Origin of the sequence: Pseudomonas sp. GM21, assembly GCF_000282215.1 — a bacterium.
Lineage (GTDB): Bacteria > Pseudomonadota > Gammaproteobacteria > Pseudomonadales > Pseudomonadaceae > Aquipseudomonas.
In genome coordinates this window covers 1-57,175 of record NZ_AKJS01000006.1, presented here as the reverse complement: position 1 = coordinate 57,175, position 57,175 = coordinate 1, and the positions used below count along the sequence as shown (strand labels likewise).

The 57,175-nt window shown below is 58.1% G+C and carries 52 protein-coding genes and 1 pseudogene (1 of these 53 cut by a window edge); 40 read left to right on the top strand and 13 right to left on the bottom strand.

Translation table 11 applies throughout. The features are described 5' to 3' along the window. Positions 1-308: the 5' portion of a hypothetical protein gene (locus PMI22_RS27790; protein ID WP_007942560.1), read on the bottom strand. It extends 130 nt beyond the left edge of the window; the window shows 308 of its 438 coding nt (coding positions 1-308); its start codon is at positions 306-308; its stop codon lies beyond the left edge, outside the window. Positions 309-590: 282 nt separating this feature from the next. On the opposite strand from PMI22_RS27790, the gene PMI22_RS27795 reads away from it, so the two are divergent. Together PMI22_RS27795 and PMI22_RS27800 are read left to right on the top strand one after the other, a co-directional pair. Continuing rightward, entirely contained in the window at positions 591-1,517 is a 927-nt protein-coding gene (locus tag PMI22_RS27795) for a quinone oxidoreductase family protein (protein ID WP_007942559.1), read from the top strand. A 111-nt stretch (positions 1,518-1,628) separates the two neighbouring features. Next, on the top strand, positions 1,629-2,540 hold the full coding sequence (locus tag PMI22_RS27800) for a LysR family transcriptional regulator (RefSeq protein ID WP_007942558.1): 912 nt from the start codon (positions 1,629-1,631) through the stop codon (positions 2,538-2,540). 5 nt (positions 2,541-2,545) lie between these two features. Here the strand turns inward: PMI22_RS27800 and PMI22_RS27805 are convergent, their stop codons facing one another. Beyond that, a complete protein-coding gene (locus tag PMI22_RS27805) occupies positions 2,546-3,109 on the bottom strand; it encodes a TetR/AcrR family transcriptional regulator (protein ID WP_238543837.1) in 564 nt (187 codons plus the stop codon). 298 nt (positions 3,110-3,407) lie between these two features. Here PMI22_RS27805 and PMI22_RS27810 point away from each other — a divergent pair, with 298 nt between their 5' ends. The 9 genes from PMI22_RS27810 (at position 3,408) to PMI22_RS27850 (ending at position 14,459) form a co-directional block, all read left to right on the top strand. Next, the gene (locus PMI22_RS27810; protein WP_007942556.1) at positions 3,408-4,688 is read left to right on the top strand and encodes a cytochrome P450; all 1,281 of its coding nucleotides are present in this window, start codon (positions 3,408-3,410) and stop codon (positions 4,686-4,688) included. Further along, the gene (locus PMI22_RS27815) at positions 4,685-4,912 is read left to right on the top strand and encodes a ferredoxin (protein ID WP_007942554.1); all 228 of its coding nucleotides are present in this window, start codon (positions 4,685-4,687) and stop codon (positions 4,910-4,912) included. Before PMI22_RS27810 ends, PMI22_RS27815 begins: the two co-directional genes overlap by 4 nt. Before the next feature lie 48 nt (positions 4,913-4,960). Next, positions 4,961-6,580, top strand: a complete 1,620-nt coding sequence (locus PMI22_RS27820; protein WP_007942553.1) for a GMC family oxidoreductase — start codon at positions 4,961-4,963, stop codon at positions 6,578-6,580. Next, positions 6,577-8,082, top strand: a complete 1,506-nt coding sequence (locus tag PMI22_RS27825; RefSeq protein WP_007942552.1) for an aldehyde dehydrogenase family protein — start codon at positions 6,577-6,579, stop codon at positions 8,080-8,082. Before PMI22_RS27820 ends, PMI22_RS27825 begins: the two co-directional genes overlap by 4 nt. Positions 8,083-8,149: 67 nt before the next feature. After that, entirely contained in the window at positions 8,150-9,817 is a 1,668-nt protein-coding gene (locus PMI22_RS27830) for a DUF1302 domain-containing protein (RefSeq protein WP_007942550.1), read from the top strand. Positions 9,818-9,844: 27 nt separating this feature from the next. Continuing rightward, positions 9,845-11,206 carry a DUF1329 domain-containing protein gene (locus PMI22_RS27835; protein ID WP_007942548.1) on the top strand — a complete coding sequence of 454 codons (1,362 nt, stop codon included), beginning with the start codon at positions 9,845-9,847 and terminating at the stop codon, positions 11,204-11,206. A gap of 231 nt (positions 11,207-11,437) precedes the next feature. After that, complete coding sequence (locus PMI22_RS27840; RefSeq protein ID WP_007942546.1) at positions 11,438-12,475, top strand: amidohydrolase family protein; 1,038 nt, start codon at positions 11,438-11,440, stop codon at positions 12,473-12,475. Continuing rightward, entirely contained in the window at positions 12,472-13,671 is a 1,200-nt protein-coding gene (locus PMI22_RS27845; RefSeq protein WP_007942543.1) for a phosphotransferase, read from the top strand. The genes PMI22_RS27840 and PMI22_RS27845 overlap by 4 nt, the downstream gene beginning before the upstream one ends. Positions 13,672-13,673: 2 nt before the next feature. Beyond that, entirely contained in the window at positions 13,674-14,459 is a 786-nt protein-coding gene (locus PMI22_RS27850; protein ID WP_007942542.1) for a tyrosine-protein phosphatase, read from the top strand. Here PMI22_RS27850 and PMI22_RS27855 read toward each other — a convergent pair. Then, on the bottom strand, positions 14,456-15,340 hold the full coding sequence (locus tag PMI22_RS27855) for a DMT family transporter (RefSeq protein WP_007942540.1): 885 nt from the start codon (positions 15,338-15,340) through the stop codon (positions 14,456-14,458). The two genes, PMI22_RS27850 and PMI22_RS27855, sit on opposite strands and share 4 nt — an antisense overlap. 91 nt (positions 15,341-15,431) lie before the next feature. Further along, a complete protein-coding gene (locus PMI22_RS27860; RefSeq protein ID WP_007942538.1) occupies positions 15,432-16,277 on the bottom strand; it encodes an SDR family oxidoreductase in 846 nt (281 codons plus the stop codon). 420 nt (positions 16,278-16,697) lie between these two features. On the opposite strand from PMI22_RS27860, the gene PMI22_RS27865 reads away from it, so the two are divergent. From PMI22_RS27865 to PMI22_RS27900, 8 genes are all read left to right on the top strand, one after another. Beyond that, entirely contained in the window at positions 16,698-18,359 is a 1,662-nt protein-coding gene (locus tag PMI22_RS27865) for a DUF1302 domain-containing protein (protein WP_007942536.1), read from the top strand. 30 nt (positions 18,360-18,389) lie between these two features. Beyond that, a complete protein-coding gene (locus PMI22_RS27870) occupies positions 18,390-19,748 on the top strand; it encodes a DUF1329 domain-containing protein (protein WP_007942534.1) in 1,359 nt (452 codons plus the stop codon). 95 nt (positions 19,749-19,843) lie between these two features. Continuing rightward, positions 19,844-20,974, top strand: a complete 1,131-nt coding sequence (locus tag PMI22_RS27875) for a YCF48-related protein (RefSeq protein WP_007942533.1) — start codon at positions 19,844-19,846, stop codon at positions 20,972-20,974. Between the two features lie 35 nt (positions 20,975-21,009). Further along, positions 21,010-23,541: an efflux RND transporter permease subunit gene (locus PMI22_RS27880; RefSeq protein WP_007942532.1), complete on the top strand. Its 2,532-nt coding sequence runs from the start codon at positions 21,010-21,012 to the stop codon at positions 23,539-23,541. Positions 23,542-23,588: 47 nt separating this feature from the next. Continuing rightward, positions 23,589-24,560: a hypothetical protein gene (locus PMI22_RS27885; RefSeq protein ID WP_007942531.1), complete on the top strand. Its 972-nt coding sequence runs from the start codon at positions 23,589-23,591 to the stop codon at positions 24,558-24,560. Further along, a complete protein-coding gene (locus PMI22_RS27890; RefSeq protein WP_007942530.1) occupies positions 24,557-25,375 on the top strand; it encodes an enoyl-CoA hydratase/isomerase family protein in 819 nt (272 codons plus the stop codon). The genes PMI22_RS27885 and PMI22_RS27890 overlap by 4 nt, the downstream gene beginning before the upstream one ends. A 32-nt stretch (positions 25,376-25,407) precedes the next feature. Continuing rightward, positions 25,408-26,229 (top strand): SDR family NAD(P)-dependent oxidoreductase, encoded by an 822-nt coding sequence (locus PMI22_RS27895; protein ID WP_007942529.1) that lies wholly within the window; start codon positions 25,408-25,410, stop codon positions 26,227-26,229. 99 nt (positions 26,230-26,328) lie between these two features. Beyond that, positions 26,329-27,933 (top strand): phytoene desaturase family protein, encoded by a 1,605-nt coding sequence (locus PMI22_RS27900; RefSeq protein WP_007942528.1) that lies wholly within the window; start codon positions 26,329-26,331, stop codon positions 27,931-27,933. A 99-nt stretch (positions 27,934-28,032) separates the two neighbouring features. Here the strand turns inward: PMI22_RS27900 and PMI22_RS27905 are convergent, their stop codons facing one another. Continuing rightward, positions 28,033-28,698: a TetR/AcrR family transcriptional regulator gene (locus tag PMI22_RS27905; protein ID WP_007942524.1), complete on the bottom strand. Its 666-nt coding sequence runs from the start codon at positions 28,696-28,698 to the stop codon at positions 28,033-28,035. Positions 28,699-29,094: 396 nt separating this feature from the next. Between PMI22_RS27905 and PMI22_RS27910 the strand changes: the two genes are divergently transcribed. The 5 genes from PMI22_RS27910 to PMI22_RS27930 all read left to right on the top strand — a co-directional run bounded on the left by PMI22_RS27910 (position 29,095) and on the right by PMI22_RS27930 (position 34,054). Then, on the top strand, positions 29,095-30,372 hold the full coding sequence (locus PMI22_RS27910) for a cytochrome P450 (protein WP_007942523.1): 1,278 nt from the start codon (positions 29,095-29,097) through the stop codon (positions 30,370-30,372). 51 nt (positions 30,373-30,423) lie between these two features. Then, a complete protein-coding gene (locus PMI22_RS27915) occupies positions 30,424-31,455 on the top strand; it encodes a hypothetical protein (RefSeq protein ID WP_007942522.1) in 1,032 nt (343 codons plus the stop codon). 88 nt (positions 31,456-31,543) lie between these two features. After that, the gene (locus tag PMI22_RS27920) at positions 31,544-32,332 is read left to right on the top strand and encodes an SDR family NAD(P)-dependent oxidoreductase (RefSeq protein ID WP_007942521.1); all 789 of its coding nucleotides are present in this window, start codon (positions 31,544-31,546) and stop codon (positions 32,330-32,332) included. Positions 32,333-32,377: 45 nt separating this feature from the next. Beyond that, positions 32,378-33,679, top strand: coding sequence for an MFS transporter (locus PMI22_RS27925; protein ID WP_007942519.1), 1,302 nt, complete (start codon positions 32,378-32,380; stop codon positions 33,677-33,679). 24 nt (positions 33,680-33,703) lie between these two features. After that, positions 33,704-34,054 carry a nuclear transport factor 2 family protein gene (locus PMI22_RS27930; protein WP_007942517.1) on the top strand — a complete coding sequence of 117 codons (351 nt, stop codon included), beginning with the start codon at positions 33,704-33,706 and terminating at the stop codon, positions 34,052-34,054. A gap of 56 nt (positions 34,055-34,110) precedes the next feature. On the opposite strand, the gene PMI22_RS27935 is transcribed toward PMI22_RS27930, so the two are convergent. The 4 genes from PMI22_RS27935 to PMI22_RS27950 all read right to left on the bottom strand — a co-directional run bounded on the left by PMI22_RS27935 (position 34,111) and on the right by PMI22_RS27950 (position 37,894). Beyond that, complete coding sequence (locus tag PMI22_RS27935) at positions 34,111-34,944, bottom strand: oxidoreductase (RefSeq protein WP_007942516.1); 834 nt, start codon at positions 34,942-34,944, stop codon at positions 34,111-34,113. An 84-nt stretch (positions 34,945-35,028) separates the two neighbouring features. After that, positions 35,029-36,264: an NAD(P)/FAD-dependent oxidoreductase gene (locus PMI22_RS27940; protein WP_007942514.1), complete on the bottom strand. Its 1,236-nt coding sequence runs from the start codon at positions 36,262-36,264 to the stop codon at positions 35,029-35,031. Positions 36,265-36,284: 20 nt separating this feature from the next. Beyond that, positions 36,285-36,605: a 2Fe-2S iron-sulfur cluster-binding protein gene (locus PMI22_RS27945; RefSeq protein WP_007942512.1), complete on the bottom strand. Its 321-nt coding sequence runs from the start codon at positions 36,603-36,605 to the stop codon at positions 36,285-36,287. A gap of 26 nt (positions 36,606-36,631) precedes the next feature. Further along, positions 36,632-37,894 (bottom strand): MFS transporter, encoded by a 1,263-nt coding sequence (locus PMI22_RS27950; RefSeq protein ID WP_033048637.1) that lies wholly within the window; start codon positions 37,892-37,894, stop codon positions 36,632-36,634. Between the two features lie 361 nt (positions 37,895-38,255). Here PMI22_RS27950 and PMI22_RS27955 point away from each other — a divergent pair, with 361 nt between their 5' ends. The 6 genes from PMI22_RS27955 (at position 38,256) to PMI22_RS27980 (ending at position 43,703) form a co-directional block, all read left to right on the top strand. After that, the gene (locus tag PMI22_RS27955; RefSeq protein ID WP_007942510.1) at positions 38,256-38,492 is read left to right on the top strand and encodes a ferredoxin; all 237 of its coding nucleotides are present in this window, start codon (positions 38,256-38,258) and stop codon (positions 38,490-38,492) included. Positions 38,493-38,543: 51 nt separating this feature from the next. Next, the gene (locus PMI22_RS27960) at positions 38,544-39,302 is read left to right on the top strand and encodes an SDR family NAD(P)-dependent oxidoreductase (protein ID WP_007942509.1); all 759 of its coding nucleotides are present in this window, start codon (positions 38,544-38,546) and stop codon (positions 39,300-39,302) included. Positions 39,303-39,368: 66 nt separating this feature from the next. Continuing rightward, a complete protein-coding gene (locus PMI22_RS27965) occupies positions 39,369-40,319 on the top strand; it encodes a 2,3-dihydroxybiphenyl 1,2-dioxygenase (protein ID WP_007942508.1) in 951 nt (316 codons plus the stop codon). Position 40,320: 1 nt separating this feature from the next. Continuing rightward, positions 40,321-41,205: a fumarylacetoacetate hydrolase family protein gene (locus PMI22_RS27970; RefSeq protein ID WP_007942507.1), complete on the top strand. Its 885-nt coding sequence runs from the start codon at positions 40,321-40,323 to the stop codon at positions 41,203-41,205. A 37-nt stretch (positions 41,206-41,242) separates the two neighbouring features. Beyond that, positions 41,243-42,829: an MFS transporter gene (locus tag PMI22_RS27975; RefSeq protein ID WP_007942506.1), complete on the top strand. Its 1,587-nt coding sequence runs from the start codon at positions 41,243-41,245 to the stop codon at positions 42,827-42,829. Positions 42,830-42,917: 88 nt separating this feature from the next. After that, positions 42,918-43,703: an IclR family transcriptional regulator gene (locus PMI22_RS27980; protein WP_007942505.1), complete on the top strand. Its 786-nt coding sequence runs from the start codon at positions 42,918-42,920 to the stop codon at positions 43,701-43,703. A 9-nt stretch (positions 43,704-43,712) separates the two neighbouring features. Here PMI22_RS27980 and PMI22_RS27985 read toward each other — a convergent pair whose 3' ends face one another. Both PMI22_RS27985 and PMI22_RS27990 read right to left on the bottom strand, forming a co-directional pair. After that, positions 43,713-44,903, bottom strand: a complete 1,191-nt coding sequence (locus tag PMI22_RS27985; protein ID WP_007942504.1) for a thiolase family protein — start codon at positions 44,901-44,903, stop codon at positions 43,713-43,715. Next, on the bottom strand, positions 44,903-45,301 hold the full coding sequence (locus tag PMI22_RS27990) for a Zn-ribbon domain-containing OB-fold protein (RefSeq protein WP_007942501.1): 399 nt from the start codon (positions 45,299-45,301) through the stop codon (positions 44,903-44,905). Before PMI22_RS27990 ends, PMI22_RS27985 begins: the two co-directional genes overlap by 1 nt. Positions 45,302-45,440: 139 nt before the next feature. Here PMI22_RS27990 and PMI22_RS27995 point away from each other — a divergent pair, with 139 nt between their 5' ends. From PMI22_RS27995 to PMI22_RS28010, 4 genes are all read left to right on the top strand, one after another. Continuing rightward, entirely contained in the window at positions 45,441-46,142 is a 702-nt protein-coding gene (locus PMI22_RS27995; protein WP_007942500.1) for an SDR family NAD(P)-dependent oxidoreductase, read from the top strand. Further along, the gene (locus tag PMI22_RS28000) at positions 46,139-47,137 is read left to right on the top strand and encodes a fumarylacetoacetate hydrolase family protein (RefSeq protein ID WP_007942499.1); all 999 of its coding nucleotides are present in this window, start codon (positions 46,139-46,141) and stop codon (positions 47,135-47,137) included. Before PMI22_RS27995 ends, PMI22_RS28000 begins: the two co-directional genes overlap by 4 nt. 123 nt (positions 47,138-47,260) lie before the next feature. Beyond that, a complete protein-coding gene (locus PMI22_RS28005; RefSeq protein ID WP_007942498.1) occupies positions 47,261-48,661 on the top strand; it encodes an aromatic ring-hydroxylating dioxygenase subunit alpha in 1,401 nt (466 codons plus the stop codon). A gap of 95 nt (positions 48,662-48,756) precedes the next feature. Further along, complete coding sequence (locus PMI22_RS28010; protein WP_007942496.1) at positions 48,757-49,332, top strand: aromatic-ring-hydroxylating dioxygenase subunit beta; 576 nt, start codon at positions 48,757-48,759, stop codon at positions 49,330-49,332. Between the two features lie 84 nt (positions 49,333-49,416). Here PMI22_RS28010 and PMI22_RS28015 read toward each other — a convergent pair whose 3' ends face one another. Then, positions 49,417-50,157 (bottom strand): DUF2889 domain-containing protein, encoded by a 741-nt coding sequence (locus PMI22_RS28015; protein WP_007942494.1) that lies wholly within the window; start codon positions 50,155-50,157, stop codon positions 49,417-49,419. Positions 50,158-50,258: 101 nt separating this feature from the next. Between PMI22_RS28015 and PMI22_RS28020 the strand changes: the two genes are divergently transcribed. Next, positions 50,259-51,059 (top strand): SDR family NAD(P)-dependent oxidoreductase, encoded by an 801-nt coding sequence (locus PMI22_RS28020; RefSeq protein WP_007942493.1) that lies wholly within the window; start codon positions 50,259-50,261, stop codon positions 51,057-51,059. A 69-nt stretch (positions 51,060-51,128) separates the two neighbouring features. On the opposite strand, the gene PMI22_RS28025 is transcribed toward PMI22_RS28020, so the two are convergent. Then, positions 51,129-52,760 carry an ATP-dependent acyl-CoA ligase gene (locus PMI22_RS28025; protein WP_007942492.1) on the bottom strand — a complete coding sequence of 544 codons (1,632 nt, stop codon included), beginning with the start codon at positions 52,758-52,760 and terminating at the stop codon, positions 51,129-51,131. Between the two features lie 183 nt (positions 52,761-52,943). On the opposite strand from PMI22_RS28025, the gene PMI22_RS28030 reads away from it, so the two are divergent. From PMI22_RS28030 to PMI22_RS28050, 5 genes and pseudogenes are all read left to right on the top strand, one after another. After that, positions 52,944-53,675 (top strand): TetR/AcrR family transcriptional regulator, encoded by a 732-nt coding sequence (locus PMI22_RS28030; RefSeq protein WP_007942491.1) that lies wholly within the window; start codon positions 52,944-52,946, stop codon positions 53,673-53,675. Positions 53,676-54,021: 346 nt separating this feature from the next. Beyond that, positions 54,022-55,086, top strand: coding sequence for an amidohydrolase family protein (locus tag PMI22_RS28035; RefSeq protein WP_007942490.1), 1,065 nt, complete (start codon positions 54,022-54,024; stop codon positions 55,084-55,086). After that, positions 55,086-55,937 carry a fumarylacetoacetate hydrolase family protein gene (locus tag PMI22_RS28040; protein WP_007942489.1) on the top strand — a complete coding sequence of 284 codons (852 nt, stop codon included), beginning with the start codon at positions 55,086-55,088 and terminating at the stop codon, positions 55,935-55,937. Before PMI22_RS28035 ends, PMI22_RS28040 begins: the two co-directional genes overlap by 1 nt. A gap of 13 nt (positions 55,938-55,950) precedes the next feature. After that, on the top strand, positions 55,951-56,853 hold the full coding sequence (locus PMI22_RS28045) for a 3-hydroxyacyl-CoA dehydrogenase (RefSeq protein WP_007942488.1): 903 nt from the start codon (positions 55,951-55,953) through the stop codon (positions 56,851-56,853). Continuing rightward, a pseudogene (locus tag PMI22_RS28050) lies at positions 56,850-57,175 on the top strand (steroid 3-ketoacyl-CoA thiolase); the annotation flags it as partial. The gene PMI22_RS28045 and the pseudogene PMI22_RS28050, both read left to right, overlap by 4 nt.

Genomic DNA, 57,175 nt, shown 5'->3' with positions numbered 1-57,175 from the left:
CCGACTGACATGAGGTCGGTGTTGATCCGGTCATTCATTGCATAGGCGACGGGCCCAGGCCGTTCGCAGCTGCCTTTGTTGATGAAGGTGTAGAGGTTCAAGGGCCGAAGGGTTCCGTTCGGGACTCCACTGATGAAGAAGGAAAAGGCCGTCTCATTGCCCTGAATGGCCAGCGTCGTATTGGCAATCTGACCGAGGTTCTGCGGTGTAGCATTCAAAGGAATGGTCACGGTCTGGTTTGATGAAGTCGTACAGCCGTAGATCATCACAGTGATGATGAGAGCCGCCGATGGGGTTATCAATTTCATGATCAATCTTCTGTACTCAAAAGTTTTGTGCGGGATCTTTGGGTATAGCTCAATGAACGTTTCTTTGAAGGACGCCCGGACGTGGGGTTCTGGTCCAACGATGCTGTGTTTAGTCGTCGACTCTGTTCTGTCGACGCTGGTGTATCTCTCATTTCACGCGAAACGAGCGATCCGTAGGCCAGGCTGCGATTGTTTTCTGTAAAAATATGGACAAATAGTTAATATGTGTTCAACTATCTGTCTGTGCACTTGCTGAAAACAAAAACAGGAAAGGAGAAACCCATGCGTGCAGCAATCATTTCCGAACGCAATGCGGCGCCGGTAGTCGGTGAGTTTCGTGAGCCGCAAGCGCAAGACGGCGCAGTACTGATCGATGTTGAAACTGCGGGTCTTGGCGGCTGGGACGTATTGGGGGCCTACCGTCTGGGTGTCGAGTATCCCTGTGTGATTCGCGGTGAAGGCGTGGGCCGTGCCCCGGATGGCCGGCGGGTTTATTTCGGTGAACGCTCGGTATTGCCGTTCGGTGCCTGGGCCGAGCGCACTCTGGTGCCCCAAGCCGAAGTGTGGAATGTACCTGACGACGTTGACGATAAAACCGCAATCAGCATGGGCATCGCCGCGACCGGCGCCATCGTGCCGTTGGAAAAAGCGCAGATCCAGAAGGGCGAAAAGGTCCTGGTATTAGGCGCCACTGGCACGCTTGGGCAGATCGCCCTGCAACTGGCGCGCGGCATGGGCGCGGGCAAGGTTGTCGGCGCAGCGCGTTCTGCTGATGCGCTGGGGCGTTTGAAGTCGCGTGGCATCGCTGACGAGGTAGTCACTTTGGGCGGTAGCGATGATGTCGCCGCGCTCAAAGAAGCTGCTGACGGCGGCTTTGATGTGGTCCTCGACCTTGTATGTGGTCAGCCAATGCTGACGTCCCTGAAAGCCACTAATTGGGGCGCGCGGATCATGACCATCGGCACGGGCGCCGGGCGTCAACTCAATCTGGATATTGCCGATTTGTTGTTCCGCAACCTGTCGTGCATCGGCACTGGGCAGCGCCCGCCCGCCGACCGTGAACAAATCTGGCTGCGTCTGCTGAAGATCGCCAAAGAGCAACAGATCCAGGTGGATTACGCTGATTACACACTCGATCAGGCGGCTCAAGCCTGGGCCGCGCAGATCGCCGGGCCGCACGCCAAGATCACCGCCACTATTCGTCGCTAAAACTTGCTGCAGAGCGCCCTTGGAAAGGGCGCCTTCAGTGCTGCACATGACGCGATGATGCAAAGTCATGCGTGGGGTGATTTGCAAAGGTGACAGGTATCGGGAAATCGGATGATCAAGGGCAAAGACATTTCCATGCGTCAGTTGCGTTACTTTATCGCGGCTGCCGACACCGGGCGGTTCTCTCAGGCCGGCTTGAAAGTACATGTGTCGCAATCAGCGATCACCGCGGCGGTGCTGCATCTGGAAGAGACCATGGGCGTCAGCCTGTTCGACCGGCTGCCCCATGGCGTGACGCTGACCGCTGAAGGCAACAAGTTCGCCCAGCACGCCAGGCACATCCTCGACACCTTGCAGGATGCCCTCAGCGAGCCGCTTTTCCTTGGCCACGCCATGCAAGGCACTGTGCGCGTGGGCGCCTCCTATACGGTATTGGGTTACTTCCTGCCCGCGCTGCTGGCACGGTTCAAGCGCAGCTACCCACAGGTGGAAATCGACCTGGTCGACATGGACCGTCAGAGCATCGAAGAAGCGGTGAGCAATGGCGATCTTGATCTGGGCCTGACGATCGTGTCCAACACACCCAGCCTGAGATGTTTCGAGCACCAGGTGCTGATTCGTTCCCGTCGGCAACTCTGGCTGGCGAGTCAGCACCCGCTCATGAATGCCACTTCGATTAACCTCGAAGACGTCGCCGAGCACGCCTATATTCTTGCCACGCTAGACGAGGGTGATACCTCGACGATGCGTTACTGGGAATCCCGAGGGCTGGCGCCAAATGTGGCTTTCCGCACTTCTTCAATGGAAGCGTTGCGCGGGCTGGTGGGCCATGGTTTCGGCGTGACCATTCTCTCGGACATGCTCTACCGGGCCTGGTCTCTGGAAGGCAAGAAGATTGAGGTACGCCCGCTGGTGGACGCTATTCCACCCATGGAACTGGGGTTGATATGGTTGCCGGATAATCGTTTGTCGGGACCGGCGCAGGCCTTCCGGCAGTTCCTGATCATGGCCTGCGCCTCGTAATCTGGTCACTGGCGCGCGGTTTTGTCTGGCGGCCAGGTACCATTGTTCATCAGACTGTCGAATGTCTCGGTCATTTCTTGCGCCGAGTTCGGGTAGTCGTGGCGCACCCACCACAGCCACAGTCCTATCAAGGCGCCCACGAAACAGCGTACCGCTGCTTCGCCACGCATTTGCTCCTCCTGGTACAGACCTTGTTTGCGGTAGTGCTCACGCACCTGAATGATCAGAATATTTTCCAGATGGGCGAGAATCACGTTCTGCCCCGGGCCGCTGAAAAAAGCCGTCGTCAGTGCCGCGTGGCGTTCGGTCGCGCTGAACAGCCAGGCCGAAACATCCAGCAGGACGCGACGGTCGCCATCGACCTCGGTGACCTTGGTCGAGGGCACGCCAATGAATTCGTACCCCGCAACGATCAGGTCTTCCTTGTCGCGAAAGTGCGCGTAAAAGGTGGAGCGGGCCACACCCGTACTGTCCAGTAATTTCTGAACGGTGATCCCCTCGTAACCCTTTTCAAGCGCCAGGCGATACATGTGGTCCATCAGCAGTTCACGGGTGCGTTGAGAACGCAACGCGTGGCGTTGTCCAGAGTGGCTTTTGTCAACTATTTGCACGGAAGCTAAGTGAGACATTCTGTACCTCGGCAGAGCTTTATTATTGATTCTTGGCGCCAGGCATGAGGGTGCTCGGCGGTGATTTGAGAACAGCAACAGAGGATTTTTATACCGGCAACGTATGTTTTAGAACATTTTCAACGAAAGTGTTAATGAAATCTCTGTGTGCCGAACAGATTTGAAGTTCTGTCCGTTGTGGCTTCCTTCCTCCGGCCTTACCGTTTCTCCAGTCCGTCAGAGACCCTGGAGAACAATAATGAACCACCCCGTTGAAACGTCGACGCCTGTTCCAGCGCATATCCCGATGCATTTGGTACGCGACTTCGATCTGTGGGCTGAGCTCACCGCCCAGGGCGAAAACGCCTATACCTGGGCAGCCGAGCTGCACCAGACGACCCCGCCGATTTTCTGGATTCCGCGTCTGGGGTTTTTACCCGGAACCTGGGTCCCTCGGCGTGCCGAGAACCTGCGGCGCATTCTGCAAGACCCGCAGACTTTCAGCAGTGTCGGCCTGACACCCTATGCGATGTTGCTCGGTGAAAGCTGGCGCCTGGCGCCACTGGAAATCGATCCGCCAGAACACGGCAAGTACCGCGCATTGCTCAACCCGCTGTTCACACCCAAAAAGGTCGAGGCGCTGGAGCAGGACATTCGCCAGTTGGCCAACCAATTGATCGATGAGGTGGCGGCCCAGGGTCGCTGTGATTTCAACGAAGCGTTTGCCAAACCGTTTCCGACCTTGATCTTCCTGACCCTCATGGGTTGGCCGCTGGAAGACCGGCCGTTGTTCCAGCACTGGACGCAGACGCTGATCAAAAGCTTCGACATGCAAACGGTGACCGACAACGCGCGAGCCATTACCACCTGGATCCGCAACCACATTGCCGAGCGCCGTGCCAACCCCGGTGATGACTTCACCAGCTATCTGTTGACTAGCGAGATCGATGGCCGACCGCTGACTGACGATGAAATGCTCGGCATCAACTTCCTGATATTTATCGCTGGCCTGGACACCGTGACCTCCTGCCTGGGCCTGTTCTTCCGCCATTTGGCGCGCAACCCCGAACAACAGGCACAGCTGCGGGCCAACCCCGAACTGATTGGTGACGCGGTGGAAGAACTGCTGCGCTCGTACTCCATCGTCAATATGCGCCGTACGGTCACCTGCGACGTGCAGATCGGCGATGTCCTGATGAAGAAGGGCGACATGGTGTTGATCAGCACTGAGCTGGCCAACCTTGACCCTGAAGTATTCGACGAGGCTGGCAAAGTCGACTTCCAGCGCAGCGCCGGTGCATCGCCACACATGGCGTTTTCCTATGGCGTGCACCGTTGCGTCGGCTCCCACCTGGCACGCCGGGAACTGCGTATCGCCATGGAATTGTGGTTGCAACGGTTACCGCCTTTGCGCATCGCCGACAACAGCACACCCAAGTTCAACGCCTTCGGCGTGTTCGGTATGGAAGACCTGTACTTGCAATGGGATCTGCCTGACTCGGCGGCAACGCCCTCCAACAAACAGGCGGCTAGCGCATGAGAGTTTTGATCAACAAAGCCGGCTGCGTGGGTCATGCCCGTTGCAACAATGTTGCGCCCGCGCTGTATCCACTCGATGACAACGGTTACATCGCGAGCAGCGGCTTCAGCGTACCCATCGGGCAGGAAGGGCTGGCGCAACGGGGCGCCCGGGCCTGTCCGGAGCAGGTGATCGAGGTTCTAGATACACCCGCCGAATCTCGGCAGGTGCGGCCCAGGAGCTGATTGACCTGGCGCCGAAGGCTTAAAGCAACCAGCAAAAGAAGAACAACAATGAGCAAAATCTACGACTACATCATTATTGGAGCGGGGTCTGCGGGCTGTGTGTTGGCCAATCGATTATCGGCAGACCCGAAAGTTTCGGTGCTGCTGATCGAGAGTGGCCCGGATCACACCAGCCCGTTGATTGCCATGCCGCGTGGCATTGGCAAGCTGCTCAATCCCGGCAACCCCCATGTGTGGAGCTACAAGGCCAAGCGTGGCGAGGGTATGAGCGAGGAGCAGTGGTTAAAGGGCAAGACAATTGGTGGTTCCAGCTCGGTTAACGGCATGGTCTATGTGCGGGGTGCACCCGCCGACTACGACAACTGGGAAGCACAGGGCTGCACAGGTTGGGGGTGGCAGGACATGGGCCGGCAGTTCGTTGCCCTGGAAGACCACCAACTGGGCAAGAGCCAATGGCGGGGCGTCGGTGGCCCGCTCAAGGTCACGGTGCACCCGTCGGGCGATTCCTTGTGCGATGCGGTGATCAGCGCTGCAGGCTCACTTGGCGCGGCGCGCACCGATGACACCAATCATGTCGACTCGGTCAGCCAGGGCGGCTTTGGCTATCAACCGCAAACGACCTGGAAAGGCCAGCGATTCAGTGCAGCCAAAGCCTTCCTCGATCCGGTGCGCAAGCGACCGAACTTGACGGTAATGACCGGCACTGACGTGCAGCGCATCGAGTTCAGCAATCGCCGGGCCTGTGCTGTGCAAGTCAGCGGCAAAACCGGCTTGGCTCGCTTTGAGGTGCGCCGCGAGGTGTTGCTGTGCGCCGGTGCTATCGAGTCGCCCAAGTTGCTGCAACTGTCCGGCATCGGCCCGGCGGGACTGTTGAACTCGTTGGGTATCAACGTGCTGCAAGACGCCCCCGAGGTGGGTCGCAATCTACGTGAGCACGTGTACATGGCCATGCAATACCGGGTCACCCGTGGCAGCTTCAACCATTGCTTCCATGGAGTGGGTTTACTGGGCGCGGTGGCGCAGTACTTTCTGCGCAAAAAAGGACCCATGACCCATGCCGCCCACGAGGCGGGTGGCTTTATCAAAACCCGCCCGGAGCTGGATCGCCCGGATGCGCAAATTGGCGTCAGCCTTTACTCCATGGACGGCGACGGCAACAAGGTCGAAATCGACAAGCAACCCGGCCTGACCATTGGCGGTTATTTCCTGCGCCCACAAAGCCAGGGTGAGTTGCGTATTCAATCGACGGACGCCTCCGTACCGCCGCAGATCAGCGCCAATTACTTGAACGCCGAAATCGACCGCACCTCTGCAATTGCGTTGTTTCGCTGGTTCCGCCGCCTGGCCGCGCAACCGGTACTCAAGCCATTCATCGTCGGTGAATTGACACCGGGTCCGCAGGTGGAAAGTGACGAGCAAATTCTTGCCGCGTTCCGCCGCTTCGGCCAGACCGCCTTCCACGTTTCCGGCACCTGCCGCATGGGGCCCGATAGTGCTTCAGTACTCGATCCTCAACTGCGTGTGCGTGGCGTCGAGGGCCTGCGAGTGGTCGACACCTCGGTAATGCCCTGCCTGGTTTCCGGCAACACCAACGCCCCGGCCATGGCCATTGCCATGCGCGCCGCAGAACTTATCACCGGCAAAATCTCAGGAGCTTTTGCATCATGAATCAGAGCACCACGAGTGTTCCCTTTACCCAGTTGGACAAACTGTACATCGATGGCGCTTGGGTGGGGGCCGACGGCCCGCGCGAAGCTGTGCTCAACCCGGCCACTGAAGCGGTGATCGGTCATGCGCCGACAGGCGATTTGCACAGCGCCGATGCGGCCATTGCCGCCGCACGCAACGCTTTTGATAACGGCCCCTGGCCGTGGCTGAGCATGGCTGAACGTGCCGATTATCTGCGGCGCATGCACGCCGCTCTGGTGGCCAAACGTGAACAGATTGCTGCGCTGATCATCGCTGAAGTCGGTTGCTCGCAAGGCGTGACTTACGCCATGCAGGTGGACATGCCGCTCGGCCATGTGCTGACGGCTATCGAGCAGTCGCTGCACAGCGACAGTGTGCAGATTCCAGTGCAAGCCAACCCCAATCCATTCAACCCGACGGGACCGATGATTCTCGGCAGCGGCACAGTGGAACGTGAGGCCATTGGCGTGGTGGCCGGTATCACGGGCTACAACTTTCCGTTTCTGCTGAACCTGGCCAAGGTGTTTCCGGCCTTGCTGGCCGGCAACACCCTGGTGCTCAAACCTTCGCCATTTACCCCGTACTCGGCGTTGTTGTTCGGTCAGATCGCCGAAGAGGTCGGTTTGCCCAAGGGCGTGCTCAACATTGTCACCGGCGGCATTGATGTGGGCAGCCTGTTGAGCAGCGATCCACGGGTGGACATGGTCTCGTTCACCGGCTCGGAAGCGGTGGGGGTCAGCATCATGAGCCAGGCGGCGCCGACCCTGAAGCGCGTGCACCTGGAGCTGGGCGGCAAATCGGCGTTGATCGTGCGTGCCGACGCCGATATTCAGGCCACCGCGCTGGGAGCCGTCGCCGGTCTGGCGGTCAACGCGGGGCAGGGCTGTGCATTACTGACGCGTTTTGTGGTGCACCACTCGGTACGCGAGCAATTTGTGCAGTGCGCCAAAGCCATTGCCGGGCAATGGAAAGTCGGCGACCCAGCGGACCCGAGCGTGATGATGGGCCCGCTGATTCGGGCGTCGCAGCGCGCCAAGGTTGAGCATTTCATTGCCAGTGGCCGCGATGCCGGGGCCACGCTGGTGTGTGGTGGTGGGCGTCCTGCGCATCTGCGCCAAGGCTTCTTCAGCGACCTCACCCTGTTCGATGACGTGCGCAACGACATGCTCATTGCCCAAGAGGAAATCTTCGGACCGGTGGGGGTGGTGATCGGCTTCGACAGCGACGACGAGGCCGTGGCCATCGCCAACGATTCGCGCTTTGGCCTCAATGGCGCCGTGGCCTCGGCAGATGCCGCAACGGCCTACGCCCTGGCCAGACGCATTCGTGCGGGCAGTGTGTACCTCAATGGCGGCAGCGGCAGCCTGCCTTATGCACCCATCGGCGGTTTCAAGCGTTCGGGACTGGGCCGTGAGTTCGGGCCGAACTGGCTCAAAGAGTTCACCCAGGAAAAATCCATCATCTACCCCATCGGACGCTAGCCGGGACGCTCTGTAACCGGGGGCGCAGACGAAACGACTGACAATAAAAAAATAAAAGGTGGTTTGCATGAAACACATGAGTAAAAAGGGGCGCGTGCGAGCCCAGCGGGCGATGGTACTGCTGGCAGTGGGGGAGTTGGCGTTGGGCTACGGTGGTGCAGCGATGGCGATGCCCATCGAACTGACCAACCCAGACTTTCATCTGCGTTGGGATAATACCGTGCGCTACACCCTGGGGATGCGTATGGAGGGGCAGGACGGGCGCATCATGAACAACCCCAACTACGATGAATCGGACGGCAAATTCGACAAGCACGACATCATGACCAACCGTGCCGATCTGCTTACTGAGGTCGACTTTTCCTACAAAAAGGATTGGGGCGCGCGGCTCAGTGCCGCCGGCTGGTATGACCAGGCGTATCACAACGATGGTGTACAAAGTCATGTCCCCGGTTTCCAGACAAGCTACTTCAACAATCAATACAGCTCGGAAACGCAGCGTTACGTCGAAGGCCCGTCGGGGGAAATACTCGATGCGTTTGTCTGGAAGAACCTGCGCCTGGGAGACTCTTCGGTAAACGTCAAGATTGGTCGCCATACCAACTATTGGGGTGAGGGGCTGTTGTTCGGCGCCCATGCAATTTCTTACTCGCAAGCGCCGCTCGATGGTGCCAAGGCGGTGACCAGTCCCGGTATCGAAACCAAGGAAGTGTTCTTGCCCGTCGGGCAGGTCTCCGTCAAGGCCCAGGCCACCGACAACCTGACCCTGGCCGCGCAGTATTTCTATGAATGGGACTACACCCGCATTCCGTACGGCGGTACCTACTTTGCTGCGGCAGACCCGTTTTTCGAAGGCCCGGATCGCTTGCCGGTAGCGCCAGGTTTCTCCTTTAACCGGGAGAAATCCAAATACGGCCGTGACTCCGCGAACTGGGGGGTGATGGGCAAGTACGATGTCGAGGCGATTCAATCGACGGTGGGTGCGTACTACCGTCAGTTCGATGACTACCAACCCTGGCTGGCGCCAGAAATCTCAGCCGCCACTGGCAGCTTTCGCCTGGTGTACCCACGCAGCGTAAAACTCATAGGCCTGAGTCTTTCCACTGTTCTCGACACCGTGTCGGTAGGCAGCGAGATCTCCTATCGTCAGAACGGTGCACTGAACGCGGTGGGCGTTGATCCCACGGACAACGAAGGACCACGTGGCGATACCTACCACTTCGTGGTCAACGCCGTGTACGGCGTGCCGCGCAACTTTATCTCCAAGAACGCCACGTTGGTGGGCGAGTTCGCCTATAGCCACCTGCGCAAAGTGACCGAGCACGAAGAGCTTTACCTGGGTGAGAACAGCCCTAACTGTGTCAATCCGAATGTGGGCACACCCGGCTCAGGGGACGAGAGCGACGGCTGTTCGACTCGCGACTATGCCGCCTTTGCCGTCAACTACACACCGCAATACCTGTCGGTATTCCCGTCCTGGGACATGAGCGTACCGCTGACCGTCAATTATGGCCTGTCAGGGAACGCTGCCAGCGCCGGCGGTGGTAACGAAGGCGCACTGACCTGGTCGGCTGGTGTGCAAATGACCTATGCCCAGCGTTACGAATTCGGCCTGCGTTACTCCGACACCGACGCGCAGTCGAAAAATCTTCTCGGTGACTCCATCGGTGGTAACGGTGCGGTGGGCGGAACCGACCGTGGCTGGCTGGCCTTCACCTTCAAAACCTCCATCTAAATAAGCCAAGAAACGGAGTACCTGTTTATGAAAGGACAATTTGCATGGGCGGTGGCGCTGTTGAGCATCGCCACCTGCAGTCAGGCTGCGGCACCGGCCGACCAGGTTGCACAAATCGGTAAAACCCTGACGCCGTTTGGCGCAATTATCGCGGGCAATGCCGATGGCAGCATTCCCCCTTACACGGGAGGTCTGACGCAGAGCCCGTCCGGCTTCAAGCCCGACAGCGGATTCTGGGCCGACCCGTTCAAAGATGAAAAACCGCTGTTGCGCATCAACTCAAAAAACATGGAGCAATACGCCGACCGGTTGAGCGGCGGGCAAAAAATGCTGCTCAATAAATTCCCCGACTACTACCTGGATGTCTATCCGAGCCACCGCACTGCGGCGTACCCGCAAGCGATACTCGACGCCTCCACACGCAACGCCAGCAATTGCCACGCCACCAAGGACAGCCTGGCCGTCGACCCGGCATGCCGAGGTGGATTGCCGTTCCCGCTGCCGCAAAACGGTAACGAGGTCATCTGGAACCAGGCACTGCGCTACAAGGGCACGGGTTACACCACCACGCCATCGTCCAATAGTTGGGTGGTAGATTCCCGGGGCTCGGTGACCAAGACCGCAGAGTCCGCCACCATGGAAGAGGCCCCGTACTACCAGGTCAAACAGGCTGATCGAGACCCACAGTTGTACTACCGCGCCTGGGCGCTGGACAGCTACCCGGCTCGCAGCGCCGGGCAACTGATCATCCTCGCCGACTACCTCGACCCGCAAGTCCAGCCGCGCCGCGCGTGGAGCTACACCCCAGGCATGCGCCGCATCAAGCTGGCGCCGGAGTTCTCCTATGACACGCCGGTACCCAACCAGGGTGGGGTAAACCTGTTCGACGAGTTGCAGATGTTCTCCGGCAGCCAGGACCGCTTCGATTACAAGCTGGTCGGCCGCAAGGAAATGTACATTCCCTACAACGCCTACAAGTTCTATTTCAGCTGCGGTCAGGAAGAGCAATTCCAGCCGCATCACGCCAACCCGGCCTGCGAGCGCTGGGAACTGCACCGGGTGTGGGTAGTGGAAGCGACACTGAAACCGGGCAAACGCCATGTCTACAGCAAGCGCACTTACTACCTGGACGAAGACACTTTTGGTGCCGGTCTGTATGACGCGTGGGACCAGGGCGGGGTGCTGTACCGCGCGCTGTTCCAGAGTGGCGTGCAGTTGTATGACAAAAAACTGCCGTACACAGTGAAAAACGTCAGTTACGACTTCAACAAAGGTATGTGGTCGTTGCTTAACGATGGCTTGAAGGGTGGCTACCGGGTGCATGACGAACCCTTGTCCGAGCGCGACATGAAACCGGAGTCGATCGTTTCCCAGGAAACGCAACGCTGATTGCATCGAGTGAGCACGCTTTGGCGGCCTGAGGGGGCCGCTTTTTTTTTGGCTATTTTCCAGACAGCGATGATTTTTCAGTGTTCAGGGAACGTATTAATTTGATAATTAACTGAACACATATTGAAAATGTGTTTATATTGTTTGCGTCGTATTTATCCCTCATCTCAATCCGAACGCCCCGGCAATCGGTCGTTCGGTCTGCTGGCTTATTACAACAAGGAGAACGCCATGCTGATTGATGTCCACGCCCACTTGCTCACTGAGGGCATGCTGAACCGCCACGAGTTCTGGGGGCCGTTCATGAAGGTACAGGGGCTGACCGTGGGGCATTTTTCCCTCGGTACCAAGCAACCGGCCAAAGCGGCCACGGATGCCGAAGCGCAGGCCAATATCGTCGCGCGCATGACCCACGCCAGCCGTCGAAAGCTGATGGCCGAACGGGGTGTCGACAAACTGGTGATGTCCACGCCGTCTCACTGTTTCATGTATTGGGCAGGTGATTTCGCCAACGAATATGCACGCATCTGCAACGACGAGTTGTCGGCATTTTGCCGGGCCGATCCCGAGCACTTCGACTTCTGGTGCCATGCCAACCTGGCAGATCCATTGAACGCGGCCAAAGAAATCGAACGCGCCGTGACTCAGTTAGGGGCCAAGGGCGTGTGCGTAGGTGGGGCCAATTTCAATGGCCTGGAAGCTCACGATGAACGCTTGTTCCCTGTCTGGGAAAAGCTCGTTCAGCTGGACGTGCCGATCATGGTGCACGGCTTCAACCAGTCTATTTATTGGGGCGAAAAACACACTGACGACAAGTTCGAAACCACTTCCATCGTGGGTGATTGCGTCGATGAAACGCTGTTTTTCTGGTACCTGATCTGTGGCGGCGCGCTGGATGTATTCCCGACCCTGAAAACCTACATCACTCATGCCGGCGGCATGGCGGTTTTCCAGTTGGGCCGCCTGAGCGAACTCAACCGGGCCATGGCACCGGACTCACGCAACCAGCGTCCGTTGATGGATTACATGCAGAACTTCTACTTCGACCTGGACGTGCATGCGCCCGGCTTGCGTCGTGGTGTCGCCGAGGTGGTGGGGGTGGATCGTCTGTTGTACGGCACCAACTTTGGTGGCGCCTATGACCATGGCGACCTGACCGAAGGCCTGGGGTTGTCCACTCAAGATCGTGAACGGATCCGTAGCGGTAACGCGATCGAACTCCTCAAGCTGAAGGTTCCGAGCAACGCTGGGCGGGTGCTGACGCCGTGACGGACAGCCTGCTGGACATGGCCGCCGGGCGGCCATACCCGCAGCGCACTGGGCGATTGCCTCGACAACTGAATGAGATCACCGCAGCCTGGCTCACGCAGCTATTGCAGCCGCGTTATCCAGGCATCGAGGTCCTGGCGTTGACGGCGGTGGAGGTCCGTAACGGGCACACCACCAAATTCCGCGCCAGGCTTGAGTTGAACGAGGTCGGACAGCGCGCGGGCATTCCTGCGCATGTGTGCCTGAAGTCGAACTGGTCCGAGGGTTTCGAGAGCGGCGATATCTGTGAGCTGGAAGCGCGCCTGTATCATCTGGCGCAAGACTGGTCCGACGCGCCATTGCCCACCACTTTTTTCACCGACTGGGACGCCGATGGTGGTGGTCGAGGTGTGGTGATGATGGAAGACCTCGGCCTGGCCTCCGGGCAATTTGGACATAGCACCGATCACCTAGGCGTGGACGGTGTTGCTCAGGGGCTCGAGTCACTGGCGACGGTACATGCTGCTACCTGGAACAGTCCGCAGTTGCAGGAACAGCGCTGGTTGCCGGTGTCGATGGCCAATCCGGTGGACAGCGACGGTCTGCTGCGCATGTACAACTACATCAAGGTCAATCTGCGTAAACCCGAGTATCAGCAACTGCTGCCAAAATGGATGTACGAGACGCCGGAGTTGTTTAGCCATGCGTTCGATGAATTGGCAGCTTTTGAACTGGGGCAGACTTCACCCTGTTGTTTGATCCATGGTGATTCCCATCAGGGAAATAGTTTCTTGCGCAGTGACGGTCAACGTATCTGGCTGGATTGGCAACTGGCCCGACGTGGCCGGCCATGGCGCGACGTCGCGTATTTCATGTTCGGCGCGTTGACCGTGGAGGAACGCCGCGCTGATGCGCAGCGCTTGCTGGGTGTGTACCGGGAAAAATTGATCAGCCTGGGAGCCGAAGGCGTGCTGGGGCAAGACGCGGCCTGGGAGCAATTACGACGTTGGCCGGTTTGGGGGATGCAAACCTGGATGTCGAACATGGATGCTTGGGGACAGGCCGGACTGCCAATGGTGGAACGGTTTTTCGCCGCCGCAGAAGATTTTGATACCGTGCGCTTGTTGACCCACGGCCGTAAGCCACGCCGCACACCGATATTGGGGCAGGGCGCACGGCCATTGACGCAAGCGTATCAACACTTATTGGAGAGTTGAGCATGGCCAGTCAGGAGGATTTTCGCCTGCAAGGCGCGGATAACTTTCGCAGCTTGAAGGGTATGCCCACCCGTTGTGGTCGCCGCATTGGCGGCGATGTTCTATTGCGCGCAGACCAGCTGCATGGCTTGACGGCTGAAGACTGGCAGTCACTTAAGCGCCTGGGGTTGCAGACCGTTTGCGATTTACGCAGCGCGGGCGAGCGTGAACGTTACCCGAACCGCTTGCCAGATAGTGCAATTCGGGAGCTTCACCTGGAGGTCCTCGGCGATGTCCGTGCCGATCCACGTATTGGCGCCATGCTGGCGGAAAACCCGGAGGCGGAGGCCGCACGGGGCATGATGCTGGAGGTTTACCGGCGACTACCAGGAATGTTGGCGCCGCTGTTGCCAGAGTTATTTCGGGTCTTTTCTGAAGAAAATGGATCGGTACTGATTCACTGCACGGCGGGCAAGGACCGCACCGGCGTGGCGGTCATGCTGCTATTGCACGCACTGGGTGTCGCGCCTGAACACATCATGAACGACTATTTGCGTTCGGCACGGCGTTTCAGCCAGCTGAGTGCAGAGCGTCAGGATGCGATGAGTCACGCGGTGAGCCGAATGGTGGGGCGGCCGGTCAACGAAGCGGCGTTCGACGCGGTAGTGGATGCCCGGCCGGAATATTTGAATGCCGCTTATGCGGTGATCGAGGCCGAGTATGGTGGGCTGGATCGCTATCTGCAGCGCTTCAGTGGTTTGAGCACAGCGCGCTTGCAGACCTTGCGAGATACCTTGCTGGTCGCCTAGGTTGCAGCCCGGGCCAAAACCCGGGCCGGTTTCCATTGTGCCAATCCAATCCCCAGCAAAATCAAGCCGCCGCCCACCGCGTGGTAGAGGTGCAATGTTTCCCCGAGCAGCACAATCGCCAACACTGCGGTAAACAACGGCACCAGGTTCATCAGCACGGCGGTTTTTTCTGCGCCGAGGGTTTGCAGGCCGCGCATCCATAATCCGGGTGCCAGTGCTGAGGCGAACAGGCCAGCGAATAGCACCAGCGGAATGTTCTCTGCCGTCAGGGCTATCGAAGGTGCGAGCACGAAAGGCGGCACCAGCAGCAGGGTGCCGCAGATAATTTGCACGTACAGGCTTTCCCAGGTTGGCAGGGGAATCTGCCAACGCTTCACCAGTACGCAGTACAGCGCGTATGACAGCGATGCCAGCAACATCATCAGTTCACCTTGGCCGACTCCATGCTGCCAGAGCGAGGGCAAGTCGCCTGCTGCCAGCAACCAGGTCAGGCCGGCAAACGAAATCAGGGCGCCGACCAGCAACGTCACGGTCGGACGGGTATTGAGCACAGGGAAGGCCAACAGCACAGTCAGCAATGGCATGGTTGCCAGAATCAGGCCCATGGAAGTGGCGCTGACAGTGTGCGCCGCGTAATACGCCAGTGACTGGTAAAGTGACATGCCGAGTAAACCCAGCAACCACAGTTTGAGTAGATGAGGGCGGATCTGGCGACGCAAGCGCCATACCCTGGGCAACAACACTGGCGACAACACCAACAATGCAGTCAGCCAGCGGTAAAAAGAAATGGCCGCAGGGTCGATCACCCCAACCGACAGACGGTTGACCACCGTACTGGCGGCCCAGATCAGTGTGGCAAGGACAGGTAGCAGCAGATTCATCACGGGTGCGCCAAAGTTGAGGGTGCGCGGAGCGCACCGGGACCTACGCCGCTTTCGCGGCGATCAGTGAATGCTCAGCTGCGTGCGCGCGTTACTCGCTGGCAGCGTTGCGTGCAGCAATGGCTGCGGCAAAATCGCGCTTGAGCGTCGGGAAGTAAGCAATCTGCCCGCCCATGCCACCGGCAATGTCGATCGAGGCAGCGCTGATAAAGCTGGCGTATTCGCTGGCCAGGAACAGCGCCATGCCCGCCACGTCTTCAGGCTTGCCGTAGCGTCCCAGCGGCACGACTTTCATCACCATGGCGTCGAACTCTTCGCGAGTGACGCCCGGCCCCATCTCTTTGTAGTGACGATCCCACTGGCCAGTATCGATCCAGCCCATGTTGAGGCTGTTGACCAGGATATTGTCCTTGGGCAGGGACATGCCCAGCGAGCGGGAGAGGGCGATGCACGAAGCACGGTTGATCACTGAAGGAATACCGTCGGGTGTCGGAATCGCGCCGGCAAGGGCGTTGATTTCAATGATTCGCCCCCAACGCTGTTCACGCATGAACGGCACTACGGCCTGGACGAATCGGAAATGCCCCATCTGCAGGATGTTGGCATGTTCGAGGATGGCTTCCGGGGTCAGGGTATCGATATTGCCGCTACGGCCTTGACCTGCATTGTTCACCAGCACATCGACACCACCCCAGGCGTGTGCAACTTCAGCGACGAAAGCTTTCACCCCTTCACTGTCGGTTACATCAACAGCACGGGCAATAACCGCCTGGGCGTGTTCCGCGAGTTGTGCGCCGACTTCGCGGACAGCTGCCTCACTGCGTGCGCAAATCGCAACACGAGCCCCTTCCGCCGCGAAAGCCCGGGCGATTGCCAGACCGATGCCTCGGGACGCGCCCGTGATGATTACTCGCTTTGCACTCAAATCAATGTTCATGGTGGCTCCTCTTGTTTTTTTTCTGCCGGTTCATGTGTGGTTTTTTCCTGCCGAACCCCCGTATTCAGTGGGTGTGCCGGGGCTATTGAAAGCCTAAAGACGAAAACCGTCAAAGATTATTTGAACGTTTATGTGTTTTGTGTGCAGTATTGCTCCTGCCGACGTCTCTATCTGACACCGGGTTCCAGGGATTAGTAGTTATTATTCTGTATAGAGAACTGCAATCTTTATGTGGAATTTTGGATTCCAATCCGTTACGGTGGCTTTCAGCTAAAGGGGAAAGTGGTCCTGGAGCGTGCCAGGCCTCTCGAGCGGACTGTCCAAGCGGGACTTGCACCGATCCTGTGGGGTTTCGCAGATCGTTGGAATGACTGGTTGAACGCACTTAACGTCAGAAAATAAAAATAAAAGGTAGTGTGTATGAAACAGAAGACCAAACAGAGTCGGCGGGTCCTGACTCAAGGTGCTCTGACACTGTTGATGGTTGGCAGTGCACAGGGTTTGATGGCGGCTTCGTTCGACATGTCGAACCCAGACTACCGCGTGCGTTGGGACAATACAGTCCGCTACAACCTGGGTATGCGGACCGACAAGCAAGACAACAACATCATGAGAACGGTGAACTTCGACGAGTCGGACGGGAAGTTCAACAGAAACGATATTGTGACAAATCGCCTCGATGTGTTGAGTGAGTTCGATTTTTCCTACCTCAACGAGTGGGGGGCACGACTCAGCGCTGCTGGCTGGTATGACCACGCCTACGATGACGACAAGGTTCGCAGTAACGTTCCTGGCTTCGCGACCAGCTACTTCAACAGCAGATACAGCAATGAAGTGGATCGCTACATGAACGGTCCTTCAGGCGAAATCCTCGACGCGTTCTTGTGGCGCAACTTCAACGTTGGCGAGATTCCGGTCAACGTGAAAGCCGGCCGCCACACCAACTACTGGGGTGAGAGCCTGCTCTTCGGTGCGCATGCCGTGTCTTATTCTCAGGCTCCTAGCGATGGCGTAAAGGCCTCCACCAGCCCGGGTATCGAAACCAAAGAAGTATTCCTGCCAATCGGTCAAATTTCTGCCAAGGCTCAGGTGACCGACCACCTTTCGCTTGCCGCTCAGTACTTCTATGAATGGCAACCTACCCGAATTCCTTTCGGTGGCACTTATTTCGGTGCAGCGGATCCGTTGTTCGAAGGTCCGGACCGATTGCCGGTGGCTGCCAACGGCGCAACACTGGTGCGCCAGGATTCGCGCTTCGGGCGTGATGGCAAGAACTGGGGTGTGATGGGCAAACTCAACGTCGAAGAAATCGAATCGACCTTTGGCGCCTACTACCGTGAGTTCGATGACTACCAGCCTTGGTTGTCCCCGGAAGTCAAAGCTGCGTTGGGCTCTTATCGAGTGGTCTACCCACGCGGTGTGAAGCTGGCGGGTCTGAGCTTCGCCCGTGTTTTCAATACCGTGGCGGTGGGTTCGGATTTGTCCTATCGCATGAACGGCGCGTTGAACGCCACCGGTGTCAGTCCACTGGATGAAGAAGGTCCTCGTGGCGACACCATCCACTTTATCGCCAACGCCGTTTACGGCGTACCGCGCAACTTTATTTCGAATAACGCCACGTTGGTCGGTGAATTCGCTTACAGCCATCTGGACCGAGTAACCGAGCACCAAGAGTTGTACAAAGGCGTGGGCGAGGTCGGTTGCGTCAATGGCGACACGCCACGCATCGCTGATTCTGGTGGTGAGTCAGACGGTTGCTCGACTAAAAACTACTACGCTGTCGCTGTCAACTACACCCCGCAGTACATTTCAATCTTCCCTTCCTGGGATATGGACGTTCCGCTGACAGTCAATTATGGTCTGGACGGCAATGCTGCCTCGGCCGGCGGTGGTTCCGAAGGCGCTTTGTCGTACTCTGTCGGCGTCAAACTCACCTACGCCCAGCTGTATGAGTTCGGCCTGCGTTATGCCGATACCGATGCCCAAACCAAAACCCTGAACAATGGCACCGTCTCCGGCAACGGCGGCGTTGGTAACACTGACCGTGGCTGGCTGGCATTTACCTTCAAAACCTCCTTCTGACAAATCCAATAAGAATCGGAGAACGTGATCATGAAACGACAACTTGCTTTATCCATTGCCCTGATGAGCATGGCGACCTACACCTTGGCAGCAGGCGGTGACGCCTCGGATCTAGGCAAAAGCCTCACCTCGTTCGGAGCGATCAAGGCGGGCAACGCCGAGGGCACCATCCCTGCCTATGACGGTGGCCTGACCAAGGCACCGGCCGGCTTCGTACCCGATAGCGGGTTCTGGGTAGACCCGTTCAAGGATGAAAAACCACTGTTTCGCATCGATGCCAAAAACGTCGACCAGTACGCGGACAAGCTCAGTGAAGGGCAAAAGACCCTGATCAAGAAATACCCGACGTATTTCATCGATATCTATCCAAGCCACCGCACCACCGCCTATCCCCAGGCAGTGCTTGATGCCACCGTTCGCAATGCCAGCAGTTGCCAGGTTCAGAAAGATGGTTTGGCGGTCGACCCGGCCTGCCGTGGCGGCTTGCCGTTCCCGATTCCAAAGAGCGGCAACGAAGTGATGTGGAACCAGCAAGTGCGCTACAAAATCGGCACCGGCTACTCGACTACCTCGTCTTCGAACAGTTGGGTTGTCGATGCCAATGGTTCGATCACAAAGACCGCCGAACAGGCGACCTTCGAAGAGACGCCGTACTACCAGGTCACTCAGGCGGACCGAGATCCGCTTATGTATGCCCGAGTGTTCTCACGCAATGACTATCCGGCGCGTCGTTCCGGTGAAGTTGTGGTGCTGACCGACTTCCTCGATCCTCTGGCCAAGGCCCGTCGCTCGTTCAGCTACTCCCCGGGTCAGCGTCGAGTCAAGCTGGCGCCGGAATTTGCCTTCGATACACCCGTGGCCAGTCAGGGCGGTGTGACGCTGTTTGATGAACTGCAAATGTTCTCCGGCAGCCAGGACCGCTTCGACTACAAACTGGTCGGCCGCAAAGAGATGTACATCCCGTACAACGCCTACAAGTTCTACTTCGGGACCAAGCAGGAAGATCAGTTCATGCCGCACCACGCCAACCCGGCCAACGAGCGCTGGGAGCTGCATCGGGTGTGGGTCGTGGAGGCGAACCTGAAGCCGGGCATGCGCCACGTTTACAGCAAGCGCACCTATTACCTGGATGAAGACACCTTCGGCGTTGGTCTGTATGACGCCTGGGACAAGAGCGGCGCGTTGTATCGCTCGATCTTCCTCAGTGGCGTGCAGCTCTACGACAAGAACATTCCTTACAACGTGAAGAACGTCGTTTATGACTTCAACAAGGGCATGTACGCGTTGCTCAACGATGGGCTGAAAGGGGGCTACAAGTTCTATGACAAACCGCTTTCCGAGCGGGACATGAACCCTGAAGCCATTGTGGCCCGAGTCACCCAGCGCTGATGTGTGTCGCCTGTTCTGCCCGCCGGTTTGCGCATCGAACCTGACGGGTAGAACAGGTGGGTTTTGCCACGCGGGATGGTTGAGGAATAAAAATAATGACTAACCCTTGCCCTGCTTCTTTTGTTCTTTCCAAGTCGCGTCTACTGCTTGCTGTTGCGCTGGCCGTCGGTGTGAGTGCAGGGATGACGGCGCCTGCCTATAGCGCCGTCATGTCTTCCACTGATTCGCTGGACGTACCGGCGTTGAAGGTCGACGAACACCTGCCTGTACCCTTGCTGTCGGTTGCCAAGGCCGGAGATGCAATGATCAGTGTCGGCTTGCATGGGCTGATCCAGCGCTCCACCGATGGCGGGAAAACCTGGCAACAGGTCGACAGTCCGGTTTCCAGCGATCTGGTGCAAGTCCGGTTTCGCGATGAACACAATGGCTGGATCGTCGGTCACGACGCGCTGGTGCTGCACACCACCGATGGTGGTCGCAACTGGCAGGTGCAACTCGACGGGCGCCGCCTGCTGAAATTGCTCAATGGCTATTACGGCCCGCGGGCCGAAAAAGGCGATGAGTCTGCAGCCCTGGTACTCAAGGAAGTTGCAATGGCCGCCAGTACTTCGGCGACCCCGGACGTATTGGCTGCACCTTTTCTGGATGTGATGTTCGATAAACAGGGCAACGGCTTTGCCGTGGGTGCCTTTGGCCTGTTGTTGCACAGCACTGACAACGGCGAGAACTGGGAGCCGTGGATCGAACGCAGCGACAACGACCGCCGCATGCACCTGTATGGGCTGGCGGAGCATTCGGGCACCTTTTACATCAGCGGTGAACAAGGTCTGCTGCTGCGCCTGGACACTCAGCAACAACGATTCGTGAAAATCGACACGCCTTACAGCGGCACCTACTTCGGTGTCCGTGCCTTCGATCATCTGCTGCTTGCCTACGGATTGCGCGGCAATCTGTTCGCCAGCCGTGATGACGGCCAGCAATGGCAGCCTGTGGAAACCAACCTCAATAGCAGCCTGATCAGCATCGTCGAACAGGGCAACGCCTTGATCGTCGTGAGCCAGGGCGGGCAATTGGTCAGCGTCGATCGGCAGAGTTTGCAGGTCACTCCGCTGGCGGATGCTCGAACGGGGGAGGTGTATGCAGCCAGTGCCACCAATCAGGCTGGGAGCCTGGTTGTCACGCGCTTTAGCGGCGCCAAGGTCATCGATATCGCCCAGGCCAACTGACGCCGTCGGCACGATTCCCCTACGAGAAAGAAAAAATGGTCGAGCAAAAATTCAACAGCGGGATGCCAGTGATCGCCAATCTGGAGGACTTTGACAAGAGCTCCGGGGGCTGGTTTGAACGGGTGATTTTCCGTCATCGCATGGTGGTCGTCGTTGCCTGCTTGCTCGCCACGGTGGTGTTGGGCTTCTTTGCTACACGGCTGCAAGTGAATGCCAGCTTCGAAAAAATGATTCCCAGCTCCAGCCCTTACATCAAGAATTACCTGGCCTATAAAGACCAGCTTCCAGGGCTGGGTAACAGCATTCGCGTGGTGGTGGAAAACAAGACCGGTGATATCTACGACGCCGACTACTTGCTGGCGCTGCAGAAGGTCAACGACACCCTGTACCTGATCCCGGGTATCGACCGTTCCTGGATGAAGTCGCTGTGGATGCCTATCGTTCGCTGGAAAGAAGTGACGGAGGAGGGCATTGACGGCGGTGCAGTGATGCCATCGGATTACGACGGCAGCGAAAAATCGATCAAAGCCTTGCGCCGCAACATTATGCGCGCTGGCATTGTCGGCAACCTAGTGGCCAACGACAGCCAGTCGAGCATGATCGTAGCGCCGTTGCTCGACATCAATCCGCAGACCGGCAAACCACTGGACTACGGTGATTTTTCCAAGCAACTGGAAGCGCAGATTCGCTCGCTGGAAAGCGACAAGATCGGCATTCACATTGTGGGTTTCAGCAAGCTGGTAGGCGACCTGATCGACGGCCTGTATTCGGTGATGTTGTTCTTCGGCGCATCGGTGGTGATCGCCGGGTTGTTCGTCTATTTCTATACCCGCTGCCTGCGCAGCACATTGCTGCTGGTGAGCGTTGCCGTGGCGGGCGTGGTGTGGCTGCTGGGTTTGATGCAAATCCTTGGCTACGATCTGGACCCGTATTCGATTCTGGTGCCGTTCCTGATTTTTGCCATCGGCATTTCCCATGGCACACAGAAGATGAACGGCATCCTTCAGGACATTGGCCGTGGCACCCATAAATACGTGGCTGCGCGCTATACCTTCCGTCGTTTGTTCCTGACCGGCCTTACCGCACTGCTGACCAATATTGTCGGGTTTGCCGTGCTGGTGATCATTGATATTCCTGTGATCCGCGACCTGGCCCTGACCACCAGCATCGGTGTCGCCGTGCTGATTTTCACCAAGCTGTTGTTGATTCCGGTAGCGCTGTCGTACCTCGGTGTCAGTAAAAAAGCCGCGCGTTATGCCATCGCCAAAGACCAGGCCGGCGAAGCCAATCGTGGTTTGCTCGGGCACCTCTGGCACAGTCTCGACCGCTTCACTGAGCGTCCGTGGGCCACGGCGGTCATCGCCTTGTCGCTGCTGGTGACCGTGGGTTGCAGTGTGGTGATGATGCACCTGAAGGTGGGCGACCTGGACCCCGGTGCGCCGGAGTTGCGGGCGGATTCGCGCTATAACCGCGACAACGCCTACATCACCGGTCATTACGGTCTTTCCAGTGACCAGTTCGTGGTCATCGTGAAGACCAATGAAGACAGCTGCCGTCTGTACCAATCGCTGCAAAGCATGGACAAACTGGCGTGGCACCTGCGTCAGACAGCCGGTGTACAAACCACCCAGTCGCTGGCCGAAACCGTGCGCATGATCAGTTCCGGCATGGCCGAAGGCAGCCCGAAATGGCTGAGCATCAGCCGTGACCAGGCGATCACCAACTCGGCGGTGGATGCGGCGATGATCTCCGCTCCAGGAATCACCAACCAGCAATGCTCCGTGACCCCGATTATCGCCTACCTGGCCGACCACAAGGCTGACACCTTGAGCCGGGTGTTGAAAGTCTCCGAAGACTTCGCCAAGCAAAACAACACCGCCGCTGGCGCTGAACAGCCGGTTGAATTCCTGTTGGCTGCGGGTAATGCCGGCATCGAGGCCGCCACCAACATCGAGGTGGAGAAGGGCATCATCACCATGTACCTGGCGGTGTATGGCGCCACGGCGTTGCTCTGCCTGCTGACCTTCCGCAGCTGGCGCGCAACCCTGGTGGCGCTGATTCCGCTGCTGATGACCACGATTATCTGCAAGGCGTTGATGGTCTGGCTGGGGATTGGCCTCAAAGTGGCCACCTTGCCGGTTATCGCCGTGGGCGTTGGTGTCGGTGTGGACTACGCGCTGTATCTGCTCAGTGTGCAACTGGCGGTGCAGGAGCGTGGTGGCAGCCTGGCGGTAGCCTATCGTCGCTCGCTGGATTTTACCGGTCGTGTCGTCGCACTCGTGGGCCTGACCATGGCCGCCGGGGTGATTACCTGGGCCTGGTCGCCGATCAAGTTCCAGGCTGACATGGGCATTCTGCTGACCTTCATGTTCCTGTGGAACATGCTCGGCGCGCTGGTGTTGATCCCGGCCCTGTCGCATTACCTGCTTAACCCCAAGGGCAACTCCAAGGCTGGAGTGACCCTCGACCTCGAAGACGCCCGCGCACAGCAGGAACCGCGTAAACCGGTAACCGGCGCATCGACCCACTCATTGACTGAGCTCGCCTTACCCCGGCGTGCCCACTGACTAATAGCCAGGCACAGTCCCTGGCTGGCAATTGCAAGGAGATAATAATGTTCGAGTTATTGATGAGTGCCGACATGATGGTTCCGGACCCGGACGGCATGACGGAAATGTTGGTCGACAAGCTCGGGATCTTCAAACACGAACGCTGGCGTCAGGCGTTCGATAATCACCCGTACATCGCGCATTTTCTGCGTGTACACAAATCCCTGGCAGTGTCGCCAACGCGCATCGAACCACAGTGGCACCTGGATCGGCCGAACCCCGGCGACCCGTTGTTCCACGACTTTCTGGAAAGCCTGAAAGATTTCCAGGGTCATCATCGGCCGATGCTTACGCACTCCATCGTGCTGGCCCTGCACGGGGATAAGTTCGACGCGTTGGTGGACAAACTGATGCGTCGACGCTTGCCATTCCGCATGGCGCAGCGCACCCCGGAAATGCCGTTCGACCGTCTGTGGCTGGGTGCTACTCCTGAGCAACCTTACTACCAGCCTTCTGTGGATGGTGGCCTGTGCATTGAAATCATGCCGACCGAGCCGTTGCAGATGCCACCGGAAACCTATCAGTTGCCACCGATGCAACCGCGCGATCAAAAGCCCGGCGACATGGTGCGCGTCACGGCCCGTGGCTTCCTGGTACGCGACCTCGACGAAACCCTGCGCAAGGTATCGACCAATCTCGATTGGGAACCGAGCGGTCCGGTAGAGAACATCCGCAGCGAAGGCTATCGCCGTGCGCGCATGGGGTTCACCGTGCCGAACAGTGCGACCCTCGATGTACTCGAGGCGACTTACTGGAACACCGACGCCGGTCACTACGTCAATAACTGGGGTCCGGGTCCGTATTACATCCGGATCGGTGTCAATGATCTGGCCGCCAAAGCGGAAGATCTGCGCGCACGCGGCACCCGGTTCCAGTGGATCGAATCCTCGGAGGCCGTGGGCGGTCGTCCATTGATCAAGATCGATCCACAAGAACTCAATGGTCAAGTCTTCGAGTTCGAGGAGTGCCCTGCATGAGTACAGCGCAAAACCTGCAGTCTCCCGTGCTGATCAACGATGCGGTGCGCGTGGAGCGCGATGCCATGGTGGGCTGGGTGGTTCTGACCCGCCCCGGACAGATCAATGCCATCAACGATGAGATTCGCCAAGGCGTGCCGCAAGCGCTGGCACTGTTGCAGAAAGACCCTGACATTCGCGTGATCGTGATTCGCGGAGAAGGCGAGCGCGGCTTTTGTGCCGGTGCCGATATCAAGGAACGCCGCGGCCCGGAGTCCAGCCTGCAAGTGCGTCAGCGTATGGAAAACGTGCGCTGGATCGAAACCCTGGACGGCATCACCAAACCAGTGATTGCCGCAATTCATGGCTACTGCATGGGCGGTGGACTGGAATTGGTGCTGGCGTGTGATATCCGTTTCGCAGCCCCCGATGCCGTGTTCGCACTGCCGGAAACCGGTCTGGGATTGATTCCCGGTGGTGGCGGCACGCAGCGACTGTCTCGAGTGGTTGCACCGGGTCAGGCGTTGGACATGTTGCTCACCGGTGACCGAATGGGCGCTGAACAGGCGCAGCGCATTGGCCTGGTCAGTCGACTGGCCAGTGACAACGCCAACCTTCTGGAAGAAGTGCGAGCTTTTGCCAAACGCATTGCCAGCAAGCCACCTACCGCGTCGGCCTTTGTCAAACAGGCTGCGCGGGCGGCGCTGGAAATGGATCTCAAACGAGGCCTGGACCTGGAACTGGATCTGTTCGCCTTGTTGGCTCCGACCAAGGACGCCCGTGAAGCGGCCCAAGCCTTCAGCGAACGGCGCGAACCGCGTTTTACCGGCGAATAAAGCGCCACCCCTAAAACAAAAAGGATAAGGGCATGAGTACAGGAAAACTGGCAGGACGAGTGGCCATTATTACCGGCTCCGGTGGCGGTCTGGGCGCCGAATGCGCACGGGTACTGGCATCGCATGGCGCGAGCATTGCCGTGGTCGATATCAATTTCGAGGGGGCAACAGCCGTTGCCCAATCGTTGGTCGCCGAGGGCCATCAGGCCTTGGCGATTGCCACCGATGTGTCCTCGGAAGACTCAGTGCGGGCGATGGTGGCCCAGGTGAAAGAACGTTTTGGCCGTATCGATATATTGCACAACAACGCGGCGATTCTGAATGCCGAGCAACGTCAGCTGGACCGTGATTTCGTCAACCTCGACATGCAGGCCTGGGACCGCGCCATCGCCGTCAACCTGCGTGGCGCCGTGCTGTGCACCAAGCATGTGATTCCGGTCATGCTGGAAAACGGCAAGGGCTCAATCATCTTCGCCACCTCGGGTCTGGGCATGCAGGGCGATATGTCCCTGACCGGCTACGCCACCTCCAAAGCGGGGCTGATGATGCTGCCACGCATGGTGGCCTCGCAGTACGGCAAGCAAGGCATTCGCGGCAACGCCGTGCAGATCGGACTGGCGCCTTCGGAACACGCCATGCCTGAACCCTTGCTCGACATTCTGCGCGACAACCACTGCACCGCCGAGCTGGGCACGCCTCGGCAGATCGCCGATGTCGTGGCCTTCCTGGCCAGTGATGAATCCTCCTTTGTCACCGGCACCACCTTGGTCGCCGACGGCGGTTTCAGCAGCCACACACCGTCCCTGGTGGCGATGCGCGCACTATTCGCGCAAATGGGCCGCACTGGCATGTAACGCTTGCCGCGGCGCACCCTATGCGGTGCACCGCGGCTGATCTTCGCCGCCACAGCCGCCGCGTGCCGCCGTGGTTGACCTTCGACATGGAAGCATGTGATGAACCCGAACCAAAATGCGAGTAACACTGATTACGATGTAATCGTGGTCGGTGGTGGCACCAATGGCTTGTCGGCGGGCTGCTACCTGGGTATGGAAGGCAAGAAAGTGCTGGTGCTTGAAGCGTTGGACAAGGTCGGCGGAATGGCTTCGTCTGGCTATCTGATACCCGAAGCACCGCAGCACCTGGTTCACCCTTGTGCCCTGGACATGATGTCGATGCGTGTACATTCCCATGTACCGGCGGAGCTGGGACTTGAGCGCCACGGTTTCAAATCGGTGGAGCTCGCGCCGGGGTATGTGTATTTGCACCCGGATGGCCAGTCGCTGATTTTCTGGCGTGACCGTGAGAAAACCGCTGCCGAGATTCGTCGCTTCAGCAGCAAGGACGCCGAGGCGTTTCTTGAGTTCATGAAAGTCATCGACATGTTCCTCGATATCGCGCTGCCCATGATGCGAGTTGACCCGGCGAAGACCAACCTGGGTGTGAAGCTGAAGATGCTTGGCACCGCGATCAAACACAAAGCCTTGAAACCCGAACTGATGGCACTGATGACGGGGTCCGCGCTGCAAGCTGCGCGTGAACGCTTCGAACATCCGGTGACCATTTCCGCGATGTGCGCGCTGACCGGTCTGGCGGGGGATATCAGCGCCGATGGCGGTGGGATTTATTACGCCTTGCTGGGTTTTCTCCACCGATTCGGCGTTGGCCGAGTGTTGGGCGGGATGCAGCAGTTGAGCAATGCCATGCGAGCACGTCTGGAAGAACTGGGCGGTCAGGTGTTGGTGTCGTCCAGCGTCAGTGAAATCGTTGCCAAAGATGGCCGCATCAAAGGAGTGAAACTTGCTGATGGTCGCCAGTTTACAGCTCGTGCGGTCATTGCTGGCTGTCACCCCAAGCCTGCGCTGGATATGGTCACCCCTGGTGAAATCCCTAAACATCTGCTGACTCGCATCGCTATGGCGCCCGCCAATGGCAAGGGCTCGGGACCACTGAAGGTGGACGTGGCCTTGCGTGGGCAGATTTCCCTGCCACGTTTTGCTGCAGCGCGCGGCGATGGTGTGGATTTGCGTAAGACCGTGATGTTGATCGGCACCGAAGAAGCCGTGCTGGAAAACTTTGCCGCTTGCGCCCGTGGCGAAGTACCGAAGTTGCCCTATATCACCGTAGCCGCACCGAGCGCCGCCGATCCTTCACAAGCGCCGGCTGGCCAGGACGTTTTGTACATCTATCCGCCAGTGATGCCGGTGAACCCCAATGAGGGTTGGGACGCATTACGTGAACGGGTAGCCGACCAAGTGCAAGAACAGCTGTATGACTACATCGAGGGGATCGAAGGGCAGGTGATTGGCCGGCACATTGAGGCGGCCCCGGACTTTACGGCACGCTTGAATACTGTGAATGGCTGTGTGGTGCATATCGACACCACCTCGATGCGTTCGAGCACCATGCGCCCTGCGTACGGTTTGGGAGGAGATACCTTGCCGGTGGCGGGTCTGTATTTTGGCAGCGCCGGCATACATCCGGGCGGTGGCGTCAACGGTATGGCCGGGCGATTGGCGGCCAAGCGGGTGAGCAAGTACCTGCAGAAAAAAGGTAACTGATTCCAATGCGGATCGGTTAGCACGAGCGCTGAGCTTGTTTGGCGAGGGAGCAAGCTCCGTCGCCACAGGTTTTATACGTCTTGGAAACGCCGAAAGCGGTTAAACGCTGTCGGCGTTTTTTTCTGCACCCAACGAAATACTCGCCAGGACAAAGTCCGCCGAGTACTGGCGCCAGGTGGCCATGCCTTGCGCTGAGTCGGTGTCCAGGCCGGCGAGTGCAGACATCGAGTAGCGGTTGGTGAACCAGCCCGTTGTCACCAGCGATGCACTCGCCAGTAAAAGGCGCGGGTTGATGTCCGCACGGAAATCACCACTGGCAGCCCCCCGCACCAGAATCGCATCAAGCTTGGCGATCAGCGCCGGAGCCATTTCCAGAAAATGGTTTCGCGGTGTTTCGTGGGTGTCGTGGTAGCGAATGCCTTCCAGCGCCAGGCTGCCGAGGAAGGGATCAAAACGGTATTGGTCGAAGAAGTGATTGAGCACGGTGCGCATCGCCAAGGGGGGTGGCAGCTCTTCGACATTGAGGTTGACCAGTTCGGACATGATGTTGTCCGAAGACTCATCTAATACCGCGACAAACAGCCCCTCCTTGGAGTTGTAGTAGTGGTAGACCAGTTGCTTGGTGACGCCGGCATCGCGGGCAATTTCTTCCACGCGCGCACCGGCCAGGCCTTTTTTAGCGAATTCCACACGCGCAGCAGCGAGCAGGCGATTCATCGTATTGCGTTTGCCCTGTTCGCCACCTTCTGCTGCCTTTACCGCCACCTCGTACTCCTCATGCCTGGATTGGCCAGGCTATTTATACCTTGAAGCATTTTCCTGGGTGTCTTCGTTTGACCCCGAGTCAAACGAAGCAGACTACCCGTGCAGACGCATCCGCTTACCATAGGTTGGCAGGCTGGGGAGCGAACGTAAAGCGCCGAACGACCCGCTGCCACGCTTCAGCTCCGAGGGTCCGCAGCCGCGCGATCTTGGTGTGCAAAAAGAATAAAAACAAGAGACTCGTCGTTGCCGCACCCGCAGTTACCGGTTAGCCGACCCCAGGTTTTCGACCCCGTTACTGTTATCGCCATGCGCTGGCGAGTCTCGCTGGTATTCCCTGATGTCGCCGTGCGCAAGAACTGACAAGCACAGGCGACAGCTGACTGATAGGAGATCCTGATGAGCAACGAAAGCGCAGCACTGGACCTGGCAACCGCGTATTCCGCCGTGTCTGACCTGTATCGCGGTACTGACCTGGATATTCATGCGGTGTGCCGCGAGCAACGCTTGAAATCACCCCTCTATGAGGGTGACTTCATCAAGCAGTTCGGGGTCCCGACCAACGCCGGCACCCAGCAGGGCACTCGCCCGACTTTTGCCTTGTTCAAGTATCAGGACGTGATGACGGTTCTGCGCGATGGTGCGACCTACACCAGCGGCTTTATTGCTGAAGGTCTGGGCGCGTTTTTCGATGGTTTGATCATTCTGGCCATGGACGGTGACGAGCACCGCAAGGTGCGTGCCTTGCTGCAACCGGCATTTATGCCGGAGACCGTGAACAAGTGGCGCCCGCAGATCGATCAAGTGATCCGCGAGGAATACATCCAGCCAATGTTGGCGGCCAAGAAGGCCGACCTGATGAAGTTCGGCCTCGAACTGCCGATTCGCATCATGTACGCCTTGATGGGCTTCCCCTCGGATGACCCCTCCAAATACAAGCAATACGCAGCCTGGGCCTTGGCCATTGTCGGCGGCAATCAGATTGATCCGAGCAAAATGGTGGAAGCACGACGTCAGGCCGGCATCGCCGTCAAAGGTCTTTATGACGCAATTGCCGAAGTCGTGGTGCAACGTCGCGCCGAGGGCAGTCAAGGCGATGATGTAGTCGGTCGTTTGCTGCGTGCGGAATACGAAGGCCGTACGCTGGATGACCACGAGGTCGTTACCTTCACCCGCTCATTGTTGCCGGCGGCTGGCGAAACCACCACGCGCATGTTCGGATCGGTGATGACCTTGCTGCTCACCACGCCCGGGTTGCTCGAACGAGTCAAGGCCGACCGCTCGCTGATCGGCAAACTGATGGACGAAACCACCCGCTTTGAACCGGTGGCCACCTTCAAGGTGCGCGAAACCGCCAAGGAAGTGGAATTCCACGGTGTGAAAATCCCCAAAGGCTCGTTCGTCCAATGCATGGTGGTGTCCGCCAACCGCGATGAAGATGCTTTTGAAAACGCCGATGTATTCGACATCGATCGCAAGGCAAAACCCTCCTTCGGTTTCGGCTTTGGCCCGCATATGTGTATCGGCCAGTTTGTGGCCAAGGTCGAAATCAGCTGCGCGGTCAACGCGATCCTAGATCTATTCCCCAACTTGCGTCTCGACCCGACTCAACCCGTGCCGCAGATCGGCGGAGCACAGCTGCGCGGCGTATCGAAGCTTCCGGTGATCTGGGATTGATCCACGATTCAAATCCGTTTCCAAGCCTTAACAAAAACAACAGAGGGCATTATGAGAACGTTTAAAACCATTCCAGAGCGCGGTGATTTCGGCTTCCAACAGCTGGTCGGTCCGTACAAGGTCACAGGCGCTTCGATGTCTGCCGAACGCGGCTTCTTCGGCCTGCATTTGAGCAAGAGCTCGCCGTTTGGATCGGTGCGCGATGAACAGGGCAATATCTATTCATTCGTGCGGTCGCTGATGGCGCCCAATGGCACCCCGAACCCGACCAAGTTCTACTACCTGAACAACCACGTCGACAACGCCCACCTGCGCATGGACCACGAAAAAATGGCCCGGCAGGCACTGACGCCACTGCCTGTGCATAGCCTGGAAGGTGATACCGCACGCTGGGCCAGCCAACCGGGTGAACCCGGTAATGGCTGGGAAATCACGGCCAGCAGCGAGCGCCTGACCTGGAAAGAAGAAGGCTTGTTCCATCTCGAAGGTCGTCTGCTCGGACCGGGTTTGCAGTGGTACTTGCCGGGTGTGGAGTGGGGCACCTTTTACGTTTCACAGTTGTGGGATATCGCCGGTGTCTGCGAGGGGCGTCCGGTGAAAGGCGCCATGGCGCTGGACCAGTTCTACATGGCTGAAGGCGGCGCCATCCACTTCAAGAAAGACCTGGTGGTGAACAACAACAAGCATGTGATCTGGTGGTCCTTTGTCACCGTTTATAAAGATGGCACGTGGGATACCGGTTCTTTCATGGTCGGTCACGACCACCTGGGTTACGCCATTTTCAACAATGAAAAAGGCGAGGTGCGGGTCACCACCGATATCGAAGGACAAACCGAGCACAAAGACGGTAGCTACTTTTTGAAGTCGGCCAAAATCGTCCTGGAAGGCAAGGAAGAGTGGGAATTCCTGCCTGACGAGAAGGGCGAAATGATCGACTTCGTTGGCGGTTTCCCGGTCACTGCGCAGCAGGAAGGGCGTTGGCGTCGGGTTGGCGATACCCGCGAACCTTCTCACTGGCTGGGCTGGGGCGAGTCGGACCGGCGTAACGGCTCGGCCCGTAACGTTCCAGGCAAGGATCTGTAAATCAGCCGGGTGCGCCTGGTTGCGATCAGTAACCCGGCGCACGTGCTGCATCAAAAGCCTCTACTAATAACAACAATGAGGAATCACGATGAAATTTCGCGACAAAGTCGTGCTGGTCACCGGTGCCGGTCGAGGCATGGGACGCGCCATTGCCTTGGCCTATGCCCGTGAGGGCGCCAAAGTGGTGGTGTCGGCACGCACCGCTCGATACGGCGAAGAAACCATTGGGCAAATCAAGGCCCTGGGCGGTGAAGCCTGCCTGGTCGGTGGAGATATCGCCGACCGTGAGGCGATCAAGTCGATGGTGCAAGGTGGCGTAGAACGTTTTGGCGGTCTGGATATCGTGGTGCATTGCGCCGCCGACACCAGTCACGGGCTGATCGCCGAAATGGCCGATGACACCTTCGATCACATTGTTCGCAGCAATATTCAGTCGTTGTTCTGGCTGGCCAAGGACAGCGCACCTTACCTGTCTAAAGCGGTAGATAAAGGCCGGCTGATTTTCATCTCGTCCGGCGAAGCCAACCGCAAATACACACCACGACTGATTGCCTATGGTTCCAGCAAAGCGTTCATGAATGCGTTTGCCCGCGGTTTGGCGGTCGAATTTGGTGCCATGAATATTCTGGTCAACGTCGTCGAACCCGGCCTGATCGGCACGGACCATATGCTGGAAACCCTGGGCAATGAGCTGCCGCATAAACTCGCCGCACACTTCCCGGTCGGGCGTCTGGGCGAGTCCGCTGATATTGCCAATGCCGTGATGTTTCTCACCTCCAACGAGGCCTCCTATATCACCGGCACGTCGCTGTTGGTGGATGGCGGCGCCACCATGATCGCGCTGCCCAAAGTCGAAGAAATCCTCAAGGGCCAATAATCATGTCGCGCGTCCGCGATAGCGGCTCGCGCCGGGAGTCAGGTCATGACAACAGATACCCGCAATAGCAGCGTTACGGCCCATGGTGGCAATGATTTCTCGGAGTTCAAGCGTGGCTGGCGCGTGGTGCTGCTGGGCTTGTTTGGCATCTGCACCAGCCTCTCCGCTGCGTTGCTGTATGCCTTCGGCACCCTGGTTATCCCGCTGGAACAGGCTTTCGGCTGGAGCCGTGGCGACTTGCAGGCTTCGATCACCTTCCTGTTCGCCGGTGTGGCGATTTCCACGCAGTTGGTCGGCTGGCTCTACCGCCGTTTCGGTTTGCGTCGGGTGGCGATTGTTTCGATCGTGCTGCAGATCGTCGGTTATTTTGCGATCACCCAAATTCAGGGCTCGATTGGTTGGTTGTACCTGGCGTTTTTCAGCATGCCGATCATCTGTGCTGGCACCATTGCGATCACCTGGACGCAACTGGTCAATCTCTGGTTCGAGCGCAACCGTGGTCTGGCGCTGGCAGTGATTCTGTGTGGAACCGGGCTGGTGGCGATGATTCTGCCGCCGCTACTGTCGCGGTTAATTGCCAGCTATGGCTGGCAGGCGGGTTTTATTGCATTGGGGGCGATGCCTCTGCTGTTTACGCTGCCCTTGTCGTTGATGTGGTTGCGTATGCCGGCGCCGCATGCCAGCACTGAAGCGACGACGCAGAAGGAACTCCCGGAACTGGCCGGCATGTCCTTCCAACAAGCGTTGCGCTCCGGGAAATACTGGGGTTTTAACATCGCGCTGATACTGTCGGTATCGTTGACCGTAGGCATGGTCACCAACATGGTGCCGATGTTGCAAAGCAAAGGCTTTAGTGGCCAGCAAGCCAGCCAGATATTCAGCACCTTTGGTATTTCCATCATCGGCGGGCGTTTGTTGGTGGGCTACATGCTCGACCGCTTTTCACCTTCTCTGGTGGCTGCGGTGAGCCTGGCGCTACCTGCGCTGGGCTGCGCGATCTTTCTTTTTGGCGGGGCGCAGAGCACACCGCTAATGGTGCTTGCCACCCTGTGCATCGGCGCAAGTGCCGGGGCTGAATTCGATCTGGCGGCATTCCTGATGGCACGTTATTTCGGCCTGAAAGACTACGCGCGGATCTTTGGTTTGCACCTGTGCCTGATCACCATTGCTGCCGGGCTGGTGCCCATGTTGTTCGGCCATCTTTACGATAAGTACGGCAGCTATTCAGCGGTGCTGGTGTGCTGTTTCTGCTGCGCCATTATCGGCCCGACCATTTTGTTGTGGTTGAAGATGGAAGCGGCATTTCTGGCGCTTCAGCGCACTCTGCAACAACGGCAACACGCCTGAACCCCACCCGAGGATGAATGTGATATGAGCATGGACAAACACGCAATCGAGCACTTCCTGCACGGCCAGATCGACTGCTGGAATCGAGGCGACAAAGAGGGATTTTTTGCCCATTACCGCAGCGTCTCGGCCAATGGCTTGAGTATCGAATACGTCGGCAAACCCCAGCACGATGCCTGGCAGATACTGGAAGGCATGTGGGCGCAACAGCAACCGAAGATTCGCGTCGAGGTGCGGCAGTGCATCGTTAATGGCAATGAAGCCGCGTGTCATCACCTGAATGCATTTCGCGAGCAGGAAGGCGGAATCGAGACGATCGAGTTGTATCGGTTCGAAGAAGGGCAGTTGTTTGTGCGTTATTTCATCAAGCAGTAAGGGTTGATCACCCGAGTGCGCACAGCCTTGTCATAAAGGCTGTGCGCACTGGCGGTTTATAGGCCGTCGGTGGAATAGGACAGTTGTCGCCACAGCTCGATTTCCGCGAGCATATTGTTGAGCTTGTTGCTGACTTGCTGATAAGCGTCGGAGCCGGCCAGGTAACGCAACGGCGGATGTTGACTGTTAGCAAGATGCACCAGTGCGTCACCCAGTTTCGCCGGGTTGCCGGTTTGCTGGTGGTTGTAGGCGGCCGAAGCGCCTTTGACCTTGGCCGTGAATGCGGCGTAATCCTCCAGCCCACGGGTACCAAAGACAGCGGAACTGGGGTCGAGGAAGTCGGTACGGAAAACCCCAGGTTCCACCAGCGTCACCTTGATGTCGAATTGCGCCACTTCCAGGGCCAGGGATTCGGAAAAACCTTCCACGGCAAATTTCGACGCGCAGTACAGCGCCGCGCCGCCCATCCCCACTACACCGCCCATCGAGGACACGTTGAATACGTGACCGCTGCGTTGCGTACGCATGACGGGCAATACGGCGCGGCAGACGTTGAACACACCGAACACGTTGGTCGCGAACTGCGTATCGGCTTCACTGGCGAGATTGTCTTCAAAGGGTGCCAGTTGCCCATAACCGGCGTTGTTGACCAGCACATCGATTCGGCCAAAACGCGCGACGGCAGTCTCGACCGCGGCAAGTGCCTGAGCTTCGTCAGTCACATCCAGGGTCACTGGCAAAACGCGCTCACCGTACTCGGCGAAGACATCTTCCAGCGGTTCGATCCGCCGGCCACTGACTACCACGCGGTCGCCGTCAGCCAATGCGGCTTTGGCAATGGCAGCACCCAGGCCTCGGGCCGCACCGGTAATAAACCAGACTTTGTTCATTGCATCGCTCCAGTCGTTGTGCAAAAAAAAGCCGCGTCAGCTCGGAGGCTGGCGCGGCTGCGGTTTTTACCAATCCACGCGGCGCTAGTCGCGGTTGGCCGCTTCCCAGGCTTTCAGGTCGAAACCGTCAGCGGCGGCTTCGGCTGCCGTCAACTTGGGCGCGCGGGCGAGAATCTTGCGCGCGGCCATGTGATCGCCCATGCGATTGCAGGATTCAACGGCCACCAGGCGGTCATTGCGGAAACACAGCACGGACAGCTGTTTGTCTTGGGCAGACCCGAGGACAACAGTGCTGTCGTAGCCGTTGGAGAGTCCGGCAATCTGTAGCTTCAGGTCGCCTTGATCGGTCCAGAACCAAGGCAGGGCGCCGTAAGGCGCCGGTTTGCCCATCAACCGTGCGGCCACTGCGCGGGCCTGGTCAATGGCGTTCTGCACCGACTCGAGGCGCGTGTGCTGTTCATCGTTTTGCAGGCACGGGAAACTGGCGACATCGCCCAATGCGGAAATACGTGGGTCAGAGGTGAGCAGATTGGCGTCGACCTTGATCCCGTTTTCGATGGCCAGACCCGCTTCGGTTGCCAGTTGGGCATTGGGGATCACACCGATACCAAACACCACGAGGTCGGCGGGCAGGGCACGTCCGTCAGCGGTTTGCACAGCGCATACTTTACCGTTGTCGCCATCAATGCGGCTCAAGCCCTGGCGGAAGTCGAAATGCACGCCCCAGGCTTCATGGGCCTGGCGGAACAACTCAGACATTTCCCGCGATACGGCACGGGCCATTGGCCGCTCGGCCAGCTCCAGCACATGGACATTGGCCCCTTGTGCGGCGGCTACCGCTGCGAACTCCAGACCGATGAACCCGGCGCCGATCACCACCACATTGCGCGCTTCTTTGGCCAGTGGCGCCAAGGCATCGGCATCGGCTTTGGTTTTGATGCCGAACACCTGCGGCAGCTCAGCGCCTGGCACCGGTAACGGCCGGTTGTGTGCACCAGTGGCCAATACCAAGTGGTCATAGCTGACAGCATCACCGGAGGCCAGCACTACGCGACCGTTCTGGCGGTCAATTGCCGTCGCCTGGTCATGCAGCAGTTCAATGCGTTGGGTGGCATAAAATTCAGCGGGGCGAAACAGCAGATTGGTCCCCTGGATCTTGCCGAGCAGGTAGGCCTTGGACAATGGCGGCCGCTGATAGGGCAGGCCGGGCTCATCGCCGATCAGGGTAATGCGCCCGTCATAGCCTTCCTGACGCAGCGAGGCAGCGACCTGAAAGCCGGCTTGACCAGCACCGACGATAACGACTGAGGCAAGGGTCATGGGAGCTCCTTCAAGCGCATTCAGAATTGCGACGACGGCAGGTGCAGAACCATGCCGTCCATCTCTTGGCTGATGATCAACTGGCAGCTCAAGCGGCTGTTGTCACGGCGCTCGAACGCGTACTCGAGCATGTCGTTTTCCATGCTTTCCGCCGCTTGTACTTTGCTCAGCCAGGCTTCGTCGACATAGGTGTGGCAGGTGGCGCAGCTGCAGGCACCGCCACAGTCGGCAGGAATACCCGGCACCGAGGCGAAGGTTGCGGCTTGCATCACCGATTGGCCAATGTCGCCTTTGACCTGATGGGCCGTGCCGTTATGTTCAATAAACGTCAATGTGGGCATGTTCTGCTCCGATTCTTGTTGGGGGCTCAGGATTGGCAGGGAATTGTTTGTGCGTTAAAACGCGGCACGCGTCCCAGGGTCAGTAACAGAAGAGGGCCGATCAGGCAGCAGGCGGCGCTGTACACCAGCATCGCCGTGTATGAACCGGTGCGTGCCAGCAGGTATGCGAAGAGCAGCGGAGCCAACGCCGAGGCCACTGTGTTCAAACCCTGATGGACGCCAAACAGACGGCCGTACTCGCGCAAACCGAAGTAGCGGGCAATCAGGAACGCGGCAATATCGAATTCTGCCCCGGCGCCAAAACCGACCAGCACCGCCGCCAGCAGCAGGGGCGCGAACTCAGTGGTCGGGCTCAGGTAGATAAAACATCCGACAGCGGGCAGCACCAGGCTGAGTGCCGACACCGCGGGTGGCCAAAGGCGATCGAGCAAGTAGCCAATCAGCATGCGGCCAAAGATCAGTGAGATGCCGAAGCCGCCGAAGACGGTGGCGGCGTCCGCCGCGGACAAACCTCTGGCTTGCAGCATCGGCACGGTGCTGGTGACCATGCCGACAATCGAAGAAATCACCAGACTGAGTGCCAGGTTGCAGGTCCAGAATTTCAGCGAGCCCATGCCTTCACGAAAAGCCATGCCGGGCAATTGCTCCAGCGCACTGCCGTCATTACGGTTACCCGCCGCAGCAGGTAGCTTGAACCACAGCAGAATCAGTGGCAGCAGCACCAACAGGTTGAGCAGCGCGAGAATCACGAAGGCCGCGCGCCAGTCCCATTGTTCAATGCCCCACGCCATCAAGCGGGGAATGGTTGCCGCGGTGACGCCGGTACCGGACAGGCCGATGGCCAGCGCCAGGCCACGATTGCGGTCGAACCACAGGCTGATCAGTTGCGTCCAGGTGACCGCCAGAGCGCCCATGCCCACGATGGGCAGTAATGCAAAGGCGATGTACATCGACCAGATCGAGTGGGTCAGTTGAGTGGTCGCCAAGTAGCCGAGGGACAACAACAGTAAAGAAATGACCGTGACGCGCTTCATGCCGTAGCGCAGGTTGAACCAACCCACCAGCTGCAGTGATACCACGGCGCCACCAAACAAAAAGGTGATGCAGGCCTGCAGTTCACTTTTGCTCCAGCCGAAGGCATCGCCCAGCGGCACGACCAAAGTGCCGAAACCATAGAGCAGGGCGGCGTTGATGCTGATGGCCACACCGGCGACAGCCAAAATCAGGATTTTCCAGCTTTGGCGGAATTCGTGAAGATCAATTGCCGCTTCGTTTTTAGACGGGTGCATGGAGTTGGCTTCCTTATAGGTTTTGTTGAGCCAAGCACTGCTACGAGTGGTGATGTGGACCACCGCCATCAGATTCTTTGAACAGAATCTGATTTTTTATTCAGAATAAAATCAGAAAATCCCCTTTGTCCAGTACAGCTATCTGACTCAAAGACAAACGAATTTCCTGCGTTGAATCCACCTTTCAATCAATCTGGTTCCAGTCGTGTTCAACATCCTGCTGTTTTTCTTCCATTTGGATGCCAGACCTGTGTTTGCGACAGCGGATGAGTGGAAGCATATCCGCGTTAAAAATTAATTGCACATAAAATAAAATAGTGTTCATAATTTGCCGAGGCTGAACCTGATAAAGGAGACAAAAATGAGTTCAGAAAAAGCGCAATTCAAAGCTGTGGCAGACCGTAGCCGCTGCTGTGGTTACGGCTTGTGTGCCGCAATCTGCCCAAGCCTGTACAAACTTGATGCCGATGGCCTGGTGTACATGGACGATGCCCGTGTACCACCGGAACTGGAGGAGGAAGCACGTGAAGGGGCTGCCGCCTGCCCGGCAGAGGCCATCTGGCTTGAGCCCATCACCCCGGAAGACGAAGCCGTTTAATGACGTGAGCGTCAGTCGACACGTGATAACCACTGAGTTGAGGATGTGCGGATGGGACGTTTACACAACAAAGTCGCGTTGATTACCGGGACCGGCGGTGGCCAGGGCCGGGCAGCAGCGCTGCGCTTTGCCCGCGAAGGGGCGATTGTGGTCGGGTGCGACTTTGTCGCCGAAGGCCACGAGGAGACAGCAGCCTTGATGCAAGCCGAGGGGTTTACCCTGTATGGCTCGGCACCCGTGGACCTGGGCGATCACGAACAGGCCAAGGCCTGGATCGATGCCGCCGTCGCTGAGCACGGTCGCATCGACATCCTTTACAACAATGCTTCCGCCGCACGTTTCGGGTTGGTCAGCGAATTGTCGATCGAAGATTGGCAGTACACCATGCGCAACGAAATCGACCTGCTGTTCTATACCACCAAATATGCCTGGCACCACTTGGCCGAGCAGCGCGGTGTGATTATCAACGTATCGTCCACCGCAGCCTGGGGCGGCTCGAAAGTCGCCGGTATCTCCGCACATTCGGCGGCCAAGGGCGCCGTGGTGTCCTTCACTCGCCAGTTGGCGGTAGAAGGCGCGCCGTTCGGTATCCGTGCGGTCAGCCTGAGTCCGGGTTTTGTCGCCACACCAGGCACACGGCCGTTTTTGGAAGACCCAAAAATGCGCGCCATGTTGCTGGACGGTGTATTGATGGACCGTCCCGGCGAACCTGAGGAAGTGGTGGCGATGGCGGTATTTGTCGCGTCCGATGAGGCTTCGTTCATTACCGGTTCGGACTTCGTCATCGACGGCGGGTTACTGGCGATCTAACGCACGCGACGTCAGGACAGGTGCCAGCGGCACCGTTTCATCTCGAACAATAACAAGGTGAATAACGTGGACATCATCGGTATCGGTTACATGGGTTTTGAAACCCCCAATCTCGAGGCGTGGCGTGAGTACGGCCCGCAGGTGATGGGCTTTGGTATTGGCAAGAATCCTGAGAGTGACCCTGAGTCGCTGTACTTCAAAATCGACGATCGGCGTCATCGCTTTGCGTTCCATCCAGGCAAAGTTGACCGAATTGCCTACATCGGCTGGGAAGCGGTAGGGCGCATGGCGTTCGAAGCCGGCATCAAGAAGCTGGCGGCGGCCAATGTCGAATACACCCGTGGCGATGCTCAATTGTGCGAAAAGCGTGGTGTGCGCGAGTTAGTGCGCTTCCGCGACCCCGTGGGTTATCAGCACGAGCTTTTTTACGGGCAAAAATGGCTGCCGCGCTCGTTTCAGCCAGGGCGTCCACACAGCGGTTTCCTCGCCGACGAACGCGGTGCGGGTCATGTGGTGCTGATCACCCCGGACTACACACCGGAACTGGAAGACTTCCTGCTCAACGTCATGGGCTTCAGCTGGTATGGCGCCGGGGCGGGTAAAGGGCGCACCGGTTTCTTCCGCTCCAAACTCAACCATCACACCAGTCATGACATTGCTTACGGCCACGGCCCGGGACGCATGGGCGTGCAGCATGTCGGGCTGTTCGTGCGTAATGTGCGCGATGTCGGTGAAACCTACGACATCGTGCGTCAGCGTGAACTGCCGATGATGATGACCCTTGGCCAACACGCCCAGGACCCGCACCTGTCGTTCTACCACTTCAACCCGTCCGGCTTTGCCTTTGAGACCATTGCGGAAATCGAGCCATGGCAAGGCGACCCCTACGAGTTGAACCCGGAAAAACTCAGCCTGTGGGGCCACGAAATGGTCGGTCCGATTCTCGGTGCCAGCGTCAAGACACCGGAAGAAGTACTCGACGCCGAGTACCTGCCAATCTACCTGGCCAAGCGCTGAGATGCGTCTGGCGCGGGTCGAAGTGGCCGGGCAGGCGTTCTGGGCGTTGCTGGACGCGAAATCTGATCGCCTGCAGCGGATTAATGCGCCATTCGCCCAATGGGCCGGGCTAGGTGTGGACCTTGCGCCAGACGCCCTGGACCTTTCTGGCGAATGGTTACCGTTGTCGGCTGCGCGACTGCTTGCGCCGCTGGAGCCTGGCAGTCGGGTTTTTGGTGTGGGCCTCAATTACCTCAGCCATCTCAAGCGCCTGGGCAGTGATGCACCGGCGCACCCGCTGGCGTACATCAAGCCTGAGTCCGCGTTGGTCGGCGCTTATGACGAGATCGATTATTCGCCGCTGACCACCCAGCTCGATTACGAGGTCGAACTGGTTGCAGTGGTGGGCCGGCCGTTGCTCGATGAACCCCATGCCAGCGACTGTCTGCTGGGGTACACGGTGGGCAATGACATCAGTGCGCGGGATGCCGGCAAACAGATTGGTCGCCTGGACTTGCTCACTCAGAAAGCCATGGACCGTGCTACGCCAGTAGGCCCCTGGGTTGTGACGGCGGACGAACTGGGTGTAACCGGGCAACCGGAACTGGATCTGCGCCTGAGCGTCAACGATGAACTGCGCCAGCAGGACAATACCCGGCAGATGATTTTTACCCTGGATGAGCTGCTCAATTATCTGGATGCGCGCATCAGTCTGCGTCCGGGTGACTTGGTGTTCACGGGCTCTACCCGCGGAGTGGGCCTGGAAAGCGGGCGTTTTTTGCAGCCGGGTGATCGGGTCGAGGCGCACATCGAGGGTATCGGCCAACTGCGCAATACCATTGCTGCACCCCGCCAGCTCAGCCCTGCGCGTGCGGTTGGGCGACTGGGTCAACCGCTGGATAAGTAACGGCTGATTTTAATGGGTGTTACGCCGAGGTGTGATGATGAGCAAGGGTTCTGCGTGGGCGCCGTTTCGCAATAAAGCGTTCCGCGGCTTATGGTTGGCGGGGGCGGTGGTCAATATGGCGATCTGGATGCAGACGGTCGCTGCAGCGTGGATCATGACCACATTGACAACGTCCTCGGCGATGGTCTCCCTCGTGCAAACAGCCGTGACCCTGCCGGTCTTCCTGTTTGCCTTCCCGGGTGGTGTGATTGCCGACCGGGTTGACCGCCGCGGTTGGCTCATTATCACGCAGTGCATGATGCTCTTCGCCGCGCTGGTACTGTGCCTGCTGGCGTATAGCGCGCATCTGGAAACCTGGGGGTTGCTGGCGTTCACCTTTGTCCTGGGTACCGGCAGTGCGTTGGGAATGTCGGCGTGGATGGTGACCATGGTCGGTGTACTCTCCCGCAATCAGATACCGGCAGCCGTGTCGTTAAACGGCATTTCCATCAACGCGACCCGCGCGTTGGGGCCGGCGCTGGCAGGTGCGTTGATTGCTTACTGGAACACCACCTCTGTATTTTTGGTCATCGCGCTGTGCATGTTCGCGGTGCTGCTCTTCCTCTTTCGCCTGGTACCCAACCCGCCAGCCGTGGGCTTGCCACCGGAGACCCTGACCGGAGGCATGCGCAGCGGACTGCGTTATATCCGTCATTCGGCGGTATTGTTCAGCGCCATGAAGCAGGTATTGGTTTTCACCAGCAGCGCCAGCGCGTTGTGGGCATTGATGCCATTGGTGGCCAAGCAGGAATTGGGTATGGATGCCGGTGGTTATGGCTTGCTCATGGCATTTTTAGGTGCGGGTGCCGTGTTGGCAGCACTCAGCTTGCCGCGTCTGTATCGCGTATTGGGTATGCGGCATCTGCTGGTGTGCGGCGCCATCGCCTTTGCCCTCGCGACTCTCACCGCCGCGCTATCCCATAACCGTTACGGCGTCTGCGCGATGATGTTGCTTGCAGGGTTTGGCTGGATGGCGGTCAACGCGACCATTTCCACGGTTGTGCAAACATATGCCGCCAACTGGGTGCGCGCACGGGTCGCATCGGTCTATGTGTTGATCTTGATGGGCGCGATGGCTGCTGGCGGTGCGATATGGGGTGCAATGGCCCAATATCTGGGGCTACGCGAAAGCTTATTGCTCTCGACGCTGTTGTTACTGCTTGGCATCGCGCTTACCCGTAACGGCCGCGTGGAACTGGGGCAGGAGGCAGACTTTGCCGAGGTGCAATTGACCGACAAACTGCAGCTGGCCAGTCCGGTGTCCTATTCCGATGGACCAGTATCGGTGGAGATCGTCTATCAGGTCACGGAGCCCGACCGCGATGACTTTCTGACTGCTGTGTATGCAGTCGGCAAGTCAAGACGGCGTAATGGTGCGCAGAACTGGCGGCTTTACCGCGACATGGCGGACGAGCAACTCTTCAGCGAGCGCTTTATTGTTGAGTCCTGGCTGGAGTATTTGCGCCAGCAGATGCGGGTGACCCAGGCCGACCATGCCCAGGAGCTTCTCATCGAGCGCTTTCGTCGCGAAGACGTGCAAACCCGTCGGCTGATCTACCAACCGCTAGTGAAACTATCCGACTAAAGTGTTCGATTAATTCCCAGCTAAAACTTTTACGTCGCCAATCATTCTCAGGCTAGAATGGCGGCACTTTAAAGTTACTGGATCGGACATGGACTTCACTGACGTCAACGACACCACCAAATCGGCCGGCGCAACACTCGTCAAGCCCGTTTCCAACGCCATACGTATTCTGCGTTACCTCAGTCAGGTGGGCACGCCGGAGCGTTCGGTGGACATCGCCCGGCAATTGAAGATCAACCCCAGTACCTGCTTCAACATCCTTCGCACACTGGTGCTGGAGGAGGTGGTCGACTTCAGTGCCATGTCCAAGCGCTACTCGGTTGGCTTGGGGCTGGCGCGCCTGGTCGAACAATTGGTCACCCAAGGCCATCGCGTGCAGATGGCCAAGCCTCTGTTGCAGAACCTGGCTGCGCGGCAGCGGGTAACCATCACCCTCTGGCGCAAAATGAGCGCTGACCGTATGGGCATTGTCAGCTCTGCTGCCAGCCCGACTGATGTGCGTATCGACATGGCTGAAGGTCAGCGCCTGCCGATACTGATGGGTGCCAGTGGGCGTTTGTTCGCCACGCAGATCGACCTCGACGACCCAGAAGTACAGAGCAGTTTCGACAACATTCGCTGGGCCCAGCCTCTATCGCTGGAGGTTTTCCGTGAGGAAGTGAGAGTAGCTGCCGAGCGTGGCTGGGCAATGGACGATGGACATTTTTCGGGGGGCATTCTTGCCATTGCAGCGCCGGTCTACTCACCAACGCACAGCATCGATTTCACCGTTTCAGCGGTGATGTTCCGTGGTCAACGCGATGAAGAGGGCCTTGCCCAGCTGGGCAAGGCGCTAATCGAGTTCTGTAACGAAGTGGCCGGCGTTCTCTACTGAAACGCACCGTTACTCGCGTACCAGCAGCAGGCTGCCCCCCAGCGGGCCGCCACCTGCGGCCACCGTGCTGACACGGTGTTCACGGGTTTGCCGCCCTTCGGCACGGCCCCACAGTTGCAGGCAGGCTTCATGCACGTAACCCAGGCCATGGGTGCGCCCGCCAGATAGCTGCCCGCCATTGGTATTGATTGGCAAGCTACCATCCAGCGCGATGCGCGTCCCACCCTCGACGAAGGCTCCGCTTTCTCCGGTGGGGCAAAGGCCGAGGGCTTCCAGCCAGATCATGGTCAGAATCGAAAATCCGTCATACAGCTGCGCAGAGCCAACATCCTGCGGCGTGTAGTCGGTGCGCGCCCACATCATCTGGCCAACATCGAAGGCGGCCATTTTGGTCAGTGAAATCTGATCCCATGACCAGGGCTGGTTCAAGGCTGCACCCATAGCCTCGATGCGAATCGGTTTGTTCGGCTGATCCTGGGCGATGTCACGACGTGACAGGACAATGGCCGTGGATCCATCGCAATGCACGTCGCAGTCGAACATACGCAGCGGCGAGGAAATCATCCGCGACGCCATGTAATCGTCCATGCTCATCGGTGTGCGAAACACCGCTTTGGGGTTGCGCATGGCGTTCTGGCGACAAGTCAGGGCGATTTGCGCCAGTTGCTCCGGACGGGTGCCGTATTCATGGAAGTGACGTTGGGCGTACAGCGCCATCAGATTAGTGGCCGAGAGCACATTGAATGGCGTGAACCACTGCCAGGCGTAGCTGCTGTCACGCCCTTGAGTTTTATTGGTCAAGGCGCTCGCTTGTTTGTTCACCAGGCGGGCCGACGCTTCGGTGATGGTGCGAAAAACCAGCACGTGTTTACACAGGCCCGCCGCAATCGCCATGGCACCGTTGATCACGCCGGTAAGCGGGCCGGGTCCTTCGTAGCCGCCGCCGAACCAGTTGACGTTGAGCCCCAAGGCGCTTTTCAGCGCGCTCGGGCCAACCGGCGAAAATGGGTCGCCATTGTTGTTGTCGCCCGGCCAGCAGGCCACGCCATCGATGTCACTACGCTGCAGGCCAGCGTCAGCAATGGCCTCCAGGCAAGCATCAAGGGTCAACTGCATCGCTGACTTGTTTGACGGACGCCCGATTTCCGATTGACCGATGCCGGTGATGGCGACGTCTTTTTCATAACGATGATCGAACATCACTGATCCTTCTCGAACAGAGGCAACCAGACATCCTCGACATTGAGGAAGCTGACCCGTACCGGCATATCGATGTGCACATCCGTGACCGGAATGCCCACCACGTTGCTCACGAATTGCAAGCCAGGTTGTTCCACCAGCTCGATGATCGCGACCACATAGGGCACCTCCAGGTCGGGGGCCCAAGCCTGGTAATTGATGGTGTAGCTGAGGACTTTACCTTTACCGGACACCGGCTCTGGCGCCACTTCAAAGCTTGCGCAATGCGGGCAAAGCGGGGCAGGTGGATGGAAATACCGGCTGCAGGCCGCGCAGCGATGAACGAGCAGTTCGCCCCGTTCGCCGCCTTGCCAGAAGGCGCGGTTGTCGGCGTTGAGTGCAGGAAGTTTTCTAGGCATCAGCGGTCCGCAGGTGAGTGTTTGACTTGAAGTCATACGGTATCATTTGTACATATTTTCTAAAAGTGTCATATATTCATCCCGGCGAAGGCACGAATTGAACCTTCGTGCCGTAAAACAACAACAAGAGGATTTCACGATGTCCCAGTCGTTACTGGACAAGAGGGTAGTCGTCACCGGTGGGTTTGGTGCCCTCGGCAGCACACTTGGCAAATTCCTGCTGGCGCGTGGCGCCCGGGTTGTCTTGCTGGATCGCAGCGAGGCGCCTGCCGCCTTGCTGGACACGGAAAATCTGCTGTGCCTGGGCGGTGTCGACCTGACCTCGACCGAGTCGGCCAGCGCTGCTTTCGAGAAAATCGCCGCGCAGTGGGGCGGCATTGATGGTTTGGTCAATGTTGCGGGTGGCTTTGCCTGGGAGACCGTCGAAGGCGGTAGCCTGGAGACTTGGGATCGCCTGTATCAGATGAACGTGCGTACCGCAGTGGTCAGTTCTCAATCGGCGCTGGCTCACTTGGTGAACTCCAAAGCAGGACGCATCGTCAATATCGGCGCGCTGGCCTCGGTCAAAGCCGCGACGGGTATGGGGGCTTATGCCGCCTCCAAGGCCGGTGTCGCCCGGTTGACCGAAGCCCTGGCGGAAGAACTGAAGGATCGTGGCGTGACGGTTAACGCTGTGTTGCCAAGCATCATCGATACTCCAGCCAACCGTGCTGACATGCCTGACGCGGATAGCAGCCGGTGGGTAACCCCGGAGGCGTTGGCGGCGGTGGTGGCGTTTCTGTTGTCCGACGAAGCCGCTGCGGTAACGGGCGCGCTGTTGCCAGTGAGTGGCCGCGTATGAGACTGGTGACCTATACCGACGCTGAGGGCTTTGACCGCGCGGGTGCACTACTCAATCAGGACCAGCAAGTGCTCGACCTGCAAAGCGCTTACCGTTTGTTGGAAAGTCGCGACAGCGTGGCATTGAGCAGTGTGCTGGCCTTGGTGGAGGCGGGTGAGCCCGCGCTTGAATTGGCCCGTTCGCTGGTTGCCAAGGCCCCCTCGGCTGCGGTGCTGGAACGCGCCAGTGTGAAACTGCGCGCCCCGATCCAGCCGCCTCCACAAATGCGCGACTGTTCTTGCTTCGAACTGCACCTGCGCCAAAGCTTCGCGGCGGCTCGTCGCGCCCGTGCGCTGCGCACCGAAGACCCTGAAGCCACCTTGAAGGCGATGAACACTCGTGCCGACGACCGGGTGATCGAGACCTTCAACAAGCAGCCTATCTACTACAAGGGCAACCGTTTTGCGGTGATCGGCATCGACGATGAATTCCAATGGCCGAGTTTTAGCCGAGCGATGGATTTCGAACTGGAGTTCGGTTGCTACATTGGCAAGCGCGGCAAGGACATCAGTCGTGAAGCCGCCCGTTCGCATATCGTCGGGTACACCATCTTCAACGACATGAGTGCGCGTGACGCGCAGGCCCTGGAAATGCCCGGCATGCTCGGCCCGGCCAAGAGCAAGGATTTCGATACAGCCAACATCATGGGGCCGTGCCTGGTGACCGCAGATGAACTGGGTGATCCCTACGACCTGAATATGGTTGCCCGAGTCAATGGCGAGGAGTGGGGGCGCGGCAATACGCGTGATATGCGCTGGAGCTTTGAGGACGTGATCGCCCACGTGTCGCGCTCAGAAACCTTGTACCCCGGCGAGTTCCTGGGTTCAGGCACTGTCGGCAACGGCTGCGGCCTGGAGCAGTTGCGTTATCTGAAACCTGGCGATGTGGTCGAACTGGAGATCGATGGCATTGGTGTGCTGCGCACTCAAGTGGGCAAGGCGCCGACCAAGGACTGACCGTTATCTGAATGTCGAAGGTATTCACTTACAAATTGAAAGTGAATACTATGTACAAAAATAGAAAAAGTGTCTTATATTTCGCTGCAACCACTGTCGTGACGCTCTGATCAGGAGGCAAGCATGCTAACAAGAACAAGCCCCGTATTATCGGATGGAACCAAGGTTTCGGACCTCATCTATCCATCCAGCCGTGAAGTGCAAATGCGTGTGTTGTCTGACCACGAAATTTACGATCTGGAAATGGAAAAAATCTTCGGCAAGATCTGGGTGCTCCTGGGTCATGAGTCGGAAATACCTAACTCCGGCGACTTCATGGTCCGAGACATGGGGTCTGATTCGGTCATTGTTGCCCGTGGCAAGCAGGGCGAGGTATTCGTAACCCTCAATGTGTGCCCGCACCGCGGGATGCGCATCAGCACCGCTGATTGCGGCAACACGCAAATTCACAAATGCATCTATCACGGCTGGGCCTTCCGCACCAATGGCGATTTCATCGGCTCGCCAGTCGAGCGCGAATGCATGCACGGCAAAATGCTGCCCAAAGAAGAACTGGGTCTGAAAAAGGCACGGGTCACGCTGTATGGCGGCCTGGTATTCGCCACCTGGAACATTGAAGGGCCGTCGTTTGACGAGTTCCTGGGCGATGCCAAGTGGTATTACGACATGTTGTTCTGCCGCTCCGACAAAGGCATGGAAGTGCTCGGCCCGCCACAGCGCTTTATCGTAAACGCCAACTGGAAAACGGCTGGCGAGCAATCGGCGGCCGATGGATTCCACACCCTGACCTTGCACCGTTGGTTGGGCGAAGTGGGTAACTACGCCAAGAAAGGCGAGGGCGAAACAGCCGACCTCAGCCCGGAAATGATCGGCGTGGAAATCAGCTCGCCGCACGGCCATGCGCTGCGCTGCATCGACCTTGCGCGCAAGATCAAGCGTCTGACCGGCCTCGACCCGGCAGAGCTGACTGTGCAGCAAAAACTGGAAGCATTGCCCCCTGCCGGCATGACCGCCGACATGGTCGAGCAACTGGCACGCAATCTGACTGAAGATCAGTTGAAAGTGCTGACCAGCATGCCGCCGCAAGTCGGTGGGATGTTCCCGAACATTCTTTTCGGCTTCGTTTACATTCCGCAGCCCGATGGCAGCGTAGTCGGCTCGATGACCCTGCACGCTTACGTGCCTCGCGGTCCGGACAAGCTGGAGTTCGTCAACTGGGTGTTTGCCGAGAAAGACGCTTCGCCAGAACTGCGCGACAAGATGCTCAAGCAAACCATCCAGTTGTTCGGCACCTCGGGCATGGTCGAGCAGGATGACTCCGATACCTGGCCTCACATGACCCTGGCCGCCAAAGGTGCGATGGGCCGCAAGAGCACGCTGAAATACCAGGCTTGCTTCGAAACAGGAGCACCCGAGGGCTGGCCGGGTCCTGGCATCGTCAACGAAGGCTTCACCAAGGACGATACCCAGTGGCACTGGTGGTTGTACTGGCACGAGCTGATGACTGCACCGAACGACCAATAAGCGCTCGTTGGTCCTGGTTCGATTGCGGTCCTCGCGGGTCGCACTCGCCGGTAACAGCATTAACAAGTACAAGAATAAAAGTGAGGGAATGACTCATGGCTCAGGTTCAACAACGCGGTGTGGAGGATATCCAGCCGGGTTCCCCAGTCGGTACCAAGCGGGTGCCGGTGGGCTCGCCGAAATACAACGATGTGGTGACCTTTCTCTACGAGGAAGCCACGCTGCTCGACCAGATTCGCCTGCAAGAGTGGGCAGAACGTCTGGACACCGATCTGGTGTACACCGTACCGCTGCGCCAGACTCGCGTGGCGTCCGAGCTCAGAACCACTATCGTGCGCAGTGTTCAGCACTACCACGATGACTACCGCTCGATCATGGGCCGCATTTTGCGCCTGTCCGGCAAAAGCGCCTGGGCGGAAGATCCTCCCTCGCGTACCCGGCGTCTGGTGACCAACGTGTTTGTCGAAGAAACCGACAAAAGCGATGAATTTGTGGTGACCAGTTACCTGCTGCTGACCCGTAGCCGTTTCAACGATCACCATGTCGATATCATCAGTGGCGAGCGACGTGACGTGCTGCGTCTGCACGAGTCGGGGTTCAAGCTTTCCCGGCGCGAAGTCATCATTGACCAGGCGGTGCTCGGTACACCCAATCTGGCCGTCTTCCTCTAGGTTGCGTCGGCGGTCCGATTCCAACCCGGATCGCCGTGTCCAGAGGGCATTGACGGCGCTGCTGTTGAAGCGAGAGTGGGGTGACTAAGGCGCCTGCCTGAGCCACTCCTGATCCTGGGCGCACAGCTTGAGTTGTTCATGGCTGAAGTCCAGGGTTGAACCCTTTATACGCAGCGCCTGTTCGGCGCGTTCGGGTTGCTGGCTGTAGCAGCGCGCGGTGTTCTCGGCGTGAATCTGCTCGTCAAGGTTGTAGGCGCGCCCCATCGAGATCAGCGTGCAGCGGCGAAGTAACAGAGCCGCTTCGGCGGCTTCTTCGTTGAGGGTGTTCAGTGCCCAGCGTGCCATGCCTTCCCGAAGGTTGATGCCGGAATAGGGCGTTGGCGCTTCGATCATTGTGCCGTTGACTTCCCAAGTCAGATCTTCATTACCATCGCGTACCAAGGTAGCGCGGGTGCGGTTGTCGATGCGCTGGCCAATGTGGATTTCATAGCGGCGTTGAAGAGTCCCGCGTGCGGCAGCTGCAATGGCGAGTCCCGCCAAGTCCAACAAATGGGTGCATTGATGACTGGCGTCGGTCTGCCGGATGACAGAGTGGGCTATCCGGTCCAGTTTCATGCCGAGCAATTGTTGTAATTGATCACAAGCCTGCGGGCACATGGAATAGGGATAGCGCAACGCTTCACCGCCGATGGCAATGACTTCACCTTCCTGGTGACGAACCCATACACGGAAGTGATGGAAGTCGTCTTCCAGAGCGGCACGGACCTCACCTGTGCCATCGGCCTGATGAGCAATAATGTCTACGCAGCGACGAAATACAGTCATCGTCAATATCCTTGGTCCTGGTACTGTTTAGCCTGAAGAAATAAGCTATATTTAGACACTATAACCAATAATGTTCACAAAAAACAAAAAGCGGAGTGGCTATGGCACTGCTAAATGAACAGGTTGCGCTGATTACCGGTGCAGGTGGTGGAATCGGGCGCGGTATTGCGCTGAACTTTGCTAAAGAGGGTGCTGCCGTGGTGGTCGCCGAACTGGACGTCACCAGCGGGGAGGCCGTAGTCGCCGAACTGCAGGCTTTGGGCGCCAAGGCGGTATTCATCAAGACCGACGTGTGCAGCAAGACCGATATTGAGGCCGCGGTGCAATTGGCCGTTGATCAATTTGGTGGCCTGGACATCTTGGTCAACAACGCCTTTGCGCCAACGCCAAATGTCCTTCTGGAAGAAAAAACCGATGCCATGCTGGAGCAAACCCTCGGCTCTACCGTGTGGGCTGCCTGGTGGGCGATGAAAGCTGCGTTACCTCATATGAAGGCACGGGGCGGTGGCAAGATCATCAACTTCTACTCCATCGATATCGAGATCGGTGCCTGGCTGCACGGTGACTACAACACCGCGAAGGCCGCGATCGTCGGGCTGACTCGCAGCGCAGCCTCTGAGTGGGGGCGTTTCAACATTCGTACCAATGCCATTGCTCCTACCGCGATGGGTGCCACTTTCCATAAACTCGCCGCAGAAAACCCCGGCTTTGCCGAAATGTCCGCGTCGATGCGTCCGCTGGGCCGCTGTGGTGAGCCTGAAGCCGACATTGGCCCGGTGGTGGTGTTTCTCGCGTCTGAGATGTCGCGTTTTATCACTGGCGAGACTATTCACGTCGATGGGGGGCTGCATCTGCCCGGTTATAACTCCCGTCCTAAAGGTGTTCCGGTGCGCGAATACTGATTTCAGCCTTCAACTAAAAGCGCGGCCAGAGCCGCGCTTTTTTTTATAGCTGTTGAAGGGGAACGACAGTTATTTCTTGGAGACCACGATCGATGTAGTTTCAAGATCCCAAGTCGTGAGGGTTTTACCTTCATCGCGCAGCAAATACTTCAACACCCGACCTTGAGGGTTTTTCGGCAGGCTGCTGCGGAACTCGATGTAGCGCGGCAGGGCATAGTAGGGCACCGATTCAGTAGCCCAATGGAACAGCTGCTCCGGGTCCAGCGTTACGCCTTCATGCAGCACGGCAGTGACTTTCACATCGTCCTCGCCTTTATCTGACGGCACGGCATGTACTGCCACTTCGGCCAGCGCCGGGTGAACAGCAAAGGCTGCTTCCATTTCAAAGCTGGAAATGTTTTCGCCCCGGCGGCGCAGGTAGTCTTTCTTGCGGTCGACGAAGTAGAAAAATCCATCGTCATCGAACTTGCCAATGTCACCAGTGTGGAACCACATATTGCGCATCAGCTTCTGGGTGTCTTCCGGACGGCGCCAGTAGCCCTGGAACATGATGTCCGGACGCAGCGGTCGAACGACGATTTCGCCCGCACTGTTGGGCGGTACTTCCTGATCGAGGTCGTCGACGATTCTTACGTCAAAATCGGCAATTCGTTTTCCCGAAGAGCCGGGCGCGGCGTATTCACCGGCGGCCAGCGAAGTGATGACGCACGCTTCGGTCAGGCCATAACCGTTACCGCCGACCAGTTTGGTGCCGAAACGCTCGCGCCAGATTTTTTTGGTTTCTTCGGTGTAAGGGTTGCCTCGAGCGGTATGGATTTGCCCAACGCAGCGCAGCATTGCTTCGTTATCTGGCGCTTGAGCGAGGAGGCCGCCCATGCCGCCAAGGATTGAAGCGATGGTTGCACCTGAACGCTCCACTTCCTGCCAGAAATTGGAGACCGAAAAGCGCGGGAGAATGGCGGCGCGTGCGCCCACCAGAATGCTGGCGATGATGGATACGCACAGCGCATTCATATGGAACAGCGGCAGCGGTGTGATTGTCACGTCGTCGGCACTGGCCGGACCGGCACGCAATTGCAGGCGCGCCAGGTTGCACATGAAGTTGTAGCTGATCATGCAGCCCTTGGACGGGCCGGTGGTGCCTGAGGTGTAAATCAGGCAAGCAAGGTCTGAAGGCTGCGGCTTGTTAACGAGCGGGGTGGCATCATGGCCGCGCCATTCATCCAGTGGCGCGATGCGAATTCGGCAATCGGCTACTGTCTCAAGTGTGCCACGGTGAAGAATGTGCTGAACGTCGTGCAGTTGCTCAGCGAGCGGTGTGATGCGTGGAAGGTAGGCCGCTTCGCAGATCACCACCGAGGTGCCGGTATCGGCGATCTGATGGCGGAGAAACTCGCCCTTGAGCGCAGTGTTGATCGGCACACTCACGGCGCAGAGCTTGTTGATGGCCAGCCAGGTGGTGACAGCGTCGATGTTGTTATCGAGCATGGTCAGCACGGTTTCACCGGCTTTTACGCCCAGCGTAGAGAGGGCATTGGCCATCTTGGTCGAGAGTGAGTCAACCTGAGAATAAGTGTATAACTCGCCACTGAAATCCAACAAAATCTTGTCTGGATGCCTTGCTACTGCACGATCTAGTGCTTCGATGACAGTGTCTCGTTCTCCCACTGCCCAGGTTTCTGGATTGCCACTGCTGCCCATGTGTATTCTCCTTTTAGGCTCCCATAGCGAATGGTTTGCCTGATTTTATTTTGGTGAGAGAATTTGATTCTAAATACAAAATCAGTAAATGTCTTTAGCAATAAGTTGAACATATAATCTTATTTGTGCACAGATCCTGTGCTAGTGTTTCACTGTCCTTACTCTCTATGAGCCCGTCAATCCATGCCAAAAGCCGCATCCCAGAAAGCAGAAGCGCCTACACGGGCCCTCAAAACAAAAAAAAATACGCTGCCTGATGCAAAGACGGGCCCGTTAAAGTCGGTTGAGCGACGTACTGTCGTCAATGCAGTGGCGGGCACCAAGGTCAAGCCGAACCGTCGTTCGGAAGAAACCATCGCCAACATCCTTAAAGCCACTGAAGAGGTGGTGCTGATGTCTGGCGCGGATCGTATTTCGATCCTGGATGTGTGCCAGGTGGCCGGTGTTTCGCGCGGCACCTTTTATCGCTATTTCGCCTCGCAAGAAGACCTGCTGGACACCTTTTCACGTCATAAGCGCGAAAGTTTCCACACCTCGCTGTCGCGGGAGTTGGGCCATATCAGTGACCCGGAAGCACGCCTCAATGCGCTGTTTGCCTATCTCGACAACTATCTTGAGCAAAGTCGTGCCCGGCGCTTGCTGGTGGTCGCCCCGGACTATGCACTGGGCTTCTTTCGGCGGATTTTTCATGATTCGATCGTGCGCTTTCAGGATGGCCTGGGCATTGTTTTCGACGATTGGGACGAGCGCCTCGGGGTCCGTCTTGACCGTGAGCTGATCTGCGAAATGATCATTCGATACGTGTTAAGCGAAATCCTGGTGCCGGAAGCGGCGGGGCGCCGTTTGTTCCCGGTGCGGGTGAAAAAACTGCTCGGTGCCTTGATCATGGGTTCCACCTCCCGCACCCGTCGCTGACCGCCGACTAACACCCCTTCGCTGTAGGCAAAGCCCCCGTATATCGGGGGCTTTGCGTTTCCGGGTGTTAATTTTCTCTTACCTGCATAGCGCACTTTTTCCTGTCTGTGTCCATTTTGTGCCCCTGCGAGGTGTTTTTTGACAAGGGGCGAAGGCTCTGGCACGGGCTTTTTCATGCGCCTAGAAAATAAACTGAACAGTTTTTTGATTTCTGCTCAATTTGAATTTAAGCTCTGGTCTTAGCAGTGAGCCCTTGGCTTCCCCTTTCACGGCAGTTTGATCCTGGTCACGTGAAGGGACTGCGCCAATAACCAATAAAAAAGTGCCAACTTCGAGGTACCTAGACATGCTTATCGATCTACACGCCCACGCACCCCACCCTGGCTATTACAACCAGCACCCGCACTGGGGGCCGTTCTTCGAGCAACACGCCGACGGCGATATCAAGCTGCGTGTAGGTGATTGGATTCTTGGTCTCGGGTCGCCAGAGCGAAAGGCTGCAGTGCGCTCCGGTAATGGTCCCAAGCTTGAGGAATATTTTGCTCGTTGGGCTGACCCGAAAGTGCGCCTGGCCGGTATGGATGCTGCTGGACAGAACCTTCAGGTGGTTTCCGTCCCGTCCCATTGCTACATGTATTGGACTGAAGCCGAATTCGCCGTGCCATTCGCCCGCACCGTCAACAACACGCTGGCCGAGTACTGCTCCGCAGCCCCTGATCGCCTGATGTTCTGGGCTCATGCACCGCTCAATGCACCAGAAGCGGCGGCGGCTGAAATTCGTCACGCTTGCACAGAGCTGGGCGCCAAGGGCCTGGTCGCTGGCGGCGCCAACTTCGGCGGTCTGGAATTCGATTCGCCTGAGCTTGATGTGGTGTGGAAAACCCTCTGTGACCTGGATCTGCCGATTTTTGTCCACGGCTATAACCAGTCGGTTACCTGGGGCAAGAACGCTAACAGCGACCGCTACGAAACCACCGCCATCGTGGGTATGCAGTACGACGAAACCCGTTGTTTCTGGAACCTGATTTGCGGCGGTGTGTTGGATCGCTTCCCTGATCTGAAGGTGTACATCACCCACGGCGGTGGTTATGTGCCATACCAGCTCGGTCGTCTGGCCAAGACCAACGAAAACCTCGACGTCAAATACAACAAAAAACCGCTGCTCGATTACATGAAGAACTTCTACTTCGACGTAGAACTGCATGAAGTGCCGATGCGCCAGGCCCTGGTCGACATCATCGGTGCGGACCATGTGTTGTACGGCAGCAACTTCGGGGGCAGCGATGCCGTACGCCACGATCTGACTCATGGTCTGAAGTTGTCCGATGCTGACATGCGCAAGATCCGTTATGAAAACGCATGCCGCTTGCTGCACCTGGATCCTGCCAAGTTGGGCAAGGTAGGTGCCTGATGAAACTGGCGCGTTGTGAGTATTTTTCTACAGGCATTTTTTGGGCTGTAGTGGATGTCGCTCAAGACCAAGTGACTCCCATTTCCGGTGATTTCAAGGACTGGGCACCGGCGGTGGCGGCAGGGCGTGGTATCAGTTCGATTCGTTTCGCCGGGCCATCGCTTCCTCTGTCAAAGGTGCGTCTGCTGCCCCCGATTGAGCCGGTTAACCGGGTGGTGGTGGCGGGTGCGAATTACGCCAAGCACCTGGTGGAATTCGGATTGAAGGCGCCGGCACAGCCAGTGGCATTTCTCAAGGCTTATGGCGCGCTGATTGGTGCCAATGACCCGATCCGCTTTCCGCCGTTGACTGAAGAACTCGACCACGAAGTTGAATTGGTGGCGGTGATCGGCACTGACGAGATCGACCTGGAAAACCCGCTCGCTTGCGTGCTCGGTTACACCGTCGGCAATGACGTCAGTGCGCGAGACCTGCAACGCAGCGGGCCAGCGGGTATTGGCATGGATCTGTTTGCGGCTAAAAGCCAGGACCAGACCACCGGCCTTGGGCCCTGGATCGTCACAAAGGACGAATTCCCGGAAGGTTCACCGCGGCTGCGCCTGACCCTGAAAGTGAACGGCGAAATGCGTCAGGACGGCTCCACCGGCGAAATGACCTGGGATGTGGGTCAGTTGATCCGCTTCGTACAGCAGCGTTCGAGTTTCGCCAGTGGTGACGTGCTGTTCACCGGTTCGCCGGCGGGGGTGGGGATGGGCACCGGTCTGTTCCTCAAGGAAGGCGATGTGGTCGAGGCCAGCGTCGAAGGCATCGGTACATTGCGCAATGTGGTCGGTAAAAAGAACCGCGCCTAATCTGGAGCCAAACATGAACGCCAATAAAGAAAAAGTAGTCGTCGTCGGTGCGGGTCTGATGGGCACCGGTATTGCACATGCGTTCGCCAGCTCCGGTTTCAATACGCTGTTGGTTGATACCAATGCCGCCTCATTGACGAGCGCCCGGGCAAGCATCGAAAAAATCCTTGCCGATGGTGTGCGTCTGGGCAAAGTCAGCGAAGAACACGCGCAGCAATCGTTAGCCAATCTGCTGACCTGTAGCGACTTGAGCGAAGCTGCGATGGGTGCTAACTGGCTGGTGGAGACGGTCTCCGAGCAGTTGGCGGTGAAGAAGGCAGTGATCGGTCAGGCGGCGCCGCTGCTGGCGGAGAACGCCATTATCGCCACCAACACGTCGGCCCTCAGCGTGACCGAGATTGCGGCGTCGGTGGACTGTGCTGATCGCGTGATTGGCATGCATTTCTTCAACCCGGTGCACAAAATGAAGCTGGTGGAGCTGGTGCGTGGTTTGGCCACCAGCGATGAAGTGGTGGCGCGCACGCGCACCCTGTGCGAGCAGATCGGTAAAACCTCGATCGTTGTCAATGAATCGCCTGGCCTGACCACCAGCCGCATGTCCGCGCTCTTGGGTAACGAGGCGATGTGGATGTTGCAGGAAGGCACGGCCACTGCCGAAGACATCGACACAGCGCTGCGCCTGGGCTTCAACCACCCGATGGGTCCGTTGGAACTGGGTGATTTGACCGGTTGGGACACGCGGTTGTCGGTGCTGCGCTATCTGCACCAGACCTTGGGCGAAAAATTTCGACCTTGCCCGCTGATCATCAAAATGGTCGCCGCCGGGCGACTGGGGCGCAAGTCAGGGCACGGGGTCTACCGCTATGAAGAGGGTAAACAAGTACCGGGCTCAGGGCTCAAGGCGAGTGCGCTATGAAAGACATCGTCATAGTTGACGCGGTGCGTACGCCCATCGGCAAGTTCCGTGGCAGCCTTGCCGGCGTGCGAGCTGATCACCTTGGGTCGTTGGTGCTCAATCGTTTGCTGGAGCGGGTTGATGTATCGCCGACGCTGGTCGATGACGTGATCTTCGGCAATGTCACGCAAATTGGCGAGCAGTCCGCCAATATTGCGCGCACGGCTTTGCTCGGTGCCGGCTGGCCGGTCACCGTTGCGGGGCTGACCATCGACCGTAAATGCGGTTCGGGTGAAGTGGCCGTGCATATGGCCGCTGGCGCCATTGCGGCGGGTGCCGCCGA

What these genes read in the sequence shown, in the direction of transcription:
- PMI22_RS27795 (WP_007942559.1), top strand. Translation starts at nt 591, where the DNA reads ATGCGTGCAGCAATCATTTCCGAACGCAATGCGGCGCCGGTAGTCGGT.
- PMI22_RS27800 (WP_007942558.1), top strand. Translation starts at nt 1,629, where the DNA reads ATGATCAAGGGCAAAGACATTTCCATGCGTCAGTTGCGTTACTTTATC.
- PMI22_RS27810 (WP_007942556.1), top strand. Translation starts at nt 3,408, where the DNA reads ATGAACCACCCCGTTGAAACGTCGACGCCTGTTCCAGCGCATATCCCG.
- PMI22_RS27815 (WP_007942554.1), top strand. Translation starts at nt 4,685, where the DNA reads ATGAGAGTTTTGATCAACAAAGCCGGCTGCGTGGGTCATGCCCGTTGC.
- PMI22_RS27820 (WP_007942553.1), top strand. Translation starts at nt 4,961, where the DNA reads ATGAGCAAAATCTACGACTACATCATTATTGGAGCGGGGTCTGCGGGC.
- PMI22_RS27825 (WP_007942552.1), top strand. Translation starts at nt 6,577, where the DNA reads ATGAATCAGAGCACCACGAGTGTTCCCTTTACCCAGTTGGACAAACTG.
- PMI22_RS27830 (WP_007942550.1), top strand. Translation starts at nt 8,150, where the DNA reads ATGAAACACATGAGTAAAAAGGGGCGCGTGCGAGCCCAGCGGGCGATG.
- PMI22_RS27835 (WP_007942548.1), top strand. Translation starts at nt 9,845, where the DNA reads ATGAAAGGACAATTTGCATGGGCGGTGGCGCTGTTGAGCATCGCCACC.
- PMI22_RS27840 (WP_007942546.1), top strand. Translation starts at nt 11,438, where the DNA reads ATGCTGATTGATGTCCACGCCCACTTGCTCACTGAGGGCATGCTGAAC.
- PMI22_RS27850 (WP_007942542.1), top strand. Translation starts at nt 13,674, where the DNA reads ATGGCCAGTCAGGAGGATTTTCGCCTGCAAGGCGCGGATAACTTTCGC.
- PMI22_RS27855 (WP_007942540.1), bottom strand. Translation starts at nt 15,340, where the DNA reads ATGAATCTGCTGCTACCTGTCCTTGCCACACTGATCTGGGCCGCCAGT.
- PMI22_RS27860 (WP_007942538.1), bottom strand. Translation starts at nt 16,277, where the DNA reads ATGAACATTGATTTGAGTGCAAAGCGAGTAATCATCACGGGCGCGTCC.
- PMI22_RS27865 (WP_007942536.1), top strand. Translation starts at nt 16,698, where the DNA reads ATGAAACAGAAGACCAAACAGAGTCGGCGGGTCCTGACTCAAGGTGCT.
- PMI22_RS27870 (WP_007942534.1), top strand. Translation starts at nt 18,390, where the DNA reads ATGAAACGACAACTTGCTTTATCCATTGCCCTGATGAGCATGGCGACC.
- PMI22_RS27875 (WP_007942533.1), top strand. Translation starts at nt 19,844, where the DNA reads ATGACTAACCCTTGCCCTGCTTCTTTTGTTCTTTCCAAGTCGCGTCTA.
- PMI22_RS27880 (WP_007942532.1), top strand. Translation starts at nt 21,010, where the DNA reads ATGGTCGAGCAAAAATTCAACAGCGGGATGCCAGTGATCGCCAATCTG.
- PMI22_RS27885 (WP_007942531.1), top strand. Translation starts at nt 23,589, where the DNA reads ATGTTCGAGTTATTGATGAGTGCCGACATGATGGTTCCGGACCCGGAC.
- PMI22_RS27890 (WP_007942530.1), top strand. Translation starts at nt 24,557, where the DNA reads ATGAGTACAGCGCAAAACCTGCAGTCTCCCGTGCTGATCAACGATGCG.
- PMI22_RS27895 (WP_007942529.1), top strand. Translation starts at nt 25,408, where the DNA reads ATGAGTACAGGAAAACTGGCAGGACGAGTGGCCATTATTACCGGCTCC.
- PMI22_RS27900 (WP_007942528.1), top strand. Translation starts at nt 26,329, where the DNA reads ATGAACCCGAACCAAAATGCGAGTAACACTGATTACGATGTAATCGTG.
- PMI22_RS27910 (WP_007942523.1), top strand. Translation starts at nt 29,095, where the DNA reads ATGAGCAACGAAAGCGCAGCACTGGACCTGGCAACCGCGTATTCCGCC.
- PMI22_RS27915 (WP_007942522.1), top strand. Translation starts at nt 30,424, where the DNA reads ATGAGAACGTTTAAAACCATTCCAGAGCGCGGTGATTTCGGCTTCCAA.
- PMI22_RS27920 (WP_007942521.1), top strand. Translation starts at nt 31,544, where the DNA reads ATGAAATTTCGCGACAAAGTCGTGCTGGTCACCGGTGCCGGTCGAGGC.
- PMI22_RS27925 (WP_007942519.1), top strand. Translation starts at nt 32,378, where the DNA reads ATGACAACAGATACCCGCAATAGCAGCGTTACGGCCCATGGTGGCAAT.
- PMI22_RS27930 (WP_007942517.1), top strand. Translation starts at nt 33,704, where the DNA reads ATGAGCATGGACAAACACGCAATCGAGCACTTCCTGCACGGCCAGATC.
- PMI22_RS27935 (WP_007942516.1), bottom strand. Translation starts at nt 34,944, where the DNA reads ATGAACAAAGTCTGGTTTATTACCGGTGCGGCCCGAGGCCTGGGTGCT.
- PMI22_RS27940 (WP_007942514.1), bottom strand. Translation starts at nt 36,264, where the DNA reads ATGACCCTTGCCTCAGTCGTTATCGTCGGTGCTGGTCAAGCCGGCTTT.
- PMI22_RS27945 (WP_007942512.1), bottom strand. Translation starts at nt 36,605, where the DNA reads ATGCCCACATTGACGTTTATTGAACATAACGGCACGGCCCATCAGGTC.
- PMI22_RS27950 (WP_033048637.1), bottom strand. Translation starts at nt 37,894, where the DNA reads ATGCACCCGTCTAAAAACGAAGCGGCAATTGATCTTCACGAATTCCGC.
- PMI22_RS27955 (WP_007942510.1), top strand. Translation starts at nt 38,256, where the DNA reads ATGAGTTCAGAAAAAGCGCAATTCAAAGCTGTGGCAGACCGTAGCCGC.
- PMI22_RS27960 (WP_007942509.1), top strand. Translation starts at nt 38,544, where the DNA reads ATGGGACGTTTACACAACAAAGTCGCGTTGATTACCGGGACCGGCGGT.
- PMI22_RS27970 (WP_007942507.1), top strand. Translation starts at nt 40,321, where the DNA reads ATGCGTCTGGCGCGGGTCGAAGTGGCCGGGCAGGCGTTCTGGGCGTTG.
- PMI22_RS27975 (WP_007942506.1), top strand. Translation starts at nt 41,243, where the DNA reads ATGAGCAAGGGTTCTGCGTGGGCGCCGTTTCGCAATAAAGCGTTCCGC.
- PMI22_RS27980 (WP_007942505.1), top strand. Translation starts at nt 42,918, where the DNA reads ATGGACTTCACTGACGTCAACGACACCACCAAATCGGCCGGCGCAACA.
- PMI22_RS27985 (WP_007942504.1), bottom strand. Translation starts at nt 44,903, where the DNA reads ATGTTCGATCATCGTTATGAAAAAGACGTCGCCATCACCGGCATCGGT.
- PMI22_RS27990 (WP_007942501.1), bottom strand. Translation starts at nt 45,301, where the DNA reads ATGCCTAGAAAACTTCCTGCACTCAACGCCGACAACCGCGCCTTCTGG.
- PMI22_RS27995 (WP_007942500.1), top strand. Translation starts at nt 45,441, where the DNA reads ATGTCCCAGTCGTTACTGGACAAGAGGGTAGTCGTCACCGGTGGGTTT.
- PMI22_RS28000 (WP_007942499.1), top strand. Translation starts at nt 46,139, where the DNA reads ATGAGACTGGTGACCTATACCGACGCTGAGGGCTTTGACCGCGCGGGT.
- PMI22_RS28005 (WP_007942498.1), top strand. Translation starts at nt 47,261, where the DNA reads ATGCTAACAAGAACAAGCCCCGTATTATCGGATGGAACCAAGGTTTCG.
- PMI22_RS28010 (WP_007942496.1), top strand. Translation starts at nt 48,757, where the DNA reads ATGGCTCAGGTTCAACAACGCGGTGTGGAGGATATCCAGCCGGGTTCC.
- PMI22_RS28015 (WP_007942494.1), bottom strand. Translation starts at nt 50,157, where the DNA reads ATGACTGTATTTCGTCGCTGCGTAGACATTATTGCTCATCAGGCCGAT.
- PMI22_RS28020 (WP_007942493.1), top strand. Translation starts at nt 50,259, where the DNA reads ATGGCACTGCTAAATGAACAGGTTGCGCTGATTACCGGTGCAGGTGGT.
- PMI22_RS28025 (WP_007942492.1), bottom strand. Translation starts at nt 52,760, where the DNA reads ATGGGCAGCAGTGGCAATCCAGAAACCTGGGCAGTGGGAGAACGAGAC.
- PMI22_RS28030 (WP_007942491.1), top strand. Translation starts at nt 52,944, where the DNA reads ATGCCAAAAGCCGCATCCCAGAAAGCAGAAGCGCCTACACGGGCCCTC.
- PMI22_RS28035 (WP_007942490.1), top strand. Translation starts at nt 54,022, where the DNA reads ATGCTTATCGATCTACACGCCCACGCACCCCACCCTGGCTATTACAAC.
- PMI22_RS28040 (WP_007942489.1), top strand. Translation starts at nt 55,086, where the DNA reads ATGAAACTGGCGCGTTGTGAGTATTTTTCTACAGGCATTTTTTGGGCT.
- PMI22_RS28045 (WP_007942488.1), top strand. Translation starts at nt 55,951, where the DNA reads ATGAACGCCAATAAAGAAAAAGTAGTCGTCGTCGGTGCGGGTCTGATG.